Annotated in this window: 54 protein-coding genes (1 of these 54 running past the window's edge); 36 read left to right on the plus strand and 18 right to left on the minus strand. The window is 60.1% G+C overall.

What is annotated here, in order from left to right; genetic code table 11:
• The 5 genes from QMX96_RS06750 to QMX96_RS06770 all read left to right on the plus strand — a co-directional run.
• Positions 1-743: multicopper oxidase domain-containing protein (locus tag QMX96_RS06750; protein WP_282361467.1), on the plus strand; the 743-nt coding region annotated here is incomplete at its 5' end.
• Between the two features lie 14 nt (positions 744-757).
• Positions 758-1,081: a hypothetical protein gene (locus QMX96_RS06755; protein WP_012269845.1), complete on the plus strand. Its 324-nt coding sequence runs from the start codon at positions 758-760 to the stop codon at positions 1,079-1,081.
• Entirely contained in the window at positions 1,071-2,186 is a 1,116-nt protein-coding gene (locus QMX96_RS06760) for a copper resistance protein B (protein ID WP_011953082.1), read from the plus strand. The genes QMX96_RS06755 and QMX96_RS06760 overlap by 11 nt, the downstream gene beginning before the upstream one ends.
• 9 nt (positions 2,187-2,195) lie before the next feature.
• Entirely contained in the window at positions 2,196-2,975 is a 780-nt protein-coding gene (locus tag QMX96_RS06765; RefSeq protein WP_011953081.1) for a cytochrome c, read from the plus strand.
• A complete protein-coding gene (locus QMX96_RS06770; protein ID WP_011953080.1) occupies positions 2,965-3,420 on the plus strand; it encodes a DUF411 domain-containing protein in 456 nt (151 codons plus the stop codon). Before QMX96_RS06765 ends, QMX96_RS06770 begins: the two co-directional genes overlap by 11 nt.
• A 97-nt stretch (positions 3,421-3,517) precedes the next feature.
• Here QMX96_RS06770 and QMX96_RS06775 read toward each other — a convergent pair whose 3' ends face one another.
• The 10 genes from QMX96_RS06775 to dnaA all read right to left on the minus strand — a co-directional run bounded on the left by QMX96_RS06775 (position 3,518) and on the right by dnaA (position 17,208).
• Positions 3,518-3,850, minus strand: a complete 333-nt coding sequence (locus tag QMX96_RS06775; protein ID WP_011953079.1) for a DUF2790 domain-containing protein — start codon at positions 3,848-3,850, stop codon at positions 3,518-3,520.
• 371 nt (positions 3,851-4,221) lie between these two features.
• Positions 4,222-4,581 carry a histone-like nucleoid-structuring protein, MvaT/MvaU family gene (locus QMX96_RS06780; RefSeq protein ID WP_010951431.1) on the minus strand — a complete coding sequence of 120 codons (360 nt, stop codon included), beginning with the start codon at positions 4,579-4,581 and terminating at the stop codon, positions 4,222-4,224.
• A gap of 56 nt (positions 4,582-4,637) precedes the next feature.
• A complete protein-coding gene (locus tag QMX96_RS06785) occupies positions 4,638-6,554 on the minus strand; it encodes a TniQ family protein (RefSeq protein WP_010951430.1) in 1,917 nt (638 codons plus the stop codon).
• Between the two features lie 75 nt (positions 6,555-6,629).
• Positions 6,630-7,589: a TniB family NTP-binding protein gene (locus tag QMX96_RS06790; protein WP_010951429.1), complete on the minus strand. Its 960-nt coding sequence runs from the start codon at positions 7,587-7,589 to the stop codon at positions 6,630-6,632.
• Entirely contained in the window at positions 7,586-9,544 is a 1,959-nt protein-coding gene (locus QMX96_RS06795; RefSeq protein ID WP_011953078.1) for a DDE-type integrase/transposase/recombinase, read from the minus strand. Before QMX96_RS06795 ends, QMX96_RS06790 begins: the two co-directional genes overlap by 4 nt.
• Positions 9,525-10,163: a TnsA endonuclease N-terminal domain-containing protein gene (locus tag QMX96_RS06800; protein ID WP_011953077.1), complete on the minus strand. Its 639-nt coding sequence runs from the start codon at positions 10,161-10,163 to the stop codon at positions 9,525-9,527. The genes QMX96_RS06795 and QMX96_RS06800 overlap by 20 nt, the downstream gene beginning before the upstream one ends.
• Positions 10,164-10,999: 836 nt before the next feature.
• Positions 11,000-13,417, minus strand: coding sequence for a DNA topoisomerase (ATP-hydrolyzing) subunit B (gene gyrB / locus QMX96_RS06805; protein ID WP_054916057.1), 2,418 nt, complete (start codon positions 13,415-13,417; stop codon positions 11,000-11,002).
• Between the two features lie 4 nt (positions 13,418-13,421).
• Complete coding sequence (recF, locus tag QMX96_RS06810; protein ID WP_043860678.1) at positions 13,422-14,525, minus strand: DNA replication/repair protein RecF; 1,104 nt, start codon at positions 14,523-14,525, stop codon at positions 13,422-13,424.
• Positions 14,526-14,544: 19 nt separating this feature from the next.
• On the minus strand, positions 14,545-15,648 hold the full coding sequence (gene dnaN / locus QMX96_RS06815) for a DNA polymerase III subunit beta (protein WP_043860677.1): 1,104 nt from the start codon (positions 15,646-15,648) through the stop codon (positions 14,545-14,547).
• A 42-nt stretch (positions 15,649-15,690) separates the two neighbouring features.
• Entirely contained in the window at positions 15,691-17,208 is a 1,518-nt protein-coding gene (gene dnaA / locus QMX96_RS06820; protein WP_058541975.1) for a chromosomal replication initiator protein DnaA, read from the minus strand.
• Between the two features lie 603 nt (positions 17,209-17,811).
• Here dnaA and rpmH point away from each other — a divergent pair.
• The 21 genes from rpmH to glmS all read left to right on the plus strand — a co-directional run bounded on the left by rpmH (position 17,812) and on the right by glmS (position 38,059).
• A complete protein-coding gene (gene rpmH, locus QMX96_RS06825) occupies positions 17,812-17,946 on the plus strand; it encodes a 50S ribosomal protein L34 (RefSeq protein ID WP_002551315.1) in 135 nt (44 codons plus the stop codon).
• Positions 17,947-17,959: 13 nt separating this feature from the next.
• Positions 17,960-18,364 carry a ribonuclease P protein component gene (gene rnpA, locus QMX96_RS06830; protein ID WP_196933215.1) on the plus strand — a complete coding sequence of 135 codons (405 nt, stop codon included), beginning with the start codon at positions 17,960-17,962 and terminating at the stop codon, positions 18,362-18,364.
• Entirely contained in the window at positions 18,357-18,605 is a 249-nt protein-coding gene (yidD, locus tag QMX96_RS06835) for a membrane protein insertion efficiency factor YidD (protein ID WP_078481305.1), read from the plus strand. Before rnpA ends, yidD begins: the two co-directional genes overlap by 8 nt.
• Before the next feature lie 2 nt (positions 18,606-18,607).
• Positions 18,608-20,290, plus strand: a complete 1,683-nt coding sequence (yidC, locus tag QMX96_RS06840; protein WP_043860674.1) for a membrane protein insertase YidC — start codon at positions 18,608-18,610, stop codon at positions 20,288-20,290.
• A gap of 83 nt (positions 20,291-20,373) precedes the next feature.
• Positions 20,374-21,744, plus strand: a complete 1,371-nt coding sequence (gene mnmE / locus QMX96_RS06845) for a tRNA uridine-5-carboxymethylaminomethyl(34) synthesis GTPase MnmE (protein WP_043860673.1) — start codon at positions 20,374-20,376, stop codon at positions 21,742-21,744.
• Between the two features lie 513 nt (positions 21,745-22,257).
• Positions 22,258-24,150 carry a tRNA uridine-5-carboxymethylaminomethyl(34) synthesis enzyme MnmG gene (gene mnmG / locus QMX96_RS06850; RefSeq protein WP_054916064.1) on the plus strand — a complete coding sequence of 631 codons (1,893 nt, stop codon included), beginning with the start codon at positions 22,258-22,260 and terminating at the stop codon, positions 24,148-24,150.
• A complete protein-coding gene (gene rsmG / locus QMX96_RS06855; protein ID WP_058541972.1) occupies positions 24,147-24,797 on the plus strand; it encodes a 16S rRNA (guanine(527)-N(7))-methyltransferase RsmG in 651 nt (216 codons plus the stop codon). Before mnmG ends, rsmG begins: the two co-directional genes overlap by 4 nt.
• Positions 24,798-24,815: 18 nt before the next feature.
• Positions 24,816-25,610: a ParA family protein gene (locus QMX96_RS06860; RefSeq protein ID WP_043860671.1), complete on the plus strand. Its 795-nt coding sequence runs from the start codon at positions 24,816-24,818 to the stop codon at positions 25,608-25,610.
• A gap of 9 nt (positions 25,611-25,619) precedes the next feature.
• A complete protein-coding gene (locus QMX96_RS06865) occupies positions 25,620-26,492 on the plus strand; it encodes a ParB/RepB/Spo0J family partition protein (protein ID WP_043860670.1) in 873 nt (290 codons plus the stop codon).
• 149 nt (positions 26,493-26,641) lie between these two features.
• Complete coding sequence (locus QMX96_RS06870; protein ID WP_282361470.1) at positions 26,642-27,049, plus strand: F0F1 ATP synthase subunit I; 408 nt, start codon at positions 26,642-26,644, stop codon at positions 27,047-27,049.
• A 16-nt stretch (positions 27,050-27,065) separates the two neighbouring features.
• Positions 27,066-27,935 carry a F0F1 ATP synthase subunit A gene (gene atpB / locus QMX96_RS06875; RefSeq protein ID WP_043860668.1) on the plus strand — a complete coding sequence of 290 codons (870 nt, stop codon included), beginning with the start codon at positions 27,066-27,068 and terminating at the stop codon, positions 27,933-27,935.
• 142 nt (positions 27,936-28,077) lie between these two features.
• Complete coding sequence (gene atpE, locus QMX96_RS06880) at positions 28,078-28,335, plus strand: F0F1 ATP synthase subunit C (RefSeq protein WP_003097235.1); 258 nt, start codon at positions 28,078-28,080, stop codon at positions 28,333-28,335.
• A 57-nt stretch (positions 28,336-28,392) separates the two neighbouring features.
• Entirely contained in the window at positions 28,393-28,863 is a 471-nt protein-coding gene (locus tag QMX96_RS06885; RefSeq protein WP_043860667.1) for a F0F1 ATP synthase subunit B, read from the plus strand.
• A gap of 12 nt (positions 28,864-28,875) precedes the next feature.
• A complete protein-coding gene (locus tag QMX96_RS06890) occupies positions 28,876-29,412 on the plus strand; it encodes a F0F1 ATP synthase subunit delta (protein WP_043860666.1) in 537 nt (178 codons plus the stop codon).
• A gap of 21 nt (positions 29,413-29,433) precedes the next feature.
• Positions 29,434-30,978, plus strand: a complete 1,545-nt coding sequence (gene atpA / locus QMX96_RS06895) for a F0F1 ATP synthase subunit alpha (protein ID WP_043860665.1) — start codon at positions 29,434-29,436, stop codon at positions 30,976-30,978.
• Positions 30,979-31,028: 50 nt separating this feature from the next.
• On the plus strand, positions 31,029-31,889 hold the full coding sequence (gene atpG / locus QMX96_RS06900) for a F0F1 ATP synthase subunit gamma (protein WP_282361471.1): 861 nt from the start codon (positions 31,029-31,031) through the stop codon (positions 31,887-31,889).
• Between the two features lie 27 nt (positions 31,890-31,916).
• Positions 31,917-33,293, plus strand: coding sequence for a F0F1 ATP synthase subunit beta (atpD, locus tag QMX96_RS06905; protein WP_043860663.1), 1,377 nt, complete (start codon positions 31,917-31,919; stop codon positions 33,291-33,293).
• A gap of 44 nt (positions 33,294-33,337) precedes the next feature.
• A complete protein-coding gene (locus QMX96_RS06910; protein ID WP_043860662.1) occupies positions 33,338-33,757 on the plus strand; it encodes a F0F1 ATP synthase subunit epsilon in 420 nt (139 codons plus the stop codon).
• 127 nt (positions 33,758-33,884) lie between these two features.
• Positions 33,885-35,252: a bifunctional UDP-N-acetylglucosamine diphosphorylase/glucosamine-1-phosphate N-acetyltransferase GlmU gene (gene glmU / locus QMX96_RS06915; protein ID WP_282361472.1), complete on the plus strand. Its 1,368-nt coding sequence runs from the start codon at positions 33,885-33,887 to the stop codon at positions 35,250-35,252.
• A gap of 192 nt (positions 35,253-35,444) precedes the next feature.
• Complete coding sequence (locus QMX96_RS06920; protein WP_282361473.1) at positions 35,445-36,212, plus strand: DeoR family transcriptional regulator; 768 nt, start codon at positions 35,445-35,447, stop codon at positions 36,210-36,212.
• An 11-nt stretch (positions 36,213-36,223) separates the two neighbouring features.
• Entirely contained in the window at positions 36,224-38,059 is a 1,836-nt protein-coding gene (gene glmS, locus QMX96_RS06925; RefSeq protein WP_282361474.1) for a glutamine--fructose-6-phosphate transaminase (isomerizing), read from the plus strand.
• Positions 38,060-38,280: 221 nt separating this feature from the next.
• Here the strand turns inward: glmS and QMX96_RS06930 are convergent, their stop codons facing one another.
• Positions 38,281-40,494 (minus strand): LTA synthase family protein, encoded by a 2,214-nt coding sequence (locus tag QMX96_RS06930; protein ID WP_274096889.1) that lies wholly within the window; start codon positions 40,492-40,494, stop codon positions 38,281-38,283.
• 176 nt (positions 40,495-40,670) lie between these two features.
• Between QMX96_RS06930 and hcnA the strand changes: the two genes are divergently transcribed.
• Genes hcnA through hcnC form a run of 3 tightly spaced genes read left to right on the plus strand, consistent with a single transcriptional unit; the run spans position 40,671 to position 43,626 of the window.
• Positions 40,671-40,985: a cyanide-forming glycine dehydrogenase subunit HcnA gene (gene hcnA / locus QMX96_RS06935; RefSeq protein ID WP_043861504.1), complete on the plus strand. Its 315-nt coding sequence runs from the start codon at positions 40,671-40,673 to the stop codon at positions 40,983-40,985.
• Entirely contained in the window at positions 40,982-42,385 is a 1,404-nt protein-coding gene (hcnB, locus tag QMX96_RS06940) for a cyanide-forming glycine dehydrogenase subunit HcnB (protein ID WP_043861505.1), read from the plus strand. Before hcnA ends, hcnB begins: the two co-directional genes overlap by 4 nt.
• On the plus strand, positions 42,382-43,626 hold the full coding sequence (gene hcnC / locus QMX96_RS06945) for a cyanide-forming glycine dehydrogenase subunit HcnC (protein WP_054916441.1): 1,245 nt from the start codon (positions 42,382-42,384) through the stop codon (positions 43,624-43,626). Before hcnB ends, hcnC begins: the two co-directional genes overlap by 4 nt.
• A 77-nt stretch (positions 43,627-43,703) precedes the next feature.
• On the opposite strand, the gene lpdA is transcribed toward hcnC, so the two are convergent.
• The gene (lpdA, locus tag QMX96_RS06950; RefSeq protein ID WP_043861507.1) at positions 43,704-45,104 is read right to left on the minus strand and encodes a dihydrolipoyl dehydrogenase; all 1,401 of its coding nucleotides are present in this window, start codon (positions 45,102-45,104) and stop codon (positions 43,704-43,706) included.
• A gap of 188 nt (positions 45,105-45,292) precedes the next feature.
• On the opposite strand from lpdA, the gene cfaB reads away from it, so the two are divergent.
• Positions 45,293-46,477 carry a C17 cyclopropane fatty acid synthase CfaB gene (gene cfaB / locus QMX96_RS06955; RefSeq protein WP_054916443.1) on the plus strand — a complete coding sequence of 395 codons (1,185 nt, stop codon included), beginning with the start codon at positions 45,293-45,295 and terminating at the stop codon, positions 46,475-46,477.
• A gap of 9 nt (positions 46,478-46,486) precedes the next feature.
• Here cfaB and cls read toward each other — a convergent pair whose 3' ends face one another.
• Positions 46,487-47,926: a cardiolipin synthase gene (cls, locus tag QMX96_RS06960; protein ID WP_043861509.1), complete on the minus strand. Its 1,440-nt coding sequence runs from the start codon at positions 47,924-47,926 to the stop codon at positions 46,487-46,489.
• Between the two features lie 128 nt (positions 47,927-48,054).
• Here cls and QMX96_RS06965 point away from each other — a divergent pair, with 128 nt between their 5' ends.
• Positions 48,055-48,582: a DUF3617 domain-containing protein gene (locus QMX96_RS06965; RefSeq protein ID WP_043861510.1), complete on the plus strand. Its 528-nt coding sequence runs from the start codon at positions 48,055-48,057 to the stop codon at positions 48,580-48,582.
• On the opposite strand, the gene folE2 is transcribed toward QMX96_RS06965, so the two are convergent.
• Entirely contained in the window at positions 48,583-49,482 is a 900-nt protein-coding gene (gene folE2, locus QMX96_RS06970) for a GTP cyclohydrolase FolE2 (protein WP_282361475.1), read from the minus strand.
• A gap of 75 nt (positions 49,483-49,557) precedes the next feature.
• Positions 49,558-49,935 carry a hypothetical protein gene (locus QMX96_RS06975; RefSeq protein ID WP_054916446.1) on the minus strand — a complete coding sequence of 126 codons (378 nt, stop codon included), beginning with the start codon at positions 49,933-49,935 and terminating at the stop codon, positions 49,558-49,560.
• A gap of 93 nt (positions 49,936-50,028) precedes the next feature.
• On the opposite strand from QMX96_RS06975, the gene zigA reads away from it, so the two are divergent.
• From zigA to QMX96_RS06990, 3 genes are read left to right on the plus strand one after another with little or no spacing between them, the layout of a single operon-like run.
• Positions 50,029-51,237 (plus strand): zinc metallochaperone GTPase ZigA, encoded by a 1,209-nt coding sequence (gene zigA / locus QMX96_RS06980; RefSeq protein WP_054916447.1) that lies wholly within the window; start codon positions 50,029-50,031, stop codon positions 51,235-51,237.
• Positions 51,237-51,836: a DUF1826 domain-containing protein gene (locus QMX96_RS06985; RefSeq protein ID WP_282361476.1), complete on the plus strand. Its 600-nt coding sequence runs from the start codon at positions 51,237-51,239 to the stop codon at positions 51,834-51,836. The genes zigA and QMX96_RS06985 overlap by 1 nt, the downstream gene beginning before the upstream one ends.
• 42 nt (positions 51,837-51,878) lie before the next feature.
• Positions 51,879-52,841: a CobW family GTP-binding protein gene (locus tag QMX96_RS06990; protein WP_282361488.1), complete on the plus strand. Its 963-nt coding sequence runs from the start codon at positions 51,879-51,881 to the stop codon at positions 52,839-52,841.
• 54 nt (positions 52,842-52,895) lie between these two features.
• Here QMX96_RS06990 and QMX96_RS06995 read toward each other — a convergent pair whose 3' ends face one another.
• Positions 52,896-53,288, minus strand: coding sequence for a DUF3301 domain-containing protein (locus QMX96_RS06995; RefSeq protein WP_043861515.1), 393 nt, complete (start codon positions 53,286-53,288; stop codon positions 52,896-52,898).
• 117 nt (positions 53,289-53,405) lie between these two features.
• On the opposite strand from QMX96_RS06995, the gene pdxY reads away from it, so the two are divergent.
• The gene (gene pdxY, locus QMX96_RS07000; RefSeq protein ID WP_078481425.1) at positions 53,406-54,278 is read left to right on the plus strand and encodes a pyridoxal kinase PdxY; all 873 of its coding nucleotides are present in this window, start codon (positions 53,406-53,408) and stop codon (positions 54,276-54,278) included.
• Here pdxY and QMX96_RS07005 read toward each other — a convergent pair.
• A complete protein-coding gene (locus QMX96_RS07005) occupies positions 54,275-54,760 on the minus strand; it encodes an acyl-CoA thioesterase (protein WP_043861517.1) in 486 nt (161 codons plus the stop codon). The two genes, pdxY and QMX96_RS07005, sit on opposite strands and share 4 nt — an antisense overlap.
• 323 nt (positions 54,761-55,083) lie before the next feature.
• On the opposite strand from QMX96_RS07005, the gene QMX96_RS07010 reads away from it, so the two are divergent.
• Positions 55,084-56,844: a cation:proton antiporter gene (locus tag QMX96_RS07010; protein ID WP_054916449.1), complete on the plus strand. Its 1,761-nt coding sequence runs from the start codon at positions 55,084-55,086 to the stop codon at positions 56,842-56,844.
• Here QMX96_RS07010 and QMX96_RS07015 read toward each other — a convergent pair.
• Positions 56,841-57,428 carry the 3' portion of a hypothetical protein gene (locus tag QMX96_RS07015; protein ID WP_058541958.1) on the minus strand. It continues 225 nt past the right edge of the window, so only the last 588 of its 813 coding nucleotides appear in the window; the start codon falls outside the window, past its right edge; the stop codon is at positions 56,841-56,843. The genes QMX96_RS07010 and QMX96_RS07015 overlap by 4 nt on opposite strands.

The following is a 57,428-nucleotide window of genomic DNA, read 5'->3' on the forward strand; positions in this document are numbered from 1 at the left end:
CCACCAAGATCGCTGGCATGGACCACGGCAGCATGGCCGGTATGGACCATAGCAAGATGGCTGGCATGGACCACGGCAGCATGGCCGGTATGGACCATAGCAAGATGGCTGGCATGGACCACGGCAGCATGGCCGGTATGGACCATAGCAAGATGGCTGGCATGGACCACGGCAACATGACCGGTATGGACCAAAGCAATATGGCCGCCAGCGGTGCCATGCAGAACCATCCCGCCTCCGAAACAAACAACCCTCTGGTCGATATGCAGACCATGACCCCTACGCCAAAGCTGAGCGATCCGGGGATCGGGCTTCGCGATAACGGGCGTCGGGTTCTCACGTATTCGGATTTGCGTAGCACCTTCATCGACCCTGACGGCCGGGAACCTGGCCGGACAATCGAACTGCACCTTACCGGGCATATGGAAAAGTTCGCTTGGTCCTTCGATGGGATCAAGTTTTCTGACGCAGAGCCGCTGCGGCTCAAGTACGGCGAGCGCCTGCGTATTACCTTGGTCAACGACACCATGATGACTCACCCCATCCATCTGCACGGCATGTGGAGTGACCTGGAGGATGAGGACGGCAATTTCATGGTGCGAAAACACACGATCGATATGCCGCCTGGCTCGAAACGAAGCTATCGCGTAACCGCAGATGCACTCGGGCGCTGGGCCTATCACTGTCACCTCATGTACCACATGGAGATGGGCATGTTCCGAGAAGTCCGCGTGGACGAATGAACTGGAGATACGAGATGAGCAAACCAATGAAACGAAGCGCCTTTTTCCTCTCTGCCGCGATGGTTGGCCTGCTCGCGGTGTACGCCCCGTCTTCCTGGTCCAGTGACAACCATGATCAGCACTCTCAAAAGTCGTCCAACGCGGCGCAATCGAACGGCTCGAAGAGCAAGCAAGCCCAGGGCATGAACCATGAAGGCATGGATCACGGCTCCATGAAAGGCATGGATCATGGCTCTATGGAGGGCATGGATCATGGTTCCATGGAAGGAATGGATCACAGCAAAATGATGGAATCGCATGGCAGCGACAAAGCTAAGGCAGGGAAAAATGGCCAATAGCGTTGCACGACCATCGCTGCTGGCATTCGCCGTTTCTTTAGGTGTGCTGGGCGTTTCGCCCAGCTTCGCCGCTGAAATGGATCATTCCGGAATGGACCACTCGGCAATGGGCCACGGTGCCATGCAGATGGACCACGCCTCATCACAGGCTGCGATGCCGGGCATGGACCACAGCCAGATGGGCGCGAGCAAGCAACCCACGCAACCTGCACCCGTTGATCACAGCAAAATGGGCCATGGCCAGCCCAAAGCGAAACCCGCCTCGATGGACCACAGCAAGATGGACCATGGAAGCATGAAAGGCATGGATCACGGGTCCATGGAAGGCATGGATCATGGCGCGATGGGTCATTCCACGATGGGAAACGGGAACGCTGATTCGCCGACCCCGACCAGCCGTACGCCAATCCCGGTGCTGACTGATGCCGACCGGCAGGCTGCCTTCCCCCCGCTTGACGGGCACAAAATGGATGACAGCGGGTTCAACAGCTTTTTCTTGCTAGACCAACTGGAATACCAAGATGCCGATGAAGGTAGCACGCTTGCTTGGGATGCATCCGGCTGGGTGGGCGGCGATATCAATAGGCTCTGGATTCGCTCGGAAGGTGAACGAACCAATGGTGTGACTGAAGATGCTGAGCTGCAGCTCCTCTATGGCCGCTCGGTAAGCCCGTGGTGGGATGTTGTCGCCGGCGTCCGGCAGGATTTCAAACCGGAGGATCCGCAGACCTGGGCTGCGTTCGGTATTCAGGGCCTGGCCCTGTATGACTTCGAAGCTGAAGCCACCGCCTTTATCGGCGAGAACGGTCAAACCGCTGCCCGTCTGGAGGGCGAGTACGACATCTTGCTAACCAATCGTTTAATTCTTCAGCCAACCGCTGAGGCCAACTTTTATGGCAAGAACGACCCGGAACGCGGCGTCGGCTCTGGCCTGGCAAACACCGAAGTCGGGCTGCGGTTACGGTACGAGATTGTTCGCCAGTTCGCGCCATACATAGGTGTCACCTGGAGCCGTTCCTACGGCAAAACCGCCGATTTCATTCGGGATGAAGGCGGGGACGTGGACGAAGCTCGTTTTGTGGCCGGTATTCGGATGTGGTTTTGAGAACTCAACATGAAAAAAACAATTACAACGCTGGTGGCGGCAGGTGCTGTTACTAGCGCAGCAGTGCTAGGTGCTGCTTACTTCGGTCTCGTGAACGTTGGTGCGGACGACCCACACTTCCCCGCTGTGCATGCGTTTTTGGCCATGGCGCGGGATCGCTCGATTGAAGTCCGAGCAAGCGACATTGAGGTGCCAAACCTTAAAGATCCTGCTCTCATCCAAGCAGGGGCAGGCAACTACAACGCCATGTGTATCGGTTGCCACCTCGCGCCAGGGGTGGAGAAAACTGAACTCAGCCAAGCCCTATACCCATCCCCACCAAACCTCACCGAGATAGGTGTAAGCGGTGACCCTGCTGCTGCGTTTTGGACCATCAAGCACGGTATCAAAGCGACAGGCATGCCAGCCTGGGGTAAGAGCATGGACGACCAGTACATCTGGGGAATCGTCGCGTTCCTGGACCAGCTACCGCAACTCAATGCTGAGCAGTACCAGATGATGGTCGCTTCCAGTGGTGGTCACCAACATGGCGGTGGCGAAAGCGATATGCATAACCATGAAGGCCAACACGGTGGTGCGAAATCAGGTCATGGAAATCATGATGATTCCGCAGCAAACGGCGTGGCTGAGGAAAGTCATGATCATGGCAGTTCGCATTCGGAGTCTTCATCAGTAGCGGAGCACCACGGTGAACACGAGTCCGGCGAGGCGCACTCGGACCACCACACAGGTTCTACTCCCAAAACCCATGTGCACAAAGACGGGAAGGAGCACACTCATGACAAGTAAGCGCCGCTTCCTCGGTTTAAGTACCGCAGCGTCACTTCTAATCGCCTCAGCCGCCTTTGCTGCGGAGCCCCTGACTATCGATGTGCACCGGGACGCTAATTGCGGTTGCTGTAAGAAATGGATAGCGCACTTGGAGGCAAACGGCTTCAAGGTCGTCGACCACGTTGAAACGGACATGAGGGCGGTGAAGCAAGAGCTAGGAGTAGCTCCGAGGCTGGCTTCGTGTCACACCGCGGTTATCGATGGCAAGTTTGTGGAAGGTCACGTCCCCGCAGCCCAGGTGCAGGAGCTCATAAAGCGCAACGACCTGGCAGGCGTCGCGGTACCTGGCATGCCCGCTGGCTCACCAGGTATGGAGGTTGATGGCATGAAACACGCCTATCAAGTCATCGGCCTCACCAAGAGTGGGGACGATCAAGTAGTTGCCAGTTATCCTGACACGTAATGCAAGATGCCCCGGGGGAAGGGCTTCTGCCGGCCAGCCGACCAGCTGCAGCGCTGGTCGTGGTCAGCTTACTCCAAGACTTACCCTGTCCCTTCGGTCAGTTTTGACCTCTACAGTTAATTCCAGCAGAGCGATATTCGAGGATTTTCAACTCACCTGTTGAGTCCTCGTAATTCATCTGTGTCGGCATCACGTCGCAGCTACCTTTGAGCGAAGTCATACTGATAACTCTCGCCACATCCAGTTTCATTCCGTAGCGATAATGGATCACTTCAGGTGGTTTTTTTCCATTGGCAGCGGCGTAGGCACGCATTGCTTGCTCATTTGCCTGAATCATCTTTCCGTGTAAGCGATCAGATCCTCCTTCAGCTAAAGCGGATGAGGAGGCGATTACGAGCATGAGGGCGGCAATGCTTTTAGCGGTGTTCATTTCTGTTACTCCATGAAGACATGAGTGAAGCTTACCGACTGGGAGCTGTCATCCACGTGATCCAGGAATTACATGTTTGTAAGCAGGCTATCGATAATGATGGCTCTGAATACACGTGAAAGCCGCGTCGTTTCAGGCTGCGACAGTTTTAATTCTCTAGCGAATCAGTCTGAACCGGCGTTTTGGGTGATTGCGACAGTTTTGCGTTTCCTCTCCAAATGGCTGCAGGCCGCGAAAGACGGGACCCTCTAGCGACAGTTTTAATTCTCTAAATCCACCACCCGCAGAAAATTTCGTCACGCCCCAGAATGGGAATTTGCATTCGGGGCGCACCACGATTCATCTCGTGCCAGAAGCCGCCTGCAGTGCAATCAATTGGCGAGCCAAGACTCGACTACCTCAGCGCCATACTCGTTTTTCCAGGCCTTAAGCGTACGCTGATTACCACCCTTGGTCTCAACAACCTCTCCGCTGTGTGGATTCTTGTAGACCTTCACTTCGCGTGGTTTCCGAGAGGTTTTTGGGGCCATATCAGTGGAAGCCACCGCTTGCGGATCGAGGATCAGCACCACTTGGCGCAGGCCGTAGCCATACTCGTTGAGCAAACTGCGCAGCTTCGTTTCAAATTCCATTTCCTGCTTCAGGGCAGAGTCATTTTTCAGCGCTTCCAGCTCCGCCAGTTGGGCTGCGAGCTGTTGTTCGAGCAGGCGGAATTCAGCGAGACGGGACATAAGATTCTCCAAAATGGGTTCGATGATTTTAGCAATCAAGAAAGAAAGCGTGCTAACTATCTTGATCCCACATGCCTGAATCGGCAATCACGAGGCTGAGCGATCGGTGTGGATAAAAACGTGATGGCTTCAGGATCGTCGATCTGGGCGGCTTCACTTGCGAGGTAATCGATCAGCTTTTTGCTTCTTACCCAAACGTACTGCCGGCAAGCCGCGTTTGGAATGGATGGCCCCGCAACGGGGCGAAACCTGGCCTCCCAAAGGTGCTTGAACGCCTCCCTGGTCGACTTCCCCAAATACACCGCAATCTCCGGTCCCAAGATATAGCCACGCCTGAATCTGTCGATGGCTTGAGGCTTAACCATCAATTGCGTACGCCGGCCTCGTTCGACAGCAGTGCTCCATAGCAGACCCAGTCGAACGAACGCGTATGCGCATTGTTCTTTGACGCCTAACAGCGCAGCAGCCTTGACTACCGACAGGCCGGGAAAGACCGGACTCTTGTTCTCAGCTCGGGCTTGTTGCCACGCTGCAAAATCTTGCGGCTTGAGTAACCACGCCCCTACCGCAACCGAGCCATTCTCAGCTGGGCCGTAAGCGCGAAGTTCACCTGCACGTATTGCCTGAACCAACTCGACCAACCCACCCCCCTTGGGCAGAGAATGCTTGGCCAAGTAGTTGATCGACACCAGGCTCTGGTCAGAGCTGGTAGGCAGCTTCTCATCAATCAATTCGTTGATCGAGCGGCAGTCAATCAGCCACCTTTCGCCTGGGCGCGGTTCTCCACCAAAGAACTGGAGGGTACCACCAGCTAGCAGCTGCCTAACCCGATTGCGACAGAGGCTTAGCAAAGTCGAGGTTTCTTTCATATCAGCCACGCCCTGGAGATGCTGCGAGATTGCCTTCAAATGATCCAGGTCCACGACCGTAAAGACTCGATCTTCATGGACCTTCTCCCGATAGGCGATTTGTCCCTCCTGATGAAGGCGTTTTATGACTGATACCCCGAGACCACAAGCTTCAGCAGCAGAATCGAACGACACCCAACGATGTCTCTCAATCGTCTCCTCACTCAAATTGCGATTTCGCTTCGCTAACGGTGCTTCCCACGCATGCTGCAGAAATGATTCGAACTCTCGACGAAGAAAGTCAAAACAAGAGTCATCCAGATCACGGTGGATGTCGTGGTATATCGGGCCGAACGATCTGCTGAGCGTCCAATGTTCGTTATCGGAATGGACTGCCTTGAGGCCACTCAGCAGTTCTCTGAATGCGAGAGGCCAGTTCATGAGAACCACGCCCGCCGCGTTTGCCATAAGCCGCGATATCTCTAGCGAACCCGAATCAGCAACCTTCAGCGGCTGGGTTCTTTCCGTAGGCAAACTTCTGACAGCGAGACGCGATGACAACTCGTGAAACTGTTCGTAGGTGAGGGCCGCCAATCCCGCGTCAGCTGGCAACGAGTCGGCGTAAAACCTATCTTCAAAGCCAGAGGTGAGCCAGGCGGCCGTATCACTCGCCGGCGCGATCTCAAAATTGGTCCCACTCAATGAGGTGCCACACGCTTGGCAACTATTCGCACTCATTGCGCTTGGATCGGTTTCCTTCAGACAGTTGGGGCACCGCCCGTGGAGTTCAGTGCCGTGGACAGAACACGTCGTAACCAGGGTCAAGCCCCAGCTTTCTCTCCAATAACCGGCTTCGCCCAAACAGATCGGACAGTAACGAGCGTGATGAGTCGTCCATAACTTGACCCCCTTGGGCCTTGGATCACGAAACTCAGCAGATACCGCAGGCCAGCTCAGTGGTCCTTCCATCATCTGCAGCCAGTCCGCAACATCGGTCTCGTCGGCTCGTGCAAAGGCGGTGAGCAGTTCCTTTCTGGGTAATCCGTTGGCTTTCGCCAGGCGCTGCAGGTACCCCAAAAGACTTTCGTCTTGGTGTGGTCGTGGGTTGATTAAAAGACCAAACATTCCTACACATCCATGAAATCGAAGACATAAAAATCAGGGGAGTAGAGCCGGGCCGATAAGCCCGGCCCTTGGCCGTCAGGTACTGCTCTCTTCGAACGTCTCAAACGGCTCCCGCTTCCCGAACAGAGGCTGGAAATTGAAGCTCGCACTGAAGGGGTTTCGATCCTCGGTGGCGTAGCTCCAAACCTCGTCTTCAAAAGCCTGGGCCAGCACAGGAAGTTCAATCCCGACAAGGTCCTGGACTTGAACCAGCCAAACAGCCCTGTCCACAATCTTGATGAGGTAGTCGATCAATCCATAGGAAGCCAGGTAGAAGCGTTTAATCATCGCTGGCTCTACAAAACTGATGGTTTGAACAGGCAGTTCGCCCTCGATTGCCTGCAACAACATCACGAAATGAAGAGACGTATTAGCGGAGAAGGTGAAGCGATCGTATGCCACCGTGGCCGAAAACCTGCGTCGCAGTTGCTCGTTTGCTAGCAGGAGATTTTCGGTGCGCTTCAGCCCAATCAGAACAAACGCGATACTGGTTTCATTCATCAGACTCTTGATCCAGTCTGCTGCCTCATACGCACCATTACGACGATAATCGACCAGGTGCTGCGCCTCATCGAGGACCAACATCTCCACGCCAAGGTTCTTCAGCAGCAGGACTACTCGCGCAAATTTAACCTCTGCCGAATGTCCTCGTGCCTCTGCGAAGGGATCCTTCAGCTCTGCCAAAATGGCTGCTGCCAGGTTCTTTTTGGTTGGAGACGAAGGCATCTCGACGAACAGAACTGTCCGCTTCTGTGGGTCATGGCTCTCCAATTCCTCCAATGACCGAATGTACTCCTTGACCAATGTGCTCTTGCCCACTCCGCTTGGACCTTGGATCAGCAACCCTTTACTTGCTCTGGTACGCCGACTATCGCCGTGGATATCGCCTAGTCGCGTCAACGCTCGCTCGACTTGAGGGCTGTGAATAAAACGATCGCGGAGCGTAAAGCTGTATTCACCATGCTCGTAGCATTCGTACAGATTGATGGCGTTCATGGCTTAGAACTCCCAGCAGGGCGACGAACCGAGACCTTGAAGGCTGCTGGCGGAATGTTAGGAATAGAGTCACCGGTCCATTCCACTTCAGCGAGTACCTTGGGTGGAGGCGTGCTTTCGGTCACTCGACCCTCCTTGTCGATTTTCGCTATGGCAGCTGCGCGTCGTTTTCTGAGCGTCTGCGAACGGCGGGCCTCGTCTGCATCTTCCATAATTTCCTGGTAGCACCTGTGCGTAGCCTCGAAGCTAGGCTGCTCATTATATTTTTCTCGCAGCGCTTTCTCGGCAGCCTTCCACACCTCCCTGCTCTTACCGGCCATTCGCTCATCTTTGGCGGGCACTTTGAAGAACAAGTTTCTGAAGCGGTCGTGAACCCAAACGTGCCCGGCTTCGTCTCGATAGCGGACGTTTACCTTTTCTCCGTCTGCCAAACGCATACGGAGCTCAGCAAGTTCCGTAGAGTGGTAGCCCACTTTGGCAACCTCGATGCCGTAATGGTGAACCTTCACCGAGGCCCGCTTGGCCAGAATGCACTCCAACGAGTCCAGGTCGACGGGAAGGCTGATGACATGGTTCGCCTCGCTAGTCCCCCAGACTTGAGCCGGTGTTCTGTTGTCCAGCCCCCGATGAGGAGTCTGGTGGTAACCATCGACGATCCATTTCACTACCACCGCCTCCAATTGAGGGAGCGTGAAACATGCATTCTTCTCCGAGTCGTAATCGCCACGCTGCTGGATATTCGAGAAGGTGGTACCCGGGAGGTTGTGGATAAGCCCCAGGTTCTGTGTGCTGAAAAAGCGTTCGACGGCACCTTTCCTTTGAGGGGCCCTTGAAGCGGGATACATGATCTCGATACCCAACTCGTTGAATCCCATGATGAGATCGCCCGCGTGAAATTCCGCTGCGTTGTCTGGGACTATTCGAGCCGGCAGCCCACGTGCCCACCATTCATTTCTCACTTTCGGAAAGCGCTTCAGCAATTCGGCTTTTGGACGGATTGAGCGTTCGATCACACGAAGCACGGTTTCCGTATTTGGCGCCGACAGGTGGAGCAAATATCCCATCACCATTCGAGAGAAGCGGTCGAGGACGATCGTCAGATAGGGGCGCCCAATGCACAGCCCCGAGGTTTCATCCACAAGCTGGACGTCCAACAAGGTGTGATCAATTTCCCAACGTTCCAAAATCTCATGGACACGTAGGACACCCGCCGCAACACGGTGCTTCTTGTCTGCTGCGTGTTTTCCGAGCCTCTCCTTATCCACAAGGTACGGATCCAGCTTGGCGATGTACCTTCGGACAGTCATTCCGCTTGGGATCTTGAGCTGATCCGAAGGCAAACGACTTTTGTTCCTCTCTTTTATCTGATCCTCGAATTCTGAAACGACCACGCTGACCGCTGGAATCGTATCCTGCAGGTAGGTTTTATTAATCACCCCTTCAAGAATAACTTCGAGCTCTCCCTGTATCGCGGCAGCCCGACCCTTTTTGGCATGCTGAGGGATAAGCTTTACTACGTTCTGGCCAATGTATTTGGCTGCCCAACGTCGAATAGTGGAAACCGAGGGTGCGCACGCATCCCCAATCTTTTTGGCGATATCTCTAAGCTTCTTGATCATGTCTTCGTCACCCGGTAGCTTGTATTTACCGCGCTTAGTTAGGTCGTCCAGATACTTGCGTCGACGCAATGCCTCATCTCCATGTTTTTTGGGGAAGCATGAAATATCTGGAGGGACGTTCCGCACATACGGAACCCTCCCAAGGTATGGCTGATCAGCGGAGATCTCGATCTCGCGCTTCTCGTAGGCCTCATAGAACTCCTTCTCGGATAGCTTCGTGGGCTCACCAAGCTCATCGAAAAAGAGCAGCTTCCGGTCAATAAGCCTCTTCTCAAGCACCATCAGTACGCCACGAACGATGACGACCAATTTCACCCTAAGGGAAAAGGTTTGCATGACGGTGCCCCCCTTGCAGGAAGACCGGGGAGTCAGTGTCAATTGACCTATCAAGGTCAATGCCCACCACCCCAAGGCCTAACAAGCGCCAGGCTTTCCCCTCACCAACCACGTAGAGCAGATCTGCAACGGTCATAGGCGGCCATTCGTTGAAGGTCGCCATTACCTCCTCCAACGCCTGATGCGAAAGCTCTGGACCGCGCCGGTGATACATCAGCCTTCTAAGATTGGTAGCCAGGGGTTCAGCTTCAATTAACTTTTCAGTGATCACCGAAAAGTTACGGGCAGTGGCGTTGAAGTAGCGCTCAGCGGCATCCAGTCGCTGCCTGACGCTGGCAATCTTCAGTCGGTCGTGAGGCTTCACTTCAAACCACCACTCGCGCCCATCCGCGAGGAAAACCTGTACGTCTGGGTAATATTTGAAGTAGCCCTGGAGCGATGGAACACGTTCCTCACTGGGCTGCGGGACGTAGCCGATGACCGCAGGAGACAGCTCAAGAAGCCGAAAAAGAGCGCCTTCGAGCTGGGACTCCCAGGGCACAGGCTTTTTATTTTTGAGCGATGGGAAGTAGCCGCGGTAATGGTTGGACCGCCGCGTGACCACCTTTCGTACTGTCATGAAACACCTCCGAAAATCTCGAAACGAGCGCCGACGCTGCGCCAAAAAATCAAGGCGCAGGGCGGGCGAAGTGAGGCCTTTCGACAGGCAACACTGTGCCGTCGAGTAACCTCGCTAAGGTCGAAAAAATGGGAGAGGATTGACAGTCGCTTCGAAAAAGCAGACATTGCGGGTTCTGAGGACGCAAGTCTGCTTCGCTAAGCGCGGTCAGTCCTCTCGGGATTGATCGCGTTTTTCTACATTTTCAGGTCTCCTTTTCTCTCATTGGTCATGACTCTCATGACTGATCAGAATCTAAAGCAATCGGCTTGCTCTCTTTATTTCTAAACGGCCACTTCGTGATCGCTGGAGCAATTTGGATCAGGTCTGAAGCTCTCGCTTCAAACAGCTGATTTGGCTGAAAATCTTCAGTGCAAAGCGGAAAAGTTGGTCATAGATCTTATTCCAACATCCCTTCGAAATCTACAAAAAATCCAAAATGGCAACTTCCACCAAATTCCATTTCCATACTAAATTGTTCAAATTAATACTTAACACGTACGCTTAATTAACTATTAAGGTGTTCAAATATTAGTTTTAAAGTCCTCTCAATCTCTCTGCTGCTCAGATCCGCCCGCCGACCCTCTCAGCACTTCCAGCGCCCCATCAAATCACTTCCTCAAATCCCCCCATCTGCATCATTTTCCAATGAGCGGAGTAGGGCGCCCCGGCAGGAATTCCAGGCAAAAAAAAGCCCGCGAAGGCGGGCTTGATGGTGACCGACAGGGGCCATGGTTGAAGCCCGGCCGGTCATCTATTTGTGAAAGCGTGCAGCTTTTCTGTGAACCTACAACCGGTCAGAAGTCCAGGTTGGATACCGCCAGGGCGTTGCTTTCGATGAACTCGCGGCGCGGTTCCACGGCGTCGCCCATCAGGGTGTTGAAGATCTGATCGGCAGCGATCGCGTCTTCGATGGTCACCTTGAGCATGCGGCGCACAGTCGGGTCCATGGTGGTTTCCCACAGCTGGTCCGGGTTCATCTCGCCCAGCCCTTTGTAGCGCTGGATGGTGTGACGCTTGGTGCTTTCGGCCATCAGCCAGTCCAGGGCTTCCTTGAACTCGGTGATGGCTTTCTTGCGTTCGCCACGCTGCACGTAGGCACCTTCACCCAGCAGGGTGGCAAGCTGGGCGCCCAGCGCGGTCACGGTGCGGTAGTCGTTGCTGCCGAAGAAGTCGCGGTTGAAGGTCACGTAGCTGGCAAGGCCGTGGGAAGTGATTTCCACTTCTGGCAGCCACACATTGCGCTCGCGGTCTTCACGCAGGCTGGCCTTGTACAGCAAGCCCGACTTCTCGGTATTGCGCAGGCGCTCATCGAACCTGGCGAGCCAGTTCTGCATGTGCGCGTGGTCGGACAGCTGCTCCACCGAGATGGCCGGCAGGTACACGAAGTGCTCGGTGAGCTCTTGCGGGTACAGGCGCGACAGACGCTTGAGAGTCTTCATCACGGTACGGAATTCGTTGACCAGACGCTCCAGCTCGACACCGGAAACCGGTGGCGCGGACTCGTCCAGGTGCAGGCTGGCATCTTCGAGGGCTGACTGGGTCATGTACTCTTCCATGGCCTCGTCGTCCTTGATGTACTGCTCCTGCTTGCCCTTCTTGACCTTGTACAGCGGCGGCTGCGCGATGTAGATGTAGCCGCGCTCGACCAGCTCCGGCAACTGACGGAAGAAGAAGGTCAGCAGCAGGGTACGGATGTGCGAACCGTCGACGTCAGCATCGGTCATGATGATGATGTTGTGATAGCGCAGCTTCTCGATGTTGTACTCTTCGCGGCCGATGCCACAGCCCAGTGCGGTGATCAGCGTGCCCACTTCCTGGGACGAAATCATCTTGTCGAAACGTGCTTTCTCGACGTTGAGGATCTTGCCCTTGAGCGGCAGGATAGCCTGGGTCTTGCGGTTGCGACCTTGCTTGGCCGAGCCGCCTGCGGAGTCACCCTCCACCAGGTACAGTTCGGAGAGGGCAGGGTCTTTTTCCTGGCAGTCGGCAAGCTTGCCCGGCAGCCCGGCAATGTCCAGCGCGCCCTTGCGACGGGTCATTTCACGCGCTTTACGGGCCGCTTCACGGGCGCGCGCAGCGTCGATCATCTTGCCGACCACAGCCTTGGCTTCGTTCGGGTTTTCCAGCAGGAAGTCGGAGAAGTACTTGCCCATCTCCTGTTCCACCGCAGTTTTGACTTCGGACGAAACCAGCTTGTCCTTGGTCTGCGAGCTGAACTTGGGATCAGGCACCTTCACCGAGATGATTGCGGTCAGGCCTTCACGGGCATCATCACCGGTGGTCGCGACCTTGTTCTTCTTGGCCAGACCTTCCTGCTCGATGTAGTTGTTCAGGTTACGCGTCAGCGCCGAACGGAAACCCACCAGGTGAGTACCGCCGTCGCGCTGCGGAATGTTGTTGGTGAAGCACAACAGGTTCTCGTTGAAGCTGTCGTTCCACTGCAGGGCGATTTCCACACCCACACCATCCTCGCGCTGAACGCTGAAGTGGAACACTTCGTTCACCGGAGTCTTGTTGGTGTTCAGGTATTCGACGAATGCGCGCAGGCCACCTTCGTACTTGAATTCCTCTTCCTTACCCGAGCGTTCGTCCTTCAACAGGATGCCTACGCCAGAGTTGAGGAACGACAGTTCACGAATCCGCTTGGCCAGGATGTCCCAGCTGAAGTGGATGTTCTTGAAGGTTTCGGACGATGGCTTGAAGTGGATCTGGGTGCCGGTGGTTTCGCTGTCGCCGACAATCTTCATCGGAGCCTGCGGTACACCGTGAACGTAGGTCTGCTCCCAGATCTTGCCGCTGCGGCGAACGGTGAGGATCAACTCTTCGGAAAGCGCGTTCACCACCGAGACGCCCACACCGTGCAGGCCGCCGGATACCTTGTAGGAGTTGTCGTCGAACTTACCGCCGGCGTGCAGTACGGTCATGATGACCTCTGCGGCGGAAACCCCTTCTTCCTTGTGTACATCGACCGGGATGCCGCGGCCGTTGTCGCGAACGGTGATGGACTCATCCGGGTGGATGATTACGGTAATGTCGTCACAGTGGCCGGCGAGGGCTTCGTCGATCGAGTTATCGACCACCTCGAACACCATGTGGTGCAGGCCGCTACCATCATCGGTGTCGCCAATGTACATACCGGGACGCTTGCGTACGGCATCCAACCCTTTGAGCACTTTAATGCTGGAGGAGTCGTACGTTTGATTTTCGCTCATGCCTTCACTCCCGATGGTCGTGGGTCTGGGTGATACGGCCTTGTTCCACGTGGAACAAGGCAACTGGCGTATCCGTCTGCCAGCCTTCCCTCAATAATTCGTGGTCTACACAGGTGATAAACACCTGGCAGCGTAAGTCTTCCAGCAAGCGGCAAAGTGCACGACGGTGCTGCTCGTCCAATTCGGACGGCAGGTCATCCACCAGATAAATACATTGGCCGCGGCGTGCCTGGCTGACCAGATGCCCCTGGGCGATACGCAGTGCGCACACCACCAGTTTCTGCTGGCCGCGAGACAGGATATCGGCCGCGTTGTTGGCGCCTAACCTGAGTCGCAGATCCGCACGTTGCGGACCTGCCTGTGTGTGGCCCATCTGCTGATCCCGATGGAGCGAGCCAGCCAGGACCTCACTGAGGTCTCTGTCCTTGTCCCACCCTCGGTAGTAACTCAGGGTCAGCCCCTCGAGCTCCAGCAATTCGCTCAAGGTTTGTTCGAAGACGGGTTTCAGCGCTTTGATGTAATTACGGCGGTACTCGTCGATTTCCGCACTGGCCAGGCATAACTCCCGGTCCCAGGCTGCTTGCGAAACAGCGTCAAGTGTACCATGCCGCAACCATGAGTTCCGCTGCCGCAGGGCCTTCTGCAGGCGCTGCCAGGTGGACATGAAGCGAGGTTCCACGTGGAACACACCCCAATCCAGGAATTGCCGGCGAATCTTGGGCGCACCTTCGAGCAGGCGAAAACTGTCCGGATTGATCAGTTGCAGCGGCAGTATCTCTGCCAGTTGGGCGGCACTGCGGGCGTTCTGCCCGTCGATGCGAATGGTGAAATCCCCTTGCCGTTCCCGCGATATGCCCAGGTTGCTGGAACCACCTTCATTCAGTTCGACCTGGCCGAATACCGTACAAGCCAGTTCTTCATACTGGATGACCGGTGTAAGGCGAGTGCTGCGAAATGAACGGGCCAGGCCGAGCAAATGGATGGCTTCCAGCACGCTGGTTTTGCCGCTGCCGTTGGCGCCATACAGGATGTTGATGCGGGGGGAGGGGGAGAAGGTCACCGGGTGCAGGTTGCGCACCGCGGTGACTGAAACGCGACTGAGGGACATCTAGCGAGTGCTGGACAAATTACAGGCGCATCGGCATGACGACGTATGCAGAATCGTCATTGTCCGCCTCTTGCAGCAGGGCGCTGCTGTTGGAATCGGACAGGATCAGACGAACCTGTTCGGTGGTCATCACGCCCAGCACGTCGAGCAGGTAGCTCACGTTGAAACCGATTTCCAGCGAACCGCCGTTGTAGTCGACGCCGATCTCTTCTTCGGCTTCTTCCTGCTCGGGGTTATTGGCCTGAATCTTCAGTTGGCCAGCCGCCAGTTGCAAACGAATGCCGCGGTACTTTTCGTTGGACAGAATCGCGGTACGGCTGAACGCTTCGCGAAGTGCCTGGCGATCACCCAGTACCAGTTTGTCGCCGCCCTTTGGCAATACGCGCTCGTAGTCCGGGAACTTGCCATCCACCAGCTTGGAGGTGAAGGTGAATTCGCCAGTAGTGGCGCGAATGTGTTGCTGGCCCAGCACGATGGCAACGGTGCCTTCCGGATCAGTGAGCAGGCGCGCCAGCTCAAGGATACCCTTGCGAGGCACGATCACCTGGTGGCGATCAGCCTGACCGATATCGGCCTGCATCGAGCACATGGCCAGACGGTGACCATCGGTGGCGACCGCGCGCAGAGTGCCGGTGGAGACTTCCAGCAGCATGCCGTTCAGGTAGTAGCGCACGTCCTGCACGGCCATTGCGAAGCTGGTGCGCTCGATCAGGCGGCGCAGGCGGCTCTGCTCCAGGGTGCAGGTCAGCGAACCCGGGCCTTCCTCGACGGTGGGGAAATCGTTGGCTGGCAGGGTCGACAAGGTGAAACGGCTGCGGCCGGCCTTGATGATGACCTTCTGCTCGTCGACCTTGATGCTGATCTCCGCTTCGCTCGGCAGGCTCTTGCAGATATCCATCAGCTTGCGTGCAGGTACGGTGATCTCGCCGGGCTCGGCAGGGTGTTCCAGTTGCACACGGCCAACCAGTTCCACTTCCAGGTCAGTACCTGTAAGCGACAGTTGCTGGCCTTGGACCACCAGCAGCACGTTGGACAATACCGGCAAGGTCTGGCGGCGCTCGACGACGCCTGCGACCAGTTGCAGGGGTTTCAACAGGGCTTCGCGTTGAATGGTGAAATGCATGGTCTAGTCCCTTGCCTTAAAAAAAAGCCGCGCTGACGTTCATCACGTCGTCAGGGTCCGCAGCAGGTTCTTGTAGTCCTCGCGGATATCCGCGTCGGATTCCTTGAGTTCGTTGATCTTGCGGCACGCGTGCAACACCGTGGTGTGATCGCGGCCGCCGAAGACGTCGCCGATTTCCGGCAGGCTGTGGTTGGTCAGTTCCTTGGACAGGGCCATGGCCACCTGACGCGGCCTGGCCACCGAACGCGAACGCCGCTTGGACAGCAGATCGGAAATCTTGATCTTGTAGTACTCGGCCACTGTGCGCTGAATGTTATCCACACTCACAAGCTTGTCCTGCAGTGCCAGCAGATCCTTCAGCGATTCGCGAATCAACTCGATGGTGATATCGCGGCCCATGAAGTGCGAGTGGGCAATGACCCGCTTCAGCGCGCCTTCCAGTTCCCGCACGTTGGAGCGGATGCGCTGGGCAATGAAGAACGCAGCGTCATGTGGCAGGTCGACCTTGGCCTGGTCGGCCTTCTTCATCAGGATCGCAACGCGGGTCTCGAGCTCCGGCGGCTCTACGGCAACGGTCAGGCCCCAGCCAAAGCGGGACTTGAGGCGCTCCTCGAGGCCTTCGATTTCCTTGGGGTAGCGGTCGCTGGTGAGAATCACCTGCTGGCCACCTTCGAGCAGGGCGTTGAAGGTGTGGAAAAACTCCTCCTGCGAACGCTCCTTGCGGGCAAAGAATTGAATGTCGTCAATCAGAAGCGCATCGACCGAGCGGTAGAAGCGCTTGAACTCGTTGATGGCATTGAGCTGCAACGCCTTGACCATGTCGGCTACGAAGCGCTCCGAGTGCAGGTACACCACCTTGGCATTCGGATTCTTCTTGAGCAGGTGGTTACCCACAGCGTGCATCAAGTGCGTCTTACCCAGGCCCACCCCGCCATAGAGGAATAACGGGTTGTAGCCATGCTTGGGGTTGTCGGCGACCTGCCAGGCTGCCGCGCGGGCCAGCTGGTTGGACTTGCCCTCGACGAAATTCTCGAAGGTGAAGGTGCGGTTCAGGTAGCTGGTGTGTTTGAGCGCACCCTCTACCTGCACAGTACGTTGTTCGGTACGGCTGCTGGGTGGAGCCACCACGGCAGTGTTCTCGCCCATCGAGTCGAAGCTGTCGCGCGAAGGTGCATCTTCGACCTGGGGCGCTGCCGGCACAGGTGCTGGCGCTGCCGGGGCTGCCACGGCAGCGACCTGGGCAGCCTGCTGGGCCTGGGAAGCGGCGACCGAGGCGGCGAGCGGTGCGTTGGGCGCAGCACGGGGTGCCGAACTGCGTCGGCTGCCTATTAATAAGGAAAGCGCAGGGGCGATGCCGTTGCCGTGTTCGCCCAGCAGTTCGAGCAAGCGACCCAGGTACTTTTCATTGACCCAATCGAGTACGAACCGGTTAGGCGCATAGACGCGCAACTCGTCGCCTTCGGCTTCGACCTGTAGCGGACGGATCCAGGTGTTGAATTGCTGGGCAGGCAGTTCGTCGCGCAGAAGGTCCACGCACTGCTGCCAAAGTTCCACTGACACGGATATCCCCTGAGTTGAACGCCGGTGAGGCAAAAACAAGCGGCCATTGTACCGACCACCAGCGCAGTTATCCACATGCAGGTGTGTCGAGGGTGGCGATAAATCAGCAGGTTAGTGGCAAAAACGTCACTTTACCGCTGTGAATAAGCCCTGTGGATAACCATGCCTGAGCACTTTGCACAAGTGGGGGTCGAAATCGGTGGATAACTGCGCTGTGGATAACAGGCCTTTTAATCCACAGCTTTTGCGCCTGCACAGCACAGCCAGAGCACCGCTTCCCGACAGGGTTTCTTTTCTCTGTACAGTACGTAGAACAAGGCCTGTAGCGTTCTATCCACAGAAAACAGCTGCCTAAGTTCTATAAGATTTACAAAAAAGCTTTAAATACCTTCTCTTCTTTTTTCTATGTTTAAGCGTCCGGCAAGGCTGTGTCCCTGTCATCCGGGGCACAGGCCTGTGGACGAGCACGCGAAGGCGCCCGGTTTTTTATCCATAAGGAAAAGCTGGTTGGAAATTGACCTATGGCGCTGCTTTCTCTAGAATCGCCGGTCTCTTAAAACGGGGGCCATTCCGGCCCGTTGTCGACGAACCAGGTAACACGCCATGAAACGTACTTTCCAACCAAGCACCATCAAGCGCGCCCGCACTCACGGTTTCCGTGCCCGTATGGCTACCAAGAACGGCCGTGCCGTACTGTCCCGCCGTCGTGCCAAAGGCCGTAAGCGTCTGGCAGTTTGATTTTTCGGCACAGGTGGTGAGTCAGGACTTCAGTCGGGAAAAACGTCTTCTGACACCCCGACACTTCAAAGCGGTCTTTGACTCTCCATCCGGCAAGGTGCCAGGCAAGAGTCTCTTGCTCCTTGCCCGCGAGAACGGCCTGGATCATCCCCGCCTGGGGCTCGTGATCGGGAAAAAGAGCGTCAAGCTCTCCGTTCAACGCAACCGCTTGAAGCGTTTGATGCGCGATTCGTTTCGTCTCCACCAGCATTTGCTGGCCGGTTGGGACATCGTGATCGTCGCGCGCAAAGGCCTGGGCGACGTAGAAAACCCAGAATTGCACCAACATTTTGGCAAGCTCTGGAAGCGCCTTGCACGCAGTCGGCCCGCTCCAGTGGTTAACAGCGAATCTGCAGGGGTAGACCGTCCAGATGCGTAAACTGGTACTCGTTCCGATCCAGTTTTACCGTTACGCCATTAGCCCTCTGATGGCCAGCCACTGTCGTTTCTATCCGACCTGTTCCACCTATGCGATTGAAGCCATCGAAACACATGGCGCATTGCGCGGTGGATGGTTGACCGCTCGTCGTCTCGGGCGTTGTCATCCGTGGAATGCCGGCGGTTATGACCCGGTTCCGCCTGCTCCCACTTCCCGTACTTCTTCTTCGATAGCCGAGTAATCATGGATATTAAACGCACGATCCTGATCGCCGCCCTGGCAATCGTGTCCTATGTCATGGTCCTCAAGTGGAACCAGGACTACGGCCAGGCTGCCCTGCCGACTCAGAATACTGCTGCCAGCACCGTCGCGCCGGGCTTGCCCGATACCCCGACCGTTGGCACATCCGGCGCCAGCGCCGATGTTCCGAGCGCCACTGCTGAAACCACCCCTGCAGAAATTGCACCGGTTGCCGTCAGCACAGACCTGATTAGGGTCAAGACCGATGTCCTCGACCTGGCTATCAACCCCAACGGCGGTGATATCGCGCAGCTGACCCTGCCGAAATATCCACGTCGCCAGGACCATCCGGAAATTCCGTTCCAGCTGTTCGATAACGGCGGCGAGCGCGTTTACCTGGCCCAGAGCGGCCTGACCGGTGCCAACGGCCCCGATGCACGTGCCGCTGGTCGCCCGCTGTATTCCGCCGAGCAGAAAAGTTATCAACTGGCCGATGGCCAGAACCAACTGGTCGTCGACCTCAAGTTCAGCGACGCGGGTGTGAACTACATCAAGCGTTTCACCCTGAACCGTGGTGAATATGACCTGAAAGTCACTCACCTGATCGACAACCAGAGCGGCAAGCCGTGGACAGGCAACCTGTTTGCACAGCTCAAGCGCGATGCCAGCTCCGATCCGTCGTCGAGCACCGCCACCGGTACCGCCACTTATCTGGGCGCCGCCCTGTGGACAAGTGCCGAGCCGTACAAGAAAGTGTCGATGAAGGACATCGACAAAGGTAGTTTGAAAGAAAATGTTACCGGCGGCTGGGTTGCCTGGTTGCAGCACTACTTCGTGACCGCCTGGATTCCCAACAAGTCGGACAACAACGTTGTTCAGACACGCAAGGACAGCCAGGGCAACTACATCATCGGGTTCACCGGTCCGGAGCTGAACGTGGCTGCCGGCGCCCAGGGCGAAACCAGCACGCTGCTGTACGCCGGTCCCAAGAGCCAGGAAAAACTCAAGGCGCTGTCCCCGGGCCTGGAGCTGACCGTCGACTACGGCATCCTGTGGTTCATTGCCCAGCCGATCTTCTGGCTGCTGCAACATATCCATGAGCTGCTCGGCAACTGGGGCTGGTCAATCATCGTCCTGACCATGCTGATCAAGCTGCTGTTCTTCCCGCTGTCCGCTGCCAGCTACAAGTCGATGGCGCGCATGCGTGCCGTGGCACCTAAACTGGCCGCGCTGAAAGAGCAACATGGCGATGACCGGCAGAAGATGTCGCAGGCCATGATGGAGCTGTACAAGAAAGAGAAGATCAACCCGCTGGGCGGCTGCCTGCCGATCCTGGTGCAGATGCCAGTCTTCCTTTCGCTCTACTGGGTATTGCTGGAAAGCGTTGAAATGCGCCAGGCCCCGTGGATGTTCTGGATTACCGACCTGTCGATCAAGGATCCGTTCTTCATCCTGCCGATCATCATGGGCGCGACCATGTTCATCCAGCAGCGCCTGAACCCGACGCCGCCGGATCCGATGCAGGCCAAGGTGATGAAGCTGATGCCGATCATCTTCACCTTCTTCTTCCTGTGGTTCCCGGCAGGTCTGGTGCTGTACTGGGTTGTGAACAACTGCCTGTCGATCGCACAGCAGTGGTACATCACCCGCAAGATCGAAGCGGCGAGCAACAAAGCCACCGCTTGACGGGTTAGCCAGCTAACCTGTGGATAAAACGCCCCCTCGTGGGGCGTTTTGCTATCTGTCGTTTTTGTCTGAGGCCTTCGCTGATGAATGCTCGTCGTGAAACCATCACTGCAATTGCCACTGCCCAGGGTCGTGGCGGTGTAGGAATCGTGCGTATTTCCGGACCGCTGGCCAGCAAGGCCGGGTTGGCCATCACCGGCCGTGAGCTCACCCCGCGGTATGCCCATTACGGCCCGTTCAAGGGCGACGATGGCCTGGTACTGGATGAAGGCATTGCCCTGTATTTTCCCGGGCCCAACTCCTTTACCGGTGAAGATGTACTGGAGCTGCAGGGCCACGGCGGCCCGGTTGTGCTCGACATGCTGCTGCAGCGCTGCGTGGAACTGGGTTGCCGCCTGGCGCGCCCGGGCGAATTCAGCGAGCGCGCCTTTCTCAACGACAAGCTCGACCTGGCGCAGGCCGAAGCCATCGCCGACCTGATCGAGGCCAGTTCTGCACAGGCGGCGCGTAATGCGCTGCGCTCGTTGCAGGGCGAATTCTCCCGCCGTGTGGATAACCTCACCGAAAAACTGATCAGCCTGCGTATCTACGTCGAGGCGGCAATCGACTTTCCCGAAGAGGAAATCGATTTTCTTGCCGATGGCCACGTCCTGCGCATGCTCGAGGAGGTGCGCGAAAGTTTATCCACAGTGCAGCGCGAGGCGGGGCAGGGTGCGCTGTTGCGCGACGGCATGACGGTGGTGATCGCCGGGCGGCCGAATGCCGGCAAGTCCAGCCTGCTCAACGCACTGGCCGGGCGCGAGGCGGCCATCGTGACGGACATCGCCGGTACTACCCGGGATGTGCTGCGCGAACATATCCACATCGACGGCATGCCGTTGCACGTGGTGGACACCGCCGGCCTGCGCGATACCGAAGACCATGTGGAAAAGATTGGGGTGGAACGTGCCCTCAAGGCCATTGGCGAGGCCGATCGGGTGCTATTGGTGGTGGATGCCACGGCACCTGAAGCCGATGATCCGTTCGCATTGTGGCCTGAATTCCTTGAACAGCGCCCCGACCCGGCCAAGGTCACGCTGATTCGCAACAAGGCCGACCTCAGTGGCGACCCCGTGGGCCTGCAGTTGTCCGACGATGGCCACGTCACCATCACCCTCAGTGCCAAGGGCGCCGACCAGGGCCTGGAACTGCTGCGCGATCACCTCAAGGCCTGCATGGGCTACGAACAGACCGCCGAAAGCGGCTTCAGTGCCCGCCGTCGCCACCTGGACGCCCTGCGCCAGGCCAGTTCGCACCTGGACCACGGTCATGCGCAATTGACCCTGGCGGGCGCTGGAGAGCTGCTGGCCGAAGACCTGCGCCAGGCCCAGCAGTCCCTGGGCGAAATTACCGGCGCCTTCAGCTCCGATGACCTGCTGGGGCGCATCTTCTCCAGCTTCTGCATCGGCAAGTAGTCCGTTTATCCACAACGGGGCCGATCCAGGGCCTCGTTGTCGGCTGTCATCCCCTCGGTTTTTTATCCCCTGTCGAGAATTCCGGAACGCTCCGGGGCTTTCGCGTGCCTGTCTTACTCACAAACCGCAGAATAAGCCCTGTGGAAAACCCCGCCTCAGCTCGGTTGATAACCCGGCCTCAAGGCTGGAGATAACTCCCCCTGTTGATAAGTGGGTGTTTCATCCACAGGCTTAAGGCGCTTATCCAGACCCCTCATGGCCACTAGACCACAGCCTTTTGAACCTCTGTACATAAGGTGGAATAAGGGCTGTAGAGGTTTATCCACAGAAAGCTGCCTCACTAAGAATAAACATAAAAACAAAGCTTTAATAAATTTCTCTCTCTTTATTTCTATTGTCAGCCACTCATCCACAGGCTGGTTAAATTTTGTTCAAGCGGTTCCTAGAAGGGGGGTAAGTCCCTATACTTGTGCGTTATTCCTATCTATTCCCGAAACAGGCACGAGGTGCGTGGTGGATTTCCCTTCCCGTTTTGAAGTGATCGTCATCGGCGGCGGCCATGCCGGAACCGAGGCTGCGCTTGCGTCTGCACGCATGGGTGTGAAAACCCTGCTGCTGACCCACAACGTGGAAACCCTCGGGCACATGAGCTGCAACCCGGCCATTGGCGGTATTGGCAAGAGCCATCTGGTCAAGGAGATCGATGCGCTGGGCGGTGTCATGGCCCTGGCTACCGACAAGAGCGGTATCCAATTCCGCGTTTTGAACAACCGCAAAGGCCCGGCGGTGCGTGCAACCCGCGCCCAGGCCGACCGCGCCATCTACAAGGCCGTGGTACGCGAGATTCTCGAAAACCAGCCCAACCTGTGGATATTCCAGCAGGCCTGTGACGACCTGATCGTCGAGCAGGACCAGGTACGCGGCGTCGTCACGCAGATGGGTCTGCGTTTCCATGCCGATTCTGTGGTGCTGACCACGGGTACCTTCCTCAGCGGACTTATCCACATAGGTCTGCAGAATTATTCCGGTGGGCGTGCCGGCGATCCGCCGGCCATCGCTCTGGCGCACCGCATGCGTGAGCTGTCGCTGCGCATGGGTCGCCTGAAAACCGGCACGCCGCCGCGTATCGACGGGCGTTCGGTAGATTTCTCGGTGATGACCGAACAGGCCGGTGACACCCCGATACCGGTGATGTCGTTCATGGGCGACAAGGCCATGCACCCGCGTCAGGTCAGTTGCTGGATTACCCACACCAACGAACGCACTCACGAGATCATTGCTTCCAACCTCGATCGTTCGCCGATGTACTCCGGCGTGATCGAGGGCATCGGCCCGCGTTACTGCCCGTCGATCGAAGACAAGATCCACCGGTTTGCCGACAAGCAGAGCCACCAGGTATTCATCGAGCCAGAAGGGCTCAATACCCACGAGCTTTACCCGAACGGGATATCCACATCCCTGCCGTTCGACGTGCAGCTGCAGTTGGTGCGTTCGATCCGCGGCATGGAAAACGCGCACATCGTGCGCCCGGGCTATGCCATCGAATACGACTACTTCGACCCGCGTGACCTGAAGTACAGCCTGGAAACCAAGGCCATCGGCGGGTTGTTCTTTGCCGGCCAGATCAACGGCACCACCGGTTACGAAGAGGCCGGTGCGCAGGGGCTGCTGGCCGGTGCCAACGCCGCGCTGCGTGCACAGGGCCGCGAAAGCTGGTGCCCGCGCCGCGACGAGGCGTACATCGGGGTGCTGGTCGACGACCTGATCACCCTGGGTACCCAGGAGCCGTACCGCATGTTCACCTCGCGGGCCGAGTACCGCCTGATTCTGCGTGAAGACAACGCCGACCTGCGTCTGACCGAAAAAGGCCGTGAACTGGGCCTGGTCGACGATGCACGCTGGGCCGCGTTCAGCGCCAAGCGCGAAAGCATCGAGCGCGAGGAGCAACGCCTGAAGTCCACCTGGGTTCAGCCCAATACCGCGATGGGCCAGGCGATTGTGGATAAGTTCGGCACGCCGCTCAGCCATGAATACAACCTGCTCAACCTGCTGACCCGCCCGGAAATCGACTATGCCGGGTTGGTGGAAGTGACCGGCGGTGGAGAAATCGACCCTCAGGTGGCCGAGCAGGTCGAGATCAAGACCAAATACGCCGGTTACATCGACCGGCAACAGGAAGAAATCGCTCGCCTGCGGGCAAGCGAAGACACCCGCCTGCCCGAGGATATCGACTACGCTGGTATTTCCGGGTTGTCCAAGGAGATTCAGGGTAAGCTCAGCCAGGCCCGCCCAGAGACACTCGGCCAGGCCTCGCGCGTTCCCGGCGTGACCCCGGCGGCTATTTCCCTGTTGCTGATTCACCTGAAAAAACGCGGCGCAGGCCGCGAGTTGGAGCAAAGCGCTTGAGTTCTATGGTCACCCCTCAACACGCCCAGGAGTTGTCCACAGGTGCCCGCCAGCTTGGTGTCGAGCTGAGCGAGGCCCAGCACGCGCAACTGCTGGCTTATCTGGCGCTGCTGATCAAGTGGAACAAGGCTTACAACCTGACTGCAGTGCGCAATCCCGACGAAATGGTATCCCGCCACCTGCTGGACAGCCTGAGCGTCATGCCGTTTATCCACAGCGACACCGAGCGCTGGCTCGACGTCGGTAGCGGCGGCGGCATGCCGGGCATTCCCCTGGCTATCCTGCATCCGCACAAGCAGGTCACGGTGCTGGACAGCAACGGCAAGAAAACCCGCTTCCTCACCCAGGTGAAACTGGAGCTGAAGCTGGATAACCTGCAAGTTATCCACAGCCGGGTCGAGGCGTTCCAGCCGGAACAGCCTTTCTCCGGAATTGTTTCTCGTGCTTTCAGCAGCATGGAGAACTTCACCAATTGGACGCGCCACCTTGGCGACGCCCAGACGCAGTGGCTGGCAATGAAAGGGCTGCATCCGGCTGATGAGCTGGTAGCATTGCCGGCAGATTTCAAAGTGGATAGCGAGCAGGCCTTGACCGTTCCGGGTTGCCAAGGCCAGCGCCATCTGCTGATACTGCGCCGCACGGCATGACTGGGAACACAAGCAAGAATGGCTAAGGTATTCGCGATCGCGAACCAGAAAGGTGGTGTGGGCAAGACCACCACCTGCATCAATCTCGCTGCATCGCTGGTGGCTACCAAGCGCCGCGTGCTGCTGATTGACCTCGATCCACAGGGCAACGCCACCATGGGTAGCGGTGTGGATAAACACGTCCTTGAACATTCGGTCTATGACCTGCTGATCGGCGAGTGCGACCTGGCTCAAGCCATGCACGTGTCCGAACACGGTGGTTATCAACTGCTGCCGGCCAACCGCGACCTCACTGCGGCCGAAGTGGTTCTGCTCGAAATGCAGATGAAGGAGAGCCGGCTGCGCACAGCGCTGGCGCCGATCCGCGAGAGTTACGACTACATCCTGATCGACTGCCCGCCGTCGCTGTCGATGCTGACGCTCAATGCCCTGGTGGCCGCCGATGGCGTGATCATTCCGATGCAATGTGAATACTTTGCCCTGGAAGGCTTGAGCGACCTTGTGGATAACATCAAGCGCATCGCTGCCAAGCTCAATCCGCAGCTCAAGATCGAAGGCCTGTTGCGCACCATGTACGACCCGCGCCTGAGCCTGATCAACGACGTGTCCGCGCAGCTCAAGGAACACTTCGGCGAGCAGCTCTACGATACGGTGATCCCGCGCAACATCCGCCTGGCCGAGGCCCCGAGCTTCGGTATGCCGGCCCTGGCCTACGACAAGCAGTCCCGTGGCGCCCTGGCCTATCTGGCCCTGGCCGGTGAACTGGTACGCCGTCAACGCCGTCAAACCCGCACTGCCGCACAGGCAACTTAAGGAATCCGCATGGCCGTTAAGAAACGAGGTCTCGGACGTGGGTTGGATGCACTGCTCAGTGGTCCTACCGTCAGCGCGCTCGAAGAGCAGGCTGTCAAGGTCGACCAGAAAGAACTGCAACACCTGCCGCTGGACCTGATCCAGCGCGGTAAATACCAGCCCCGTCGGGACATGGACCCGCAGGCCCTTGAAGAACTGGCGCATTCGATCAAGAGCCAGGGCGTGATGCAGCCGATCGTGGTCCGCCCGATCGGTGACGACCGCTTCGAGATCATCGCCGGCGAACGCCGCTGGCGCGCCAGCCAGCAGGCCGGCATGGAGACCATCCCGGCGATGGTGCGCGATGTGCCGGATGAAACCGCCATCGCCATGGCGCTGATCGAGAACATCCAGCGCGAAGACCTCAACCCGGTGGAAGAGGCCATCGCGCTGCAGCGCCTGCAGCAGGAGTTCCAGCTGACCCAGCAACAGGTCGCGGATGCTGTGGGCAAGTCGCGGGTGACCGTGGCCAACCTGCTGCGCCTGATCTCGCTGCCGGAAGTCATCAAGACCATGCTGTCCCACGGCGACCTGGAGATGGGGCATGCCCGAGCGCTGCTCGGTTTGCCTGAAGAACAGCAGGTCGACGGGGCGCGACACGTTGTCGCACGAGGCCTGACCGTACGCCAGACCGAAGCCCTGGTTCGCCAGTGGCTCAGCGGCAAGCCCGAGCCGGTGGAACCGGCCAAGCCCGATCCGGACATCACCCGCCTTGAACAGCGTCTGGCAGAGCGGCTGGGCTCGGCGGTACAGATCCGTCACGGCAACAAGGGCAAAGGCCAGTTGGTGATCCGTTACAACTCCCTGGACGAGTTGCAGGGCGTGCTTGCTCACATCCGCTGAAACAATTCGCTTTGTAGCGCGCAGTCGGAAATCACTACCCAGCAGTTGAATAGGGGTCCAAGCGCCCCTATACTCTGCGCGCATTTTGTCGGCACAAATTATGCCAAGTCATTACTGACTGGTTGGTCGACTTTCGAGGAGCAGTTGTGATGGAGACCCGCACGCCAAACCGCTTGCCTTTCCATCGCTGGGCGGTTTTTCCGGTACTGTTCGCTCAATTTGTCGTGTTGCTGCTGGCATCGTTGGGGGTGTGGCAGTGGCATGGGGTGGTCAGCGGCTATTCGGCACTCTGCGGAGGACTGATCGCCTGGCTGCCGAATATGTACTTTGCCTACAAGGCGTTCCGTTACACCGGCGCCAGGGCAGCGCAGGCCATCGTCAAGTCGTTCTACGCTGGCGAGGCAGGCAAATTGATTTTGACGGCAGTGCTGTTCGCATTGACGTTCGCAGGAGTGAAGCCATTGGCGCCATTAGCAGTATTCGGCGTCTTCTTGCTGACCCAGTTGGTCAGCTGGTTCGCGCCCCTGCTGATAAAAACGAGACTTTCGAGACCTTAGGGCGTTTGAGGCAAACATGGCAGCAGAAACCGCTTCGGGCTATATCCAGCACCACTTGCAGAACTTGACCTTCGGGCAATTACCAGACGGCGGTTGGGGCTTTGCCCATTCCGCAGCAGAAGCCAAGGCAATGGGCTTCTGGGCGTTCCACGTGGACACCCTGGGTTGGTCCGTTGCGCTGGGTCTGATCTTCATCCTCCTGTTCCGCATGGCGGCGAAAAAAGCGACTTCCGGTCAACCCGGCGGCCTGCAGAACTTCGTCGAGGTGATGGTCGAATTCGTCAACGGCAGCGTCAAGGATTCGTTCCACGGCCGCAGCCCGGTCATCGCACCGCTGGCCCTGACCATCTTCGTGTGGGTATTCCTGATGAACGCCGTCGACCTGATCCCGGTCGACTGGATCCCGCAACTGGCGATGCTGATCTCCGGTGATCCGCACATCCCGTTCCGTGCCGTATCCACCACCGACCCGAACGCCACCATCGCGATGGCCTTCTGCGTGTTCGCGCTGATCATCTTCTACAGCATCAAGGTCAAGGGCATCGGCGGCTTCATCGGCGAGCTGACCCTGCACCCGTTCGGCAGCAAGAACATCTTCGTCCAGATCCTGCTGATTCCGGTCAACTTCCTGCTGGAATTCGTGACCCTGATCGCCAAGCCGATCTCGCTGGCCCTGCGTCTGTTCGGCAACATGTATGCCGGCGAGCTGGTGTTCATCCTGATCGCCGTGATGTTCGGTGCCGGTCTGCTGTGGCTGAGCGGCCTGGGCGTGGTGCTGCAATGGGCGTGGGCTGTGTTCCACATCCTGATCATCACCCTGCAAGCGTTCATCTTCATGATGCTTACCATCGTCTACCTGTCGATGGCTCACGAAGATAACCATTAAGACCGCCTGGCGTGTCTGAGGCCTCTCCGCCGGGGTGGGGGGAGGCCGAAAAAGTCCGCAAGGGCAGCTGTACCAAACGATTTTGTTTTACCGCTTCAAACTAAAAAACCTAACCAATACGACGTAAAAGTCGGGAGGAAAGATGGAAACTGTAGTTGGTCTTACCGCTATCGCTGTTGCTCTGCTGATCGGCCTGGGTGCCCTGGGTACCGCCATTGGTTTCGGCCTGCTGGGCGGCAAGTTCCTGGAAGGCGCTGCTCGCCAGCCAGAAATGGTTCCGATGCTGCAAGTCAAAATGTTCATCGTCGCCGGTCTGCTCGACGCCGTGACCATGATCGGTGTTGGTATCGCTCTGTTCTTCACCTTCGCTAATCCCTTCGTTGGTCAAATCGCTGGCTAATCACTCGAATTTTCGAGTGGATTGGTGTGATGGACTTAGAACGAGCGAGGTGTTGGCGTGAACATTAATGCAACCCTGATTGGCCAGTCCGTTGCGTTCTTCATTTTTGTACTGTTTTGCATGAAGTTCGTGTGGCCTCCGGTCATCGCGGCTTTGCAAGAACGTCAGAAGAAGATCGCGGAAGGACTGGACGCTGCCAACCGAGCAGCTCGCGACCTGGAGCTGGCCCAAGATAAAGCGGGTCAGCAACTGCGCGAAGCTAAAGCTCAGGCAGCCGAAATCATTGAGCAAGCCAAGAAACGCGGTAACCAGATCGTCGAGGAAGCCCGTGACCAGGCTCGCGTCGAAGCTGACCGTGTGAAGGCCCAGGCTCAAGCCGAGATCGAACAGGAACTGAACGGTGTCAAAGACGCGCTGCGCGCCCAAGTGGGTAGCCTGGCCGTCAACGGTGCTGAAAAGATCCTTGGCGCCACAATCGATCAAAACGCGCATGCGGAGCTGGTTAATAAACTGGCCGCTGAAATTTAAGCGAGGGCGATCATGGCAGAACTGACCACGTTGGCCCGACCTTACGCTAAGGCGGCCTTTGAGCACGCCCAGGCCCATCAGCAACTGGCCAATTGGTCAGCCATGCTCGGCCTGGCTGCTGCAGTGTCTCAAGACGACACAATGCAGCGCCTGCTCAAGGCCCCGCGACTGACGAGCGCAGAAAAGGCCGCCGCGTTTATTGACGTGTGCGGTGACAAGTTCGATGCACAGGCACAGAATTTCATTCATGTTGCCGCGGAAAACGAACGTCTCCTGCTGTTGCCGGAGATTTCGGCTCTGTTCGATCTGTACAAGGCCGAACAAGAGAAATCCGTGGACGTGGAAGTCACCAGTGCTTTTGCGTTGAACCAAGAACAGCAAGACAAACTCGCCAAGGTTCTCAGTGCACGACTCAGCCGGGAAGTGCGCCTGCACGCGACGGAGGATGCCAGCCTGATCGGTGGTGTCGTAATCCGCGCCGGCGACCTGGTTATCGATGGTTCAGTACGCGGCAAAATCGCGAAACTGGCCGAAGCATTGAAATCTTGAGTTTGAAGGGGCAGCAGAGCAATGCAGCAACTCAATCCTTCCGAAATTAGTGAAATCATCAAGGGCCGCATCGAGAAACTCGATGTAGCCTCCCAAGCCCGCAACGAAGGTACTGTCGTCAGCGTTTCTGACGGTATCGTGCGGATTCACGGTCTGGCCGACGCTATGTACGGCGAAATGATCGAGTTTCCGGGCGGCGTGTTCGGTATGGCCCTCAACCTGGAGCAAGACTCCGTTGGTGCGGTAGTACTGGGCGCGTACGACACCCTCGCTGAAGGCATGAGCGCCAAGTGCACCGGCCGCATCCTCGAAGTTCCGGTTGGTAAGGAACTGCTGGGTCGCGTCGTCGACGCACTGGGTAACCCAATTGATGGCAAAGGTCCGCTGAACAACACCGAGACCGACGCTGTTGAAAAGGTTGCACCGGGCGTTATCTGGCGTAAATCGGTAGACCAGCCTGTACAGACTGGCTACAAATCGGTTGACGCCATGATCCCTGTCGGCCGTGGCCAGCGTGAGCTGATCATCGGTGACCGTCAGATCGGCAAGACCGCCATGGCCATCGACGCCATCATCAACCAGAAAGACTCCGGTATTTTCTGTGTGTATGTTGCTGTCGGCCAGAAGCGTTCGACCGTTGCCAACATCGTTCGCAAGCTGGAAGAAAACGGCGCCCTGGCCAACACCATCGTGGTGGTTGCCAGTGCTTCGGAATCCGCCGCACTGCAATTCCTGGCGCCATACGCCGGTTGCACCATGGGCGAGTTCTTCCGTGACCGCGGCGAAGACGCACTGATCGTCTACGATGACCTGTCCAAGCAGGCTGTTGCCTACCGTCAGATCTCCCTGCTGCTGCGCCGTCCACCAGGACGCGAAGCATACCCAGGTGACGTGTTCTATCTCCACTCCCGCCTCCTGGAGCGTGCATCGCGCGTTTCCGAAGAGTACGTAGAGAAGTTCACCAACGGTGCCGTAACTGGCAAGACCGGCTCGCTGACCGCACTGCCGATCATCGAAACCCAGGCTGGCGACGTTTCCGCGTTCGTTCCGACCAACGTGATCTCGATCACCGACGGTCAGATCTTCCTGGAATCGGCCATGTTCAACTCGGGCATCCGCCCTGCAGTGAACGCCGGTGTTTCGGTATCCCGTGTAGGTGGTGCCGCTCAGACCAAGATCATCAAGAAGCTCTCCGGTGGTATCCGTACCGCTCTGGCTCAGTACCGTGAACTGGCGGCATTCGCCCAGTTCGCTTCTGACCTGGACGAAGCCACCCGCAAGCAACTCGAGCACGGTCAACGTGTTACCGAGCTGATGAAGCAGAAGCAATACGCTCCAATGTCCATCGCGGACATGGCGCTGTCGCTGTATGCCGCTGAGCGTGGGTTCCTGACCGACGTCGAAATCACCAAGATCGGCAGCTTCGAACAAGCGCTGATCGCTTTCTTCAACCGTGATCACGCCGAACTGATGGCGAAGATCAACGTGAAGGGTGACTTCAACGACGAAATCGACGCTGGCATCAAAGCCGGTATCGAGAAGTTCAAGGCCACCCAAACCTGGTAAGCCGCAGCGGGGGCTTTGCAGCCCCCGCTTGCTAACCTGATAGGTGTTACATGGCAGGCGCAAAAGAGATTCGCAGTAAGATTGCGAGCATCAAAAGCACGCAAAAAATTACCAGCGCCATGGAAAAAGTGGCGGTCAGCAAGATGCGCAAGGCTCAAATGCGCATGGCTGCTAGCCGTCCCTATGCGGAGCGTATCCGCCAGGTGATTGGTCATCTGGCCAACGCCAACCCGGAATACCGCCACCCCTTCATGATCGAACGCCCTGTCAAGCGCGCCGGTTATGTGGTTGTGAGCAGTGACCGTGGTCTGTGCGGTGGCTTGAACACCAACCTGTTCAAGGCCCTGGTCAAGGACATGGCAGCCAACCGCGAGCAAGGGGTCGAAATCGACCTGTGCGTGGTGGGCAGCAAAGGTGCGGCGTTTTTCCGCAGCTACGGCGGTAACGTCGTTGCAGCGATCAGCCACCTGGGCGAAGAGCCGTCGATCAATGATCTGATCGGCAGCGTCAAGGTCATGCTGGACGCTTACCTGGATGATCGTATCGATCGTCTGTCCGTGGTATCGAACAAGTTCATCAATACCATGACGCAAGCCCCAACGGTCGAGCAGTTGATTCCGTTGGTTGCAACCCCGGATCAAGAACTCAAGCACCACTGGGACTACCTCTACGAACCTGACGCCAAGGAGCTGCTGGACGGCCTGATGGTGCGTTACGTGGAGTCGCAGGTCTACCAGGCGGTGGTCGAGAACAACGCGGCCGAACAAGCTGCGCGGATGATCGCAATGAAGAACGCCACCGACAACGCCGGCGACCTGATCAGCGAATTGCAGCTGATCTACAACAAGGCGCGTCAGGCTGCGATCACCCAAGAGATCTCGGAAATCGTCGGCGGCGCTGCCGCGGTTTAACGGTTCAAATATTCAGAGGATCCAGCTATGAGTAGCGGACGTATCGTTCAAATCATCGGCGCCGTCATCGACGTGGAATTCCCACGTGACAGCGTGCCGAGCGTGTACAACGCACTGAAAGTACAAGGCGCGGAAACCACCCTGGAAGTTCAGCAGCAGCTGGGCGACGGCGTGGTCCGTACCATTGCGATGGGCTCGACCGAAGGCTTGAAGCGCGGTCTGGACGTCGTCGACAGCGGCGCAGCCATCTCCGTACCGGTCGGTAAAGCGACCCTGGGCCGGATCATGGACGTGCTGGGCAACCCGATCGACGAAGCTGGTCCGATCGGTGAAGAAGAGCGCTGGGGCATTCACCGCGAAGCGCCTTCGTTCGCTGACCAGGCAGGCGGCAACGACCTGCTGGAAACCGGCATCAAGGTTATCGACCTGGTCTGCCCGTTTGCCAAAGGCGGTAAAGTTGGTCTGTTCGGTGGTGCCGGTGTAGGCAAGACCGTAAACATGATGGAACTGATCCGTAACATCGCCATCGAGCACAGCGGTTATTCCGTGTTCGCCGGTGTGGGTGAGCGTACTCGTGAGGGTAACGACTTCTACCACGAGATGAAGGACTCCAACGTTCTCGACAAGGTAGCGCTGGTCTACGGTCAGATGAACGAGCCACCAGGAAACCGTCTGCGCGTAGCGCTGACCGGCCTGACCATGGCCGAGAAGTTCCGTGACGAAGGTAACGACGTTCTGCTGTTCGTCGACAACATCTATCGTTACACCCTGGCCGGTACCGAAGTATCCGCACTGCTGGGCCGTATGCCTTCGGCGGTAGGTTACCAGCCGACCCTGGCTGAAGAGATGGGCGTTCTGCAAGAACGTATCACTTCGACCAAGGAAGGTTCGATCACCTCGATCCAGGCCGTATACGTACCTGCGGACGACCTGACCGACCCGTCGCCAGCCACCACCTTCGCCCACTTGGACGCCACCGTCGTACTGTCCCGTGACATCGCCTCCCTGGGTATCTACCCAGCGGTCGATCCACTGGACTCGACTTCGCGCCAGCTGGACCCGAACGTGATCGGCAACGAGCACTACGAAACCGCTCGCGGCGTTCAGTACGTGCTGCAGCGCTACAAAGAGCTGAAGGACATCATTGCGATCCTGGGCATGGACGAACTGTCCGAGACCGACAAGCAACTGGTTTCCCGTGCTCGTAAGATCCAGCGCTTCCTGTCCCAGCCGTTCTTCGTGGCTGAAGTCTTCACCGGTTCTCCAGGCAAATACGTTTCCCTGAAAGACACCATTGCTGGCTTCAAAGGCATCCTCAACGGTGACTACGACCACCTGCCAGAACAAGCGTTCTACATGGTCGGCGGCATCGAAGAAGCAGTCGAGAAAGCCAAGAAACTGTAATCCCGGCGCCCCGCGAGGGGCGCTAATCAGGTTGAGGCAAGCAGATGGCTATGACAGTCCATTGCGATATCGTCAGCGCGGAAGGAGAGATCTTCTCCGGCCTGGTCGAGATGGTGATTGCGCACGGCAACCTGGGTGATCTTGGTATCGCTCCAGGCCACGCCCCGCTGATCACTAATCTGAAGCCTGGTCCGATCACGCTGACCAAGCAGGGTGGCGCCCAAGAGGTGTTCTACATCTCTGGTGGTTTCCTCGAGGTCCAGCCGAACATGGTCAAGGTGCTTGCCGATACCGTGCAACGTGCTGCCGACCTGGACGAAGCTCAGGCCCAGGAAGCCCTCAAGGCTGCCGAGAACGCCCTGAACGCCAAAGGCGCGGAGTTCGACTACGGCGCCGCTGCCGCACGTCTGGCCGAAGCCGCAGCTCAGCTGCGCACCGTCCAGCAGTTGCGCAAGGGAAGGTAATTCGGCCTACAGGCTGATTGCTTTCGCCGCGATTGAGTTAAAGGGTAGCCTCGGCTACCCTTTTTCTTTTTCTGCATATCTCATTTCGGTCATTCATCGACCTCTCCCCGGATTTGGTAGCCAGTCAATGTCTCTCGATATCGTTATTCTCGCGGCAGGCCAGGGCACACGCATGCGCTCGGCCGTGCCCAAGGTACTGCACCCGGTCGCCGGCAACTCGATGCTTGGCCATGTTATCCACAGCGCCCGCCAGCTCGAGCCCCAGGGTATTCACGTGGTGATCGGACATGGTGCCGAGCTGGTTCGCGAGCGACTGGCTGCCGATGACCTGAATTTCGTGTTGCAGGACAAACAGCTGGGCACAGGCCACGCCGTGGCCCAGGCCTTGCCGTCGCTCAGTGCCGACACCGTGCTGATCCTCTACGGCGATGTACCGCTGATCGAGGTGGACACCCTGCAGCGTTTGCTGGCCAGGGTAAACCCGCAGCAACTGGGCCTGCTCACTGTGACCCTGGCCGACCCGACCGGCTACGGCCGTATCGTGCGCGACGACCAGGGTCAGGTGGCTGCCATTGTCGAGCACAAGGATGCCAGCGACGCACAGAAGGCGATCAATGAAGGCAACACCGGCATCCTTGCCGTACCGGGGGCTCGGTTGGCCGAGTGGCTTGGCCGCCTGTCGAACCACAACGCACAGGGTGAGTACTACCTGACCGACGTGATCGCCATGGCAGTGGCCGACGGCCTGGTGGTGGCCACCGAGCAGCCGCTGGACCCGATGGAAGTGCAGGGCGCCAACGACCGTCGTCAGTTGGCCGAACTGGAGCGTCATTATCAATTGCGCGAAGGTCGTCGCCTGATGGCCCAGGGCGTGACCCTGCGTGACCCGGCGCGTTTCGACGTGCGTGGTGAAGTCATCGTGGGGCGTGACGTGCTCATCGACGTCAACGTTATCCTCGAAGGCCGCGTGGTGATCGAGGATGACGTGGTCATCGGCCCGAACTGCGTGATCAAGAACAGCACCCTGCGCAAGGGTGCGGTGGTCAAGGCCAACAGCCACCTCGAAGGTGCCGTGCTGGGCGAGGGCAGCGATGCCGGTCCGTTCGCGCGGCTGCGCCCGGGCAGCGTGCTGGATGCCCGTGCGCATGTGGGTAACTTTGTCGAACTGAAGAACGCCCACCTGGGTGAAGGTGCCAAAGCAGGCCACCTGACTTACCTGGGTGATGCCGAGGTGGGGGCGCGCACCAATATCGGCGCCGGCACCATCACCTGTAACTACGACGGGGCCAACAAATTCCGTACCGTACTGGGCGAGGATGTCTTCATCGGTTCCAACAACTCGCTGGTGGCGCCTGTGGATATCCTCGATGGGGCCACCACCGCTGCGGGGTCCACCATCACCCAGACGGTCGAGGCTGGCCAGTTGGGCGTGGCCCGCGGTCGTCAGCGCAACATCGATGGCTGGAAACGGCCAGAGAAAATCAAGAAGAGCTGAGTTGTCCACAGCTCTGAGAAAGCCGACCGCATTGTGCATAAGTCGGCTTTTTTTTTGCCTGGCATTCGAGTGTGGATAACCTGACCCCAGCAACGCCTTATCTACAGAAAAAATTTCATTGTCTGCTTGACCAAATGAAAGCTTTAGGTTTTGATTGGCGTCATTATCTTTCGAATCGAAACTTAACTTCCCATGTCGAAACGAAACACACCTCAACGCCGCCACAACATCCTGGCCTTGCTGCATGAGCAGGGCGAGGTGACCGTGGATGCACTGGCCAAGCGTTTCGAAACCTCCGAAGTCACCATTCGCAAGGACCTCGCCGCGTTGGAGGCCAACGGCCTGCTGCTGCGCCGCTACGGTGGCGCGGTGACCCTGCCTCAGGAACTGTTCGCCGACCAGGGCCAGCCCATCTCTCTCTACAAACAGGCCATCGCTCGTGCCGCCGTGGCGCGGATTCGCGAGCATGCGCGCATCATCATCGACAGCGGCAGCACCACGGCTTCGATGATCCCCGAACTGGGTCAGCAACCGGGGCTGGTGGTGATGACCAACTCGCTGAACGTGGCCCGTGCCCTGAGCGAACTGGAACACGAACCGGTACTGCTGATGACCGGCGGCACCTGGGACCCGCATTCCGAATCGTTCCAGGGCCAGGTTGCCGAGCAGGTACTACGCTCCTACGATTTCGACCAACTGTTCATTGGTGCCGATGGTATCGACCTGGTGCGCGGCACCACCACCTTCAACGAATTGCTGGGGTTGAGCCGGGTGATGGCCGAGGTGGCCCGCGAAGTGATCGTGATGGTCGAGTCGGACAAGGTCGGGCGCAAGATTCCCAACCTGGAGCTGCCCTGGGCCAGCGTTAATACCCTGATTACCGACGAACGCCTGCCCCAGGAGGCACGCGATCAAATTCAAGCCCGCGGCATCAACCTCATCTGTGCCGCTATCAGCTAGGAGCAACATCTATGTGTGGAATCGTGGGCGCCGTCGCCGAACGCAACATCACCACCATCCTGATCGAAGGCCTCAAGCGCCTGGAATACCGCGGTTATGACAGTGCTGGCCTGGCTGTCTTCACCCAGCAGGGCCACCTTGAACGCCGTCGTTGCATCGGCAAGGTCAGCGAGCTGGAAGCGGCCGTTGCCGCCGAGCCGCTGGTCGGCAACCTGGGTATCGCCCATACCCGCTGGGCGACCCATGGCGCGCCAACCGAAGGCAATGCACACCCGCATTTCTCCGGCCACGACCTGGCGGTGGTGCACAACGGCATCATCGAGAACCACGATGTGCTGCGTGAACAGCTCAAGGGCCTGGGCTACGTATTCACCTCGCAGACCGACACCGAAGTGATCGTGCACCTGCTGCACCACACCCTCAAAAGCCTGCCGGACCTGGCCGACGCCCTCAAGGCGACCGTCAAGCAACTGCATGGCGCGTATGGCCTGGCGGTGATCAGCGCCAGCCAGCCAGACCGCCTGCTGGCCGCCCGCAGCGGCAGCCCGCTGGTGATCGGCTTGGGCCACGGCGAGAACTTCCTTGCCTCCGACCAGTTGGCCCTGCGCCAGGTCACCGACCGCTTCATGTACCTGGAGGAGGGCGATATCGCCGAGATTCGCCGCGACCAGATCACCATCTGGGCCGTCGATGGCCAGCCGGTGCAACGCGAGGCCGTGCAGTATCACGAAGGCGCGGAAGCGGCCGACAAGGGCCATTACCGCCACTTCATGCTCAAGGAAATCCACGAGCAGCCCACCGTGGTGCAGCGCACCCTGGAAGACCGCCTGGGTTCGGATCACGTGTTGGTGCAGGCTTTCGGCCCCAAGGCGGCCGAGCTGTTCCCCAAGGTGCGCAATGTACAGATCGTGGCCTGTGGCACCAGCTACCACGCGGGCATGGTTGCGCGTTACTGGCTCGAAGAGCTGGCCGGCATTCCGTGCCAGGTCGAAGTGGCCAGTGAATTCCGCTACCGCAAGGTGGTGGTGCAGCCCGACACCCTGTTCGTGTCGATTTCCCAGTCGGGCGAAACTGCCGACACCCTGGCGGCGCTGCGCAATGCCAAGGAGCTGGGCTTCCTTGCCAGCCTGGCCATCTGCAACGTCGGCATCAGCTCGCTGGTGCGTGAATCGGACCTGACCCTGCTGACCCGTGCCGGCCCGGAAATCGGCGTGGCCTCGACCAAGGCGTTCACCACCCAGCTGGTGTCGCTGATGTTGCTGACCCTGTCGCTGGGGCGCGTGCGTGGCACCTTGCCGGCTGGCGTCGAAGCCGAACTGGTGGAGCAACTGCGTCGTCTGCCGGTACGCCTGGGCGAAGCGCTGGCGATGGACGCCACCATCGAGAAGACGTCCGAGCTGTTCGCCGACAAGCATCACACCCTGTTCCTGGGCCGTGGCGCGCAGTTCCCGGTGGCGATGGAAGGGGCGCTCAAGCTCAAGGAAATCTCCTACATCCACGCCGAAGCCTACCCGGCTGGCGAGCTCAAGCACGGCCCGCTGGCGCTGGTGGATGCCGACATGCCGGTCGTTACCGTGGCACCGAACAACGAGCTGCTGGAGAAGCTCAAGTCCAACCTGCAGGAAGTGCGCGCCCGTGGCGGCGAGCTGATCGTGTTCGCCGACGAGAAGGCAGGCATGAGCAATGGCGAGGGCACCCATGTGATCGCCATGCCGCACATCGTCGATGCGCTGGCACCGATCCTGTACACCATCCCGCTGCAATTGCTGTCGTACTACGTGGCCGTGCTCAAGGGCACCGACGTCGACCAGCCCCGCAACCTGGCCAAGTCGGTGACGGTGGAGTAAGGGGCCGGTCAGGCCCAGGCACTCCACACCGCCAAAAGATCCGGGAAGGTTCGCCTTCCCGGATCCTGCTTGCCCCGCACACCCGTGCGGTCGCTGCTCAGGCCATCACAGCGTCGACCAGCGCCACGCTTCACACAGGCAAAACGGGCAGCCGCTTCTGCTGGTTGAACAGCCGCGTTGTGCGCTGAGGGCCGGTGAACTGTCCACTGACAATCAGGGAATCAACTGGGTTTGCCGTTCAACCGCGCCAGCGTTTCATCCAGCTCATCAATCTGCCCCGGCGCTTCGGTCACCACACTGAAGTCGCTCACTTCGACCGCCCCCAACCCATGCCCCAGCAGGTGGAACGAGAACGCCTTGCGCGACTCGTTGTTGTCGAACGTGAACTCCATTTCCAGGGGCTGATCCGGCGTGACCAGCATCTCCTCGGTAGGTAGCCCCACCAGCACCTCCTGCTCGAACTCCTTGGTCTTGAGCACGATATAGGCGTTCTGCTGCGGGTCGGCCGAACGTACCGTCAGGCGCACCCGGGTGTGCGAGCCCTTGGGCATCTCCAGGTACTGCGCGCCGATCAGGTTGTCGGCCCAGTCATCCTTGATCTGCGGCTGCAGCGGGATCACCGTCGCACTGCCGAACTGGTAGTGCTGGTTCAGCGGTGAGCCCATCACTGATTGATCCAGTGCGCTGGCGCGCGCCTGCACCTGGCGTGCCCGCTGGCCACGGAAGCGATCTGTCAGGTTGGCGCGTTCGGCAATGAAGCCGGTACTGGCATACGACCGGCAGCGCTGCTGGAAATCGCATTCGGTGAAGGTGGCATTGCCATCGTGATAGCGCAGCTTGCCGTTGGTGAACGACATGATTTCACGCCCGTTGTCATAGTCGCGCAGCAGCGAACGCCCACTGAGGGCGTTGGGCACCGGGAAGCCGAAGTAGTCGAGCACCGATGCGGTCAGGTCGACGTGACCGTACACGCCGGATTTCACCTGTGGCAGTTGTGCCTGCTCGGGCGCCAGCATCAGGTTGAAGCCCCACGAAGACGCCAGGCGTACACCGTCGATGCCATGGGATTCGTCCGAGGTGATCACCACCAGGGTGTCCTTGAGTACCCCCTGACGTTCCAGCCCGGCAAGAAAGTTATCCACAGCGTCGTCGAGGTAGGCCACTGCCGCCTGCTTGGGCGTGGCGTAGCGTTCGAGGTACTCTGCCGGCGCGGAATAGGGCTGGTGGGTGCCCACGGTCAGCAGGGTGAGCATCCAGGGTTCAGGCTGCTTCTGCAGTTGGCCGACATAGTCCAGCGCGCCTTCGAAAAACGCCTTGTCGTCCTTGCCCCACGGGAAGTCCAGGTAGTTGGGGTTCTTGAACCAGTCCAGGCCCAGGGTGGTATCGAAGCCGATATGCGGCATGATCTTGTCCTTGGCCATGAAGCGCAGCCCGGCACCCTGCAGGTAGTGCGTGCTGAAGCCATGTTCGCGCAATTGCGCCGGCAGGCATTCCTGGTTGCGCTGGTTCTGCGTCAGCAACTCGACCCCCTTGGGGGTACCGTTGTCGAGCTTGTCGTAGTCGCCACACAGCATGGCGTAGAGGCCACGGATGGTCTGGTGGGTATGCAGCACGTAGTCGGGGGTGTTCATGCCGCGTTCGGCCCAGGCGCTCAGCTTGGGCATCAGGTGTTCCTGGTAGGCGGGGTTGAGGGTGCGTCGGTTGATGTCCAGGTAAGCCCCCGGGATGCCTTCCAGCGCGACCACCAGCACGTTGCGCGCGCTGCCGGGCGCGTCGAGCAGCGGCTTGCCGCTCAGGTCCAGGCGGGTCAGGCCGGCCATGGCCACGGGCGGGTCGACCACATCGGCCTCCAGCCAGTCTTCGATACGCGCCTGGCTTTCACCCACGCCTACCGCCAGCAATTGATGTGGCAGGTTGAACACCTGCCACTCGTCCGCTTCGGCAGGTTCCCACGCCTGGGTACCGGCATGCACCAGCAGGCAGGTCACCGGCACCGCCCACAGGTGCCGCGGCAATGGCGCGACGGCTCTGGCCCGGGCCGCCCAGCGGGTCGCAAGCCACAACAGCAGCCCAAGCCCCAGGGCAATGGCGAAGCCAGGATTGGCCAGGCTGCCACCGGCGGAGTTTTCCATGAACTGCACATCGGTGAGGTAGTGCAGGTCGGCCGGGGTCGGCAATCGGCCTACTGCGGCCACCAGCTCGGCACTGGCCAGGCTCAGCACTCCCCACGCCAGCACCACGGGCACTGCCAGCCATACCGGACGACGGTACAGCAGAACGACCAGTGCTCCACCGAGGCCCACGTCGGACAGGTACCCCAGCGGATCGGCCCAGCCGTTCGCCACGCGCAGGCATACAGGAACCACCACCAGCAGCCCGAACAGGGCGGCGAGCGAAGCGCGAGGGTGCTGCAACCAGCGATAGATACGTTTCACGGGGGCGTTCGTCATCATGTCGTCATGTAAATGTGGTGATGGTACCAAGTGCAGTACATCTCCACAGCATTCCGGCAACAAGTCGAAACCCAGTTTTCTGGCCTGGATCAATGTCGAATGCGCCTTCATGGCTTACCGTGGTGGGTTCCTGCCACTCTTTTCAAGGATGAAACGCAATGCAGTCAATGGACCGCAATCATGATATTCAGCCCCTGTCGCGGGCAGACATGACCATCGAGCTCAACGGGCGGCCGGTACCGGCCGCGGCAGGCGAAAGCGTGCTCAACGTGCTGCACGCGGTGGGCCTGCGCCAGGTGGCGCGCAACGACCATGGCCAGGTCACGGGTGCCTTCTGCGGCATGGGCGTGTGCCACTGCTGCCTGGTGTCGATCAACGGTCGCCCCAAGCGCCGCGCCTGCCAGACCATCGTCAAGCCGGGCATGCAGGTCGAAACCGGGGTCAACCGCTTCGACGTGGAGGGTGTCGAATGAGCCTGCGTCCGGTAATAGTCGGCGGCGGTTCGGCAGGCATGGCGGCTGCCATCGAACTGGCCCGGCATGGCGTCTCCAGCGTGCTGTTCGACGAAGCTTCGCGTCTGGGCGGGGTGGTCTATCGCGGCCCTTTGCGCAGCGGCGTCGACCTGGGCTACCTGGGCAAGCGCTATGCCAGCGCGCTGAACACCCTGCACGAAGAGTTCGCCGATTGTGCCGAGCGCATCGACGTGCGCCTGGAAACCCGTGTGGTCGGGGGCGAAGGCGGCAACCGCCTGATGGTGCTGGACAGCGACGAGCAGCTGCACGAAGTGGAGTACAGCCACCTGGTACTGTCCGCCGGCTGCCACGAGCGCAACGTGCCGTTCCCCGGCTGGACCCTGCCCGGCGTGATGCTGCTGGGCGGTCTGCAGTTGCAGATCAAGAGCGGCGTGGTCAAGCCGCTGGGCACCACCGTCATCGCCGGCACCGGCCCGCTGCTGCCCCTGGTGGCATGCCAGCTGCACGCGGCCGGGGTCAAGGTGGAAGGGGTGTACGAGGCATGTGCCTTCGGCAAGATCGCCAAGGAAAGCCTGGCGCTGCTGAACAAGCCGCAGCTGTTTCTCGACGGCCTGAGCATGCTCGGTTATCTGAAGCTCAACGGTATCCCCATGAACTACGGCTGGGGCGTGGTAGGTGCCAACGGCGAGGGCGAACTCACCGAAGTGCGCCTGGCCCCCTACAGTGACAACTGGCAGCCGGACATCAGCCGTGTGCAGCGCGTCTCGGCGCAGACCCTGGCCGTGGGCTACGGCTTCATTCCGCGCACCCAGCTCAGCCAGCAGATGGGCCTGGCCCACGGCTTCAACGAAGACGGCTACCTGCGCGCCGAAAGCAACGTGTGGCAACAGAGCAGCGAGCCGCACATTCACCTGGCCGGTGACATGGGCGGGATTCGCGGTGGCGAAGCCGCGATGCTCACCGGGCGCATCGCCGCCGTGTCGATCCTGCACCAGGCTCAGGTCATCACCCCCGAACAGGCGCTGGACCTGCGCGAGCGCTACCTGGGCAAGCTGGCCGCGATCAAGCGCTTTCGTGCCGGGGTAGACCGCTACACACTGCGCGGCACTGAGCAGATCACGCTGCCCGCACCCGACACCGTCATCTGCCGCTGCGAGCACGTCACCCGCAGCGACATCGACCGCGCCCTGGAGCAGGGTGTACAGGACATGGCCGGGCTGAAGATGCGCACCCGCGTGAGCATGGGCGATTGCCAGGGCCGCATGTGCGTGGGCTACTGCAACGATCGCCTGCGCCAGGCCACCGGGCGTGCCGATGTGGGCTGGCTGCGCCCGCGGTTCCCCATCGATCCGATCCCTTTCTCCGCATTCAAGAACCTCGGCACGGAAGCTGAAGCATGAACAGAACCTATGATGTGGTCATCGCCGGCGGCGGTGTGATCGGCGCTTCCTGCGCCTACCAGTTGTCCAAGCGTGGCAACCTCAGGATCGCGCTGATCGACGCCAAGCGCCCCGGCAACGCTACCCGCGCCTCGGCGGGCGGGTTGTGGGCGATCGGCGAATCGGTCGGCCTGGGCTGCGGGGTGATCTTCTTTCGCATGATGTCGCAAAAGCACAAGCGCGAAGCCAACGGCGCCGCCGTGGCGGTCGATTCCAGCACCCCGCACATCCTGCCGCAGTCGTTCTTCGACTTCGCGCTGCAATCCAATGCCTTGTACCCCGGCCTGCACCAGGAGCTGATGGAGCGCCACGGCATGGACTTCAAGTTCGAGCGCACCGGCCTCAAGTACGTGATCTACGACGACGAGGACCGCCTGTACGCCGAGCATATCGTCGCGCAGATCCCGCATCTGGCCCACGAGGTTCGCTGGCTCGACCGCGATGCCCTGCGCAAGGCCGAGCCTGCCGTCAGCCACCATGCCCACGGCGCGCTGGAGTTCCTATGCGATCACCAGGTCAGCCCGTTCCGTCTGGCCGATGCCTACACCGAAGGTGCGCGGCAGAACGGCGTCGACCTGTTCCTCAACACCAATGTCACCGGCGTGCTGCACCAGGGCGACCGGGTGGTGGGGGTCAAGACCGACGTGGAAGGCGAGTTTCACTGCCAGACCCTGATCAACGCCGGCGGCGCCTGGGCGGCAGAACTGAGCGAGATGGCCACTGGCCTGAGCATTCCGGTCAAGCCGGTCAAGGGCCAGATCCTGCTCACCGAGCGCATGCCCAAGCTGCTGCAGGGCTGCCTGACTACCGCCGATTGCTACATGGCGCAGAAGGACAACGGCGAGATCCTGATCGGCAGCACCACCGAAGACAAGGGCTTCGACGTCACCACCACCTATCCGGAAATCAACGGTCTGGTGCAGGGCGCGGTGCGCTGCATTCCGGAGCTGGCGCAGATCAACCTCAAGCGCAGCTGGGCAGGCCTGCGTCCCGGTTCGCCGGACGAGCTGCCGATTCTCGGCCCGGTGCAGAGCGTGAGTGGCTACCTCAATGCCTGTGGGCACTTTCGCACCGGCATCCTGACCTCGGCGATCACTGGCGTGCTGATCGACAAGGTGCTGCATGAGGAGGCACTGCCGCTGGACCTGACGCCGTTCCTCGCGGACCGCTTCGGTGCTCAGCCCAAAGCCGCCCAGGCCTGACCCGGTGCGTGCCTGAACCTGCGGTGATGGTCGCCGTCGGTTCAGGCGCACGGATCAAGCGTGCAGGCTGACCGGGATCAGATCTGCATGGCCATGCCTTCGACGTTCATCGCCGCCTGGCGCAAGGCCTCGGAGCGAGTCGGGTGCGGGTGGCAGGTGAGGGCGATGTCTTCGGCCGAGGCCGAGAACTCCATGGCCACGCAGTACTCACCGATCATCTCGCTGACGCACGGGCCAACCAGGTGCACGCCGAGTACCTCGTCGGTTTCGGCATCGGCCAGCACCTTGGCGAAGCCTTCGGTCTCGTGGTTGATCTTGGCCCGGCTGTTGGCCATGAACGGGAACTTGCCGACCTTGTATGCGCGGCCTTCGGCCTTGAGCTGCTCTTCGGTCTTGCCCACGCTGGCCAGTTCGGGGCGGGTGTAGATCACCCCCGGGATCAGCCCGTAGTTCACTTCGTGGGCCTTGCCGTGGATGCGCTCGATGCAGGCGATGGCTTCGTCTTCGGCTTTGTGGGCGAGCATCGGGCCGCTGGTGACGTCGCCGATCACCCACACGCCCGGCACGCTGGTGCGATGGCCCTGGTTCTCGAGCATGCCGCGCTTGTCGGTCTGCAGGCCCACCGTTTCCAGGCCCAGGCCCTGGGTGTAGGGGCGACGGCCGATGGCGACCAGCACGTAGTCGGCCTGCAGGGTTTCGGCGGTGCCGCCGGCGGCCGGTTCGAGGGTCAGGCTGACACCGTCGGCCGACGGCGTGGCCTGGGTCACCTTGCTGCCCAGCTTGAAGCTCATGCCTTGCTTGGCCAATGCGCGCTGCAGGGTCTTGGCGGTTTCTTCGTCGGTGCCGGGGCAGATACGGTCGAGGTATTCCACCACGGTGACCTGGCTACCAAGGCGGCGCCACACCGAGCCCAGCTCCAGCCCGATCACGCCCGCGCCGATCACCACCAGGTGTTTGGGCACCTGGGGCAGGGCGAGGGCGCCGGTGGAGTCGATGATGCGCTGGTTGTCGATGGTCACGCCGGGCAGCGGAGTCGGCTCGGACCCGGTGGCGATGACGATGTCCTTGGCCTGCAGTTCGGTCACGGCGCCCTGGTCATCGGTGACCTTGACCTTGCCCACGCCATCGAGCTGGCCCCAGCCCTTGATCCAGTCGACCTTGTTCTTGCGAAACAGGAACTCGATGCCCTTGGTCAGGCCCGCGACGCTCTCGTCCTTCTGTTTCATCATCTGCGCCAGGTTCAGGCTTGGCTTGACCTCGATACCGAGGTTGGCGAACTCGCTGCCGGCAGCCGCTTCGTAGAGTTCGGAGGCATGCAGCAGGGCCTTGGACGGCATGCAGCCAACGTTCAGGCAGGTGCCACCGAGGGTCGGGCGACCTTCGACACAGGCCACGCTCAGGCCCAGCTGGCCTGCGCGAATGGCAGCGTTGTAGCCGCCAGGGCCGCCGCCGATGATCACGACATCATAGGTTTTCATTGTTGTACTCCCGGATGAAGAATCGACAATGCCGCCAAGGTTAGGGGCCGATCTGGAGGTTGTATACAATTTATGCCACTACCTTTTTGCATCGGCCGGTCTACGACGATAGTCCGGCATGCCTCCCTGTTCTTGAGGATGGGCTACCCTTTTGTGCAGACGTCCGAAGATTACGGGAGGCTCATTTCATGCTTGCGCAACTTCCACCTGTTCTGCAAAGCCTGCGGTTGCCCTTGCGACTCAAGCTTTGGGATGGTCACGAATTCGATCTCGGCCCCCAGCCGCAGGTCACCATCGTGGTCAAGGATCCCCAGCTGATCGGCCAGTTGACCCACCCCAGCCTGGATGAGCTGGGCGCGGCGTTCGTCGAGGGCAAGCTGGAACTGGAGGGCACCATCGGCGAAGTCATCCGCGTGTGCGACGAGCTCAGTCAGGCGTTGCTCACGGACGAGGAAGAAGACCAGCCGGTGCGCAGCGAGCATGACAAGGCCACCGACGCGGCGGCCATTTCCTACCATTACGACCTGTCCAACGATTTCTACCAGCTGTGGCTGGACCGCGACATGGCGTATTCCTGCGCCTACTTCAAGACCCCCGGCGACACCCTTGAGCAGGCCCAGCAGAACAAGTTCGAGCACCTGTGCCGCAAGCTGCGGCTCAAGCAGGGCGACTACCTGCTGGACGTGGGCTGTGGCTGGGGCGGGTTGTCACGTTATGCCGCACGCGAGTTCGGCGCCAAGGTGTTCGGCATCACCCTGAGCAAGGAGCAGCTCAAGTTGGGGCGTGAACGGGTCAAGGCAGAAGGGCTTGAAGATCAGGTGGAACTGCAGATTCTCGACTACCGCGACCTGCCGCAGGACGGTCGCTTCGACAAGGTGGTGAGTGTCGGCATGTTCGAACACGTGGGGCATGCCAACCTGGCGTTGTACTGCCAGCGCTTGTTCGGCGCGGTGCGCGAAGGTGGCCTGGTGATGAACCACGGCATCACCGCCAAGCATGTGGACGGGCGCCCGGTGGGGCGCGGCGCGGGCAATTTCATCGAGCGCTATGTGTTCCCCCATGGCGAGCTGCCGCACCTGTCGATGATCAGTGCGCGTATCAGCGAAGCGGGGCTGGAAGTGGTCGACGTCGAGAGCCTGCGCCTGCATTACGCACGGACGCTGGCGCAGTGGAGCGATCGCCTGGAAAGCCAGCTGGACAAGGCCGCGAGCCTGGTGCCGGAGAAGGCCCTGCGCATCTGGCGGCTGTACCTGGCCGGTTGCTCCTATGCCTTTGCCAAGGGCTGGATCAACCTGCACCAGATTCTGGCAGTCAAGCCGTTCGCCGATGGTGGCCACGACCTGCCGCTGACCCGCGAGGACCTGTACCGCTGACAGTCGCGCTCAGAGGATCGGTGAGATCAGTCGGGCGATGCGCATCCCCAGTTGTTGCAGGCGGCGCGTCTGCTGGCTGTCCTCGGGGGTGATTTCCCGCGCTTGGTCGAAGTCGTGCTGGAGCATGGCTTCGACCTGCGCGGCAAAGGCAAGGTCTACGGTCAGCAGCATGATTTCGAAGTTCAGGCGGAACGAGCGGTTGTCCAGGTTGGCACTGCCGATGGCGCTGACTTCGTTGTCGACCAGCACCACCTTCTGGTGCAGAAACCCCGGCCCGTAGCGGAACATGCGCACCCCGGCCTGCACCGCCTCGAAGGCGAACAGGCTGGAGGCGGCGTACACGATACGGTGGTCAGGGCGCGAGGGAATCAGGATACGCACGTCGACGCCCCGCAACACCGCCAGGCGCAGCGCGGCCGACACGGCCTCGTCGGGAATGAAGTACGGGCTGGTGATCCAGAGCCGCTCGCGCGCCGCGTGGATGGCGTCGACAAAAAACAGCGAACAGGTCTCCTGCGGATCGGCCGGCCCGCTGGCCAGTACCTGGCAAAGTACGCCGTTGTCGGGGTAGGTGTCGGGCAGGATCAGTGGCGGCAACTGGCGCGCCGCCCAGTACCAGTCTTCGGCAAAGGATTCCTGCAGGCAGGCCAGCACCGGGCCGCTGACCTGCACATGGGTGTCGCGCCAGGGCGATAGCCTGGGGTTGCCGCCCAGGTATTCGTCGCCCACGTTATGGCCCCCCATGAACCCCAGCATGCCGTCGACCACCACGATCTTGCGATGGTTGCGGAAGTTGACCTGGAAGCGGTTGAACCAGCCGCGGCGGGTGGCGAAGGCGCGGATGTTCACGCCGCCTTCGCGCAAGCTCTGTATATAGGCGGAGGGCAGGGCGTGACTGCCAACGCTGTCGAACAGCACGTAGATCTTCACCCCTTCCGCGGCCTTTCTCAGCAGCAGCGCCTTGAGTTCACGGCCGATGCCGTCGTCGTGGATGATGAAGAACTGGATCAGTACCGTGTCGTGAGCCGCTTCTATCGCCTTGAAGATCGCGTCGAAGGTGGCCTGCCCGTCGATCAGCAGGCTGACCTGGTTGTTGGCCAGGCACGGCATGCGCCCAAGCTTGGGCATGGCCCGCAGCGCCGCATAGGATTCGGAGTTGCGCGCGGTCAGCGCCTCTTCCACCCAGGGGCGCCAGTTGAGGTCGGCCATGGCCACGTGCATTTCGCGGTTGGCCTGGCGGCGGGCCTGGATGTAGGCGTCGAAGGTGCGACTGCCGAACACCAGGTACGGAATCAGCGTGAAGTAGGGGATAAACAGCAGCGACATGGCCCAGGCAATTGCACCTTGGGCGGTGCGCACGGTGAACACGGCATGCAGGGCGGCAATCACGCCCAGCAGGTGAATCACACCGATGAGGTAACCGAAGAAGTAAGGGCTGTGGTAATCCATACACATTCTGCTATCCGAGGGCACTGCCCGCTAACAGAGCACGTTCGCGCCTGCACTTGCAACTGAAAGCACGAAAACGCGTCTAAGCTGTGTTCCGGCTTGGGGCCGGATTCTGAAGGAGTCACTACATGAAAAGTCGTCTGCCGATGCTGGCACTGGTACTGGGCCTGGCGAGCCCGTTGGTGCATGCGCAGATGTTGCAACCGGGCCTGTGGGAGTTGACCAGCAGCAACATGCAGGTCGATGGCAAGCCACTGCCCGACATGGAATTCATGCTCGGCCAGTTGAAGAACCTGCCGCCCGAGCAGCGCGCGATGATCGAGGGTGGCCTGGCCAAGCAAGGCATCAGCGTCGGGGGCAAAGGGGTGCGTTCATGCCTGACCCAGGAGCAGGTTCAGACCAACGACATTCCGCTGCAGGACCCGCAGTCGGGGTGCACGCAGAAGATCACCGAGCGCAACGGCAATGTGTGGAAGTTCACCTTCAGTTGCCCCAAGGCTCAAGGCAACGGTGAAGCGCAGTTTCTCAGCGATCGGGAATTTCTGACCAAGGTCAGCGGCACGTTCAATGCGTCCGGTGTTGAGCAAAAGGGCAGCATGAACACCCGTGCGGTGTGGCTGGGCAACGATTGCGGCACGGTCAAGCCGCGCACCTGATCAGCGCAGGTGCCATTGCCATTGGCTTTGCGCGACAGCGTCGTGGGCATGCAGGCTTTCGGCATGTTCCACACGCAGCTTGAAGCCGTCGATCCACGGCAGCGGTTGCAGGGCCAGATGCAGGCGCCTCGCGGCGTCTTCGCAGAACATCAGGTTCTGCCCGTTGGCCAGCGCAAACGCCTGTTCGTCGGCTCGTTTCACGGCTGTCTGTACAGCAGTGCCGAGAGCTGCCTCGGCCAGGTCGATCAGCTGTCGAAAGGGCATTTGCTCCTCGCCTGGGGCCAGGCGCAGGTGCAGATGGGCCGTGCTGCGTTGGCTGTGTGGTGTTGCGACGATGCCTTGGGCGGTGCCGAGCCAACGCAGGATGGCAGCATGATCGAGGTTACTCCGGTTGGCGAAATCATCGACGAACTGCTGCTGAATCAATTGGCGGGCGAGCGCGGCGGAGCATGGGCAGGTCGAGGAATACTCGACTTGTGCGTTTAGTTCCACGTGGAACACTCCGTTTTCCAAACGTGCGTCCACACTCATCGGGTAAGCCTTCCAGCCTGCCAGCGGGCTGACCAGCGCAGGCCGCTTGAGCAACAGTTCAAAGCCCAGACGCAGGTAAGCGGTGGTAGAGAGGCCCTGATGGCTGTCGATAAACCGTTCCAGGACCTGGCGCACCAACCCTACTGAAAACGCCGCGTGCTCGAATGCCTCCAACGCGAGGTACAGGCGCGACATGTGAATCCCCCGCGAGGCTCCATCATCCAGGCTGACGCCGGCATCGACGCTGGCGCGTACCTGCACGCCGTCGAGTGTGATCGGCAGTGCGATGCCGCACATGCCAACCCATTCCAGAGGCATGGATTGCTGGCTGGCTTGAGCGGCGATATCGGGAAGGGTCAGGGCGTTCATGCTGAAACCATCGCTGAATTAAAAACCAATACGTTACATTATAACGATTCATTCATCATAGTTTTTTCCGAGTCCTCACTCGCAGCCCCCAAGGCGATTGCAACGCAGGCTGAAGCGTTGGCCGCTGGAACTGGACACCCGGTTCTGCGTGGTCCAACCCACCCGGCGGCTATAGCCGACCCAGGCTTCGCCGTCGCTGGCCAGGCCCGTGTAGAAGGTCAGCGGCCCATAGAGGCTGTTGGTTTGTACCCAGCGTCGCTGCCCCAACACCTCAACGCCGCGCACGTACTGGGTGTTGCCCTGGCTATGCACGCTGTACACATTGCCGTCGCGATCTTGGCAGGCCAGCAGGTTGGCGCTGCGCGTGCACTGGGCAGGCTCACTGCGCGGCATCGCGGCGTGAACCGTCGCGACGGGGATCAGCAGGAGCGAAAGCAGTACGAAGGTTTTCATCCAATCTCCGATTGGCTAAATTGCATTGTTATAATATAACATTAAAAAAGGCATCCTTCGAATGCCCCGACGCCCTGATGAGGTATTTGCGCCATGACCGACCGTCTCCCCGTTACTGTGCTGTCCGGCTTTCTAGGTGCCGGCAAGAGCACCCTGCTCAACCATGTGCTGCGTAACCGCGACAACCTGCGGGTGGCGGTGATCGTCAACGACATGAGTGAAATCAATATCGACGCCAGCGAAGTGCAGCGCAACGTCAGCCTCAATCGTGCAGAAGAAAAACTGGTCGAGATGAGCAATGGCTGCATCTGCTGCACCCTGCGCGAAGATCTGCTCGAAGAGGTCGCGCGGCTTGCCCGCGAGGGGCGTTTCGATTACCTGTTGATCGAGTCCACCGGCATATCCGAGCCGCTACCGGTAGCCGAAACCTTTACCTTCCGTGATGAACAAGGCCGCAGCCTGGCCGACCAGGCGCGGCTGGACACCATGGTCACGGTGGTAGACGGGCTGAATTTCCTGGGTGACTACCAGGCCGCCGATAGCCTGGCTTCGCGCGGCGAGACCCTGGGCGAGGGCGATGAACGTTCCATCAGCGACCTGCTGATCGAGCAGGTCGAGTTCGCCGATGTGATCCTGTTGAGCAAGATCGACCTGATCGGCAGCGATGAGCGCGAAGAACTCTGCGCCATTCTGCGCTCGCTCAATGCCCACGCCCAGATCGTGCCGATGGTGATGGGGCAGGTGCCATTGGCGCAGATTCTCGATACCGGCCTGTTCGACTTCGAGCGTGCTGCCCAGGCGCCGGGCTGGCTGCAGGAACTGCGCGGTACGCATGTGCCGGAAACCCAGGAGTACGGCATTGCCGCCACCACCTGGCAGGCCCGCCGCCCCTTGCACCCACAGCGTTTTTTCGACTTTATCCACAGGCCCTGGAGCAACGGCCGCCTGTTGCGTTCCAAGGGCTTTTTCTGGCTGGCCAGCAAGCACCAGGAAGCCGGCAGCTGGTCCCAGGCCGGCGGCATGATGCGCCACGGCTTTGCCGGCCGCTGGTGGCGTTTCGTACCACGCGGGCAATGGCCCCAGGACCCGCAGGACACGGCGGCGATCCTCAAGCACTGGACGGCCGAATGCGGCGATTGCCGACAGGAGCTGGTGTTCATCGGGCAGCACATCGACTTTGCGCAACTGGATGCTGAGCTGGGCGCCTGCCTGCTGAGCGATGAAGAAATGGCATTGGGCGCCGAGGGCTGGCAACGCCTGCCCGACCCGTTTGGCGACTGGCACGACGAAGAGGCGGCCTGATGCTGGCCCTGAAACGCCGTGGCAGCGCCCGGCAAACAGTCGGCGAATCGCCCCAGGTGCTGACCGAGGTGCTGCAGGATGGCGTCAATCTGGCCGTGTGGCAGCGCCAGTTGCCGGTGCATGTGGCCGATTTTGCCCAGGTGCTGTTGTCCCTTGGGCAGCCGCTGGCCGAGTCCCTGACCCTGGAGTTGCAGCCAGATGACGACGCACCCGCCCTGCGCGGGTTGGCGGCAGCGTATGCCGATCTGCAGGGGTATGAGGGGTTCATCTGCGATGTGCGCTGGCTGGTGGGTGCCTACGCCTGCCTGCTCGACGCGCGTCGGGTGGGCCTGCGCCTGCGCGCACTGGAGGGCGCAATGTGCCCGCGTTTTCACGTCGACCACGTGCCGGCGCGGCTGATCTGTACCTATGCGGGCCCCGGCAGTGAATGGCTGGCGGCGCCCGATGCGGTGCAGGTGGAGCAGTTGTCGACCGGTGATGTGGCCGTGCTCAAGGGCGAGAGGTGGCTGGGCAATGAGGGGCAGGGGCTGGTGCACCGTTCGCCGGCGGTACCTGCGGGGCAGCGCCGCCTTATGCTGACGCTTGACTGGATGGCCTGAGCGCGCAGCATAGTGCGTATCCTTCCTGACGAATCGATGCGCATGCTGCAGAACATACCCACCCACCTGATCGGCGGCCCCCTGGGCGCCGGCAAGACCAGCCTGATTCGGCACCTGCTGGCCCAGCGCCCGGCCCACGAGCGGTGGGCGGTGCTGATCAACGAGTTCGGCCAGATCGGCCTGGATGCCGCCTTGCTCGCCACCGACGATGATGGCGTGGCGATGGGCGAAGTGGCGGGCGGATGCCTGTGCTGCGTGAATGGCGCACCGTTCCAGGTGGGCCTGGGGCGCTTGTTGCGCAAGGCGCGCCCTCATCGACTGTTCATCGAGCCTTCGGGGCTGGGTCATCCTGCCCAGTTGCTGGCACAGCTGGGCGAGGCACCCTGGCAAGGCGTGCTGGCGGTTCAGCCGTCGGTGCTGGTATTGGACGCCCAGACATTGGCGGCAGGCCAGGTATTACCCCAGCCGCAGGCGCAGGCACTGCACGGTGCGGGGCTGCTGGTGCTCAACAAATCTGAAGGCTTGGCGGCCGCCACGCGCCTGTGGATAAGCCAGGGCTTGCCTGATGTACCACAGCTTTGGACGGACCATGGGCAGATTGCGCTGAACAGCCTGCCGGGCGTTGGTGTGCATCCGTTGCCGGTGGATAACTTCAAGTTGCCGGAGGCCAAGCCGTTGCCGACGCCGCTGTGGATAAACCCGCTGACGCCGATCTGTCTTTATCAACAGCTGGAGCAGGGCTGGAGCATTGGCTGGCGCTGGCACCCGAGCCAGCAGTTGCACCCGCAGCGTTTGCAGCAATGGCTTGCAGGCCTTGGGTGGCGCAGGGCGAAGCTGGTTATCCACAGCCCGGAGGGTTGGCAGTCGGCCAATGCGCTGGAGGGGCAGGCGCTGCACTGGCAGGCCAGCGAGTGGCGGCGCGACTCGCGTATCGAGCTGATTTTTGCACAGCCGCAGGCAGTGGCGGCCTTGGAGCAGGGGATGCAGGAATGCCGGATTCCCTGAAGACAGGGCCGGCCTTTTTGCAGGCAAGGCTGGCCCCGGTAGACGAAGGGAACGTCACTGGCGCCAGCGATTGTGCTCCTGGCGCCACTGGTTCATCTCGATCACGTTGCCGCCCTGCACCGGCGGCTTGATCTCGAACGGGTAGGGTGCCAGTTCGATCTGCATCGTATGCGCGCCAAACTGCGTCACCGTACCGGGGTGACGATGTTCGCCTGTCACCGTGAATTCGAAGTTGTACACACGGGCCAGGCGCTTGCGCCCGTTGGCATCGCGCACAAAACCGATGCGCTTGAGCGCCACGTTGCCATCCAGCAGTTCCAGGTCGAGCTTGGCGCAATGCTGCTTGACCCGTTCCAGTGCCTTTTCGCGCAGGCCGTGGTTATGCCACAGCCAGGCGCCTGCGGTGGCCAGCAGCATCAGCACCAGAAGGTTTTCGAGGGTTAACATCTACGTTCGCTCCAACCAGATAGGCTCAGCTTAACTGCCACCCCGGTCTGTCGTACAGGTGGCATTTGGCGCCATACTGCGCGCCTTGTTTTTCATTCGATCGTTTGGAAGCCCTGCATGAAACGTACACCGCATCTGCTCGCCATCCAGTCACACGTGGTATTCGGCCACGCCGGCAACAGCGCCGCGGTGTTTCCGATGCAACGGGTGGGGGTCAATGTCTGGCCGCTGAACACCGTTCAGTTCTCCAACCATACTCAGTATGGCCAGTGGACCGGCGAAGTGCTTGCGCCAGAGCAAATTCCGGCGCTGGTGGACGGGATTGCGACGATCGGCGAGCTGGGCAACTGTGATGCGGTGCTTTCCGGCTACCTCGGCAGCGCCGCCCAGGGCCGTGCGATTCTTACTGGGGTGGCGCGGATCAAGGCGGTCAACCCGAACGCCCTGTACCTGTGCGACCCCGTCATGGGGCATCCGGAAAAAGGCTGCATCGTACCCGCCGAGGTCAGTGACTTCCTGCTCGATGAAGCGGTTGCGGTGGCGGATGTGCTGTGCCCCAATCAGTTGGAGCTCGACAGCTTCTGCGGGCGTCGGGCCGAGTCGCTGGAGGACTGCGTGGCCATGGCGCGCAGCCTGCTCGCCCGCGGGCCCAAGGCTGTGCTGGTCAAGCACCTGGCATACCCGGGACGCAAGGCCGAAGACTTCGAGATGCTGCTGGTGACTGCCGAAGGCAGTTGGCACCTGCAACGACCGCTGCTGGCCTTTGCGCGGCAGCCGGTGGGGGTCGGCGACCTGACCTCCGGCCTGTTCCTGGCGCGGGTGCTGCTGGGTGACAGCTGGGTGGCGGCTTTCGAATTCACTGCCGCGGCCGTGCACGAGGTGCTGCTGGAAACCCAGGCTTGCACCAGCTACGAGCTGGAGCTGGTGCGTGCTCAGGACCGCATCATGCACCCGCGGGTGCGCTTCGAGGCGCGGCGACTGTCGCTCTAGAAGGCGTCGCCCTTGAGTTCCTGGTAGCGCTTTTCGAGTTCCTGGCGAATCAGGCGGCGCTGCTTGCCTTGCACGAAGCGGCGCTTTTCCTCGCTGGTCTCTGGCTGGCGTGGCGGCACGGCGACCGGCTTGCGATCGTCGTCCACCGCGACCATGGTGAAGAAGCAGCTGTTGCTGTGGCGCACCGAACGCTCGCGGATATTTTCGGTGACGACCTTGATCCCGACCTCCATCGAGGTGTTGCCGGTGTAGTTCACCGACGCCAGGAAGGTCACCAGTTCGCCCACGTGTACCGGCTCGCGAAAGACCACCTGATCCACCGACAACGTCACCACATAACGGCCCGCGTAGCGGCTGGCGCAGGCATAGGCGACTTCATCGAGGTACTTGAGCAGGGTGCCGCCGTGTACGTTGCCAGAAAAGTTGGCCATGTCCGGGGTCATCAGGACGGTCATCGACAGCTGGGCGTTTCCAGGTTCCATAGTGTGCTCACGGTAAGGTTGCGCTGAGGCGGGGTGGCGAGTGGTTGTCACGCTTCTTTTCCCCAATTTCGAATCCCATGAAAACGGGACGCTGACAGCGCCGTTGCCGTCACGCCGTTCGTGCCATCTTTGGCGTGTTACCGGTCTATCTGTTTCTTGATATTACACCGCCTTTTCGTCGCAGGCGCCGGTGTTAACCTGACCAAGCCCATGCAATGTGGTGCCTGGCGTCATTTGACAGACTAATTCCCCCGCCGCTCCACGACAGGCATGTCATCGAGCGGCGGGCTTGTTCTTCGGTTCGAAGTAAGGAGCTCCACGCCGTGCATGCCATCAGCTTTATTCAGGATCTGGCGGTGATCATGCTGGTTGCCGGTGTGGTCACCATCCTGTTTCACCGTTTCAAGCAGCCGGTGGTACTCGGCTATATCGTCGCCGGCTTCATCATCGGCCCGCACACCCCGCCATTCGGCCTCATCCACGACGAAGACACGATCAAGACGCTGGCCGAACTCGGGGTGATCTTCCTGATGTTCTGCCTGGGGCTGGAGTTCAGCCTGCGCAAGCTGTTCAAGGTGGGGGCCACGGCGTTCATTGCGGCCTTCCTCGAAATCGTGCTGATGATCTGGATCGGCTTCGAGATCGGCCGCTGGTTCGGCTGGAACACCATGGACTCGCTGTTCCTGGGCGCAATCCTGGCAATTTCTTCCACCACCATCATCGTCAAGGCGCTCAACGACCTGAAGATGAAGAACGAGCGCTTCGCCCAGCTGATCTTCGGTGTGCTGATCGTTGAGGACATCCTCGGTATCGGCATCATTGCCCTGCTGTCGGGCATTGCGGTCAGCGGCGCGGTCAGTTCCGGCGAGGTGTTCTCCACCGTCGGCAAGCTCTCGCTGTTCATGATCGTGGCGCTGGTCATCGGCATACTGCTGGTACCGCGGGTACTGGCCTACGTGGCCAGGTTCGAAAGCAACGAGATGCTGCTGATTACCGTGCTGGGACTGTGCTTCGGCTTCTGCCTTCTGGTGGTCAAGCTCGAGTACAGCATGGTGCTGGGCGCGTTCCTGATCGGGGCGATCATGGCCGAATCGCGCCAGTTGCTGAAGATCGAGCAGTTGATCGAGCCGGTTCGCGACCTGTTCAGTGCCATCTTCTTCGTCGCCATCGGCCTGATGATCGACCTGAGCGTGCTCATCGAGTACATCTGGCCGATCGTGGTCATTACTGTAGCGGTGGTCCTGGGCAAGATGCTCTCGTGCGGCATGGGCGCCTTCATCGCCGGCAACGACGGTCGCACCTCGTTGCGGGTGGGCATGGGGCTTTCGCAGATCGGCGAATTCTCCTTCATCATCGCTGCGCTGGGCATGACCCTGCAGGTCACCAGCGACTTCCTTTACCCGGTGGCGGTGGCGGTGTCGGCCATTACCACCTTGCTCACGCCCTACCTGATTCGCGCCGCCGACCCGCTGTCGCTCAAGCTTGCCAGTGTGGTGCCCAAGCGCCTGTCGCGGGTGCTGTCGCTGTACGGCGAATGGCTGCGCAGCATCCAGCCGCAGGGCGAGGGCGCGATGGTGGCGGCGATGATCCGGCGCATCCTGCTGCAGGTGGGGGTCAACCTGGCGCTGGTGGTGGCGATCTTCTTCAGTGGTGGTTACTTCGCGGCACGCATCGGCGAGTACCTGAGCGAATGGTTGCCCGACCTGGCCCAGCAGAAAGCGCTGATCTGGGGCGCGGCGTTGCTGCTGTCATTGCCGTTCCTGATTGCCGCGTATCGCAAGCTCAAGGCGCTGTCGATGCTGCTGGCCGAAATGGGGGTCAAGCCGGAAATGGCCGGGCGCCATACCCAGCGCGTGCGCCGGGTGATCGCCGAGGTGATCCCGCTGCTGTCGCTGCTGGTGATCTTCCTGCTGCTGTCGGCGCTGTCGGCGAGCATCCTGCCCACCAGCGAGCTGCTGTTGCTGATCGCGGTGGTGGCGGCCGGCGTGGTGGCGTTGCTGTGGCGCTGGTTCATCCGGGTGCACACGCGCATGCAGATCGCACTGCTCGAAACCCTCGACAATCAGAAGGAACATCACCCCTAGGGTTTGCAGCGCAGCGGCTGGTCCCGCCATTGGGCCCAGGCCTGTGTCCAACCTTCGGCGTGGCTCACACCGGGCAGCGCAACCTGCTGCATGCAGCGGGCACTGCCTAGTTCCACGCGGTAGTGCTCGAACAGCGAGGCCGGCACGCTGCGGTCCTGCAGGCCGAGAAGGTGGCGCTGCGGCAGGTCGCGCAGGCGCTGGCGATAGTCCAGCGGCTCCAGTGAGCCCGCCAGTGGCGTCAGTTGCAGGGTCTGTGCCCAGTACCGCGGGCTGAGGTTGCCGGCCAGGGTCTGTACCTGGGTAACGTCGCTTCGCCGGGCGGCCAGCAGCAAGGCCAGCGCACCCCCGCCGGAATAGCCGATCAGCTCGAACTCCTGGTTGCCATAGCGTTGCTTGATGCCGCTCAGGGCTTGGTCCAGGCTATCGAGCACTGCCTTGCCAAAGCGCTGGTCGGTCCACATCGCTGCGCGGCAGCCAGGCGCACTGACGAACTGGCAAGGGCGCGCCAGGTACAGGCTGGGCTGTGGGTCTTCCAGGGCCAGTCGCGCCAGCAACAGGTTGCGCGGGCTGGGGTCCAGGCTGGG

The sequence above is a fragment of the Pseudomonas sp. PS01300 genome (assembly GCF_029960155.1).
GTDB lineage: Bacteria > Pseudomonadota > Gammaproteobacteria > Pseudomonadales > Pseudomonadaceae > Aquipseudomonas > Aquipseudomonas palmensis.

Coding starts and splice junctions, on each gene's coding strand:
- QMX96_RS06790 (WP_010951429.1), bottom strand. CDS start 7,589: ATGAACGCCATCAATCTGTACGAATGCTACGAGCATGGTGAATACAGC.
- glmS (WP_282361474.1), top strand. CDS start 36,224: ATGTGTGGAATCGTGGGCGCCGTCGCCGAACGCAACATCACCACCATC.
- QMX96_RS06985 (WP_282361476.1), top strand. CDS start 51,237: ATGCTGGCCCTGAAACGCCGTGGCAGCGCCCGGCAAACAGTCGGCGAA.
- dnaN (WP_043860677.1), bottom strand. CDS start 15,648: ATGCATTTCACCATTCAACGCGAAGCCCTGTTGAAACCCCTGCAACTG.
- lpdA (WP_043861507.1), bottom strand. CDS start 45,104: ATGAAAACCTATGATGTCGTGATCATCGGCGGCGGCCCTGGCGGCTAC.
- QMX96_RS06910 (WP_043860662.1), top strand. CDS start 33,338: ATGGCTATGACAGTCCATTGCGATATCGTCAGCGCGGAAGGAGAGATC.
- QMX96_RS06860 (WP_043860671.1), top strand. CDS start 24,816: ATGGCTAAGGTATTCGCGATCGCGAACCAGAAAGGTGGTGTGGGCAAG.
- rpmH (WP_002551315.1), top strand. CDS start 17,812: ATGAAACGTACTTTCCAACCAAGCACCATCAAGCGCGCCCGCACTCAC.
- QMX96_RS06800 (WP_011953077.1), bottom strand. CDS start 10,163: ATGACAGTACGAAAGGTGGTCACGCGGCGGTCCAACCATTACCGCGGC.
- QMX96_RS06995 (WP_043861515.1), bottom strand. CDS start 53,288: ATGTTAACCCTCGAAAACCTTCTGGTGCTGATGCTGCTGGCCACCGCA.
- QMX96_RS06975 (WP_054916446.1), bottom strand. CDS start 49,935: ATGAAAACCTTCGTACTGCTTTCGCTCCTGCTGATCCCCGTCGCGACG.
- hcnB (WP_043861505.1), top strand. CDS start 40,982: ATGAGCCTGCGTCCGGTAATAGTCGGCGGCGGTTCGGCAGGCATGGCG.
- QMX96_RS06870 (WP_282361470.1), top strand. CDS start 26,642: ATGGAGACCCGCACGCCAAACCGCTTGCCTTTCCATCGCTGGGCGGTT.
- atpD (WP_043860663.1), top strand. CDS start 31,917: ATGAGTAGCGGACGTATCGTTCAAATCATCGGCGCCGTCATCGACGTG.
- atpG (WP_282361471.1), top strand. CDS start 31,029: ATGGCAGGCGCAAAAGAGATTCGCAGTAAGATTGCGAGCATCAAAAGC.
- atpB (WP_043860668.1), top strand. CDS start 27,066: ATGGCAGCAGAAACCGCTTCGGGCTATATCCAGCACCACTTGCAGAAC.
- QMX96_RS06760 (WP_011953082.1), top strand. CDS start 1,071: ATGGCCAATAGCGTTGCACGACCATCGCTGCTGGCATTCGCCGTTTCT.
- yidD (WP_078481305.1), top strand. CDS start 18,357: ATGCGTAAACTGGTACTCGTTCCGATCCAGTTTTACCGTTACGCCATT.
- atpA (WP_043860665.1), top strand. CDS start 29,434: ATGCAGCAACTCAATCCTTCCGAAATTAGTGAAATCATCAAGGGCCGC.
- atpE (WP_003097235.1), top strand. CDS start 28,078: ATGGAAACTGTAGTTGGTCTTACCGCTATCGCTGTTGCTCTGCTGATC.
- QMX96_RS06865 (WP_043860670.1), top strand. CDS start 25,620: ATGGCCGTTAAGAAACGAGGTCTCGGACGTGGGTTGGATGCACTGCTC.
- QMX96_RS06785 (WP_010951430.1), bottom strand. CDS start 6,554: ATGTTTGGTCTTTTAATCAACCCACGACCACACCAAGACGAAAGTCTT.
- folE2 (WP_282361475.1), bottom strand. CDS start 49,482: ATGAACGCCCTGACCCTTCCCGATATCGCCGCTCAAGCCAGCCAGCAA.
- QMX96_RS07005 (WP_043861517.1), bottom strand. CDS start 54,760: ATGGAACCTGGAAACGCCCAGCTGTCGATGACCGTCCTGATGACCCCG.
- gyrB (WP_054916057.1), bottom strand. CDS start 13,417: ATGAGCGAAAATCAAACGTACGACTCCTCCAGCATTAAAGTGCTCAAA.
- mnmE (WP_043860673.1), top strand. CDS start 20,374: ATGAATGCTCGTCGTGAAACCATCACTGCAATTGCCACTGCCCAGGGT.
- cfaB (WP_054916443.1), top strand. CDS start 45,293: ATGCTTGCGCAACTTCCACCTGTTCTGCAAAGCCTGCGGTTGCCCTTG.
- QMX96_RS06920 (WP_282361473.1), top strand. CDS start 35,445: ATGTCGAAACGAAACACACCTCAACGCCGCCACAACATCCTGGCCTTG.
- yidC (WP_043860674.1), top strand. CDS start 18,608: ATGGATATTAAACGCACGATCCTGATCGCCGCCCTGGCAATCGTGTCC.
- QMX96_RS06765 (WP_011953081.1), top strand. CDS start 2,196: ATGAAAAAAACAATTACAACGCTGGTGGCGGCAGGTGCTGTTACTAGC.
- QMX96_RS06755 (WP_012269845.1), top strand. CDS start 758: ATGAGCAAACCAATGAAACGAAGCGCCTTTTTCCTCTCTGCCGCGATG.
- QMX96_RS06990 (WP_282361488.1), top strand. CDS start 51,879: ATGCTGCAGAACATACCCACCCACCTGATCGGCGGCCCCCTGGGCGCC.
- QMX96_RS06965 (WP_043861510.1), top strand. CDS start 48,055: ATGAAAAGTCGTCTGCCGATGCTGGCACTGGTACTGGGCCTGGCGAGC.
- QMX96_RS06795 (WP_011953078.1), bottom strand. CDS start 9,544: ATGCAAACCTTTTCCCTTAGGGTGAAATTGGTCGTCATCGTTCGTGGC.
- zigA (WP_054916447.1), top strand. CDS start 50,029: ATGACCGACCGTCTCCCCGTTACTGTGCTGTCCGGCTTTCTAGGTGCC.
- hcnA (WP_043861504.1), top strand. CDS start 40,671: ATGCAGTCAATGGACCGCAATCATGATATTCAGCCCCTGTCGCGGGCA.
- hcnC (WP_054916441.1), top strand. CDS start 42,382: ATGAACAGAACCTATGATGTGGTCATCGCCGGCGGCGGTGTGATCGGC.
- QMX96_RS06775 (WP_011953079.1), bottom strand. CDS start 3,850: ATGAACACCGCTAAAAGCATTGCCGCCCTCATGCTCGTAATCGCCTCC.
- glmU (WP_282361472.1), top strand. CDS start 33,885: ATGTCTCTCGATATCGTTATTCTCGCGGCAGGCCAGGGCACACGCATG.
- recF (WP_043860678.1), bottom strand. CDS start 14,525: ATGTCCCTCAGTCGCGTTTCAGTCACCGCGGTGCGCAACCTGCACCCG.
- cls (WP_043861509.1), bottom strand. CDS start 47,926: ATGGATTACCACAGCCCTTACTTCTTCGGTTACCTCATCGGTGTGATT.
- QMX96_RS06890 (WP_043860666.1), top strand. CDS start 28,876: ATGGCAGAACTGACCACGTTGGCCCGACCTTACGCTAAGGCGGCCTTT.
- pdxY (WP_078481425.1), top strand. CDS start 53,406: ATGAAACGTACACCGCATCTGCTCGCCATCCAGTCACACGTGGTATTC.
- QMX96_RS06770 (WP_011953080.1), top strand. CDS start 2,965: ATGACAAGTAAGCGCCGCTTCCTCGGTTTAAGTACCGCAGCGTCACTT.
- QMX96_RS06780 (WP_010951431.1), bottom strand. CDS start 4,581: ATGTCCCGTCTCGCTGAATTCCGCCTGCTCGAACAACAGCTCGCAGCC.